This window comes from Vibrio nigripulchritudo ATCC 27043 (assembly GCF_000222685.1).
GTDB lineage: Bacteria > Pseudomonadota > Gammaproteobacteria > Enterobacterales > Vibrionaceae > Vibrio > Vibrio nigripulchritudo.
The window spans coordinates 114,497-172,167 of record NZ_AFWJ01000112.1; the positions used below are offsets into that span (position 1 = coordinate 114,497).

Genomic DNA, 57,671 nt, shown 5'->3' on the forward strand with positions numbered 1-57,671 from the left:
TTTGTTTGGTGGATCGTCTACATTGATCTCGGAACCAACCGGACCGATGACGGTGATTATGACGGCGGTACTGACCACCATGACCGCTAAATATCCCGAAGGCGGTATGGCAATGACCTTTACCGTTGTGATGATGGCGGGGGCATTCCAGATCATACTAGGGACGCTCAAGCTTGGTAAGTACGTGACCTTGATGCCCTACAGTGTGATTTCAGGCTTTATGTCGGGTATCGGTGTCATTCTTATTATTTTGCAGCTCTCGCCTTTACTCGGGCACCCAGCTCCTGCAGGGGGCGTGACCGGAACACTCAGTGCCTTGCCTGATTTAATTTCGGAGATGAAGTTCAGCGAGCTGTTTCTAGGGTTACTCACGTTAGGTATTTTGTTCTTCTTCCCTAAAAAATATCGTCGTTACGTTCCTGCCCAATTAGTCGCACTGGTTGCTGTGACTCTTCTCTCTCTTGTTATTTTTGATTTTGATAGCATTCGCCGGATTGGTGAAATACCAGCGGGTCTCCCTTCTTTCGTCATTCCAACCATAAATTCTGAAGTCTTCACGACCATGATCATCGATGCTTTGGTATTAGGTACGCTGGGATGTATCGATACTCTGTTAACCGCCGTTATCGGTGACTCACTGACACGTAAAGAGCACGACTCAGACAAAGAGCTGCGTGGTCAGGGTTTGGCGAACATGATTTCCGGTTTGTTTGGTGCACTGCCAGGTGCGGGTGCAACCATGGGGACGGTTACCAATATTCAGGTGGGGGCTCGCTCTCCTCTGTCTGGTGTCATTCGTGCGCTAGTATTGGCGCTGGTTGTTCTGGTAGCCAGTGGGCTGACAGAACCTATTCCAATGGCGGTGCTGGCAGGTATTGCGGTATACGTAGGTATCAACATCCTTGACTGGAGCTTTATTCAGCGCGCGCACAAGGTTAGCGTGCAAGGTATGGCGATCATGTACGGTGTTATGCTCCTCACCGTATTTGTTGACCTGATTATGGCGGTAGGTCTTGGGGTGTTCATCTCCAACATTATTATTATCGAGAGATTGAGCCGCGAGCAGGCGCGTCAGGTGAAAGCCATCAGTGATGCTGATGAAGATGATGTACCTCTCACCGACAGCGAAAGAAAACTCCTGGACAGTGCCAATAGTAAAGTTTTGTTCTTTTATCTTTCCGGTCCGATGATTTTCAGCGTATCGAAAGCGATTTCTCGTCAGCACAGCAGTATTTCAGATTATGAAGTGATGATTCTGGATTTGACGGACGTACCAATGATTGATGTTACGGTTGGTCTGGCTTTAGAAAATGCGATTAAAGATGCCAAAGATGCGAACTGTGAAGTCTACTTATTGTGCCCTAATGAGCGCACTCGTCAGCAACTGGAGAAATTCCACGTACTTGAACTGGTGGACGATCAGAACACCTTCTCGTTCCGCTATGAAGCGCTGAAATCGGCTGTTAAATACGTTCGAAAAGACGAGTTTGAAGCGTAAAACACGCTCCATACAAGTAATAGAGTTAAAGCGCAGCCACTAGGCTGCGCTTTTTATTTGTGCAGTGGGCTTGAAAAGTTGACACTTCGTCAGCATTTCCATGAAGTTAACTTCGAAAAGAGCGCTGAAGCATGTACGCATTAGAAATAGAGCAACTTCGAAAGACCTACACAGGTGGGTTTGAAGCATTGAAGGGCATCACCGTAAATGTAGAAAAAGGTGACTTTTATGCTTTGCTGGGACCTAACGGTGCAGGCAAATCCACCACCATTGGTGTTATTTCGTCTCTGGTCAATAAAAGCTCAGGCAAAGTGAAAGTGTTCGGGCATGACATTGATTCAGAGCTTGAGCTGGCAAAACAACATCTGGGTTTAGTGCCACAAGAATTCAACTTCAATCAGTTTGAAAATGTCGAACAGATCGTGATGCAGCAAGCGGGGTATTACGGAGTACCTCGCGCAATTGCTAAAGAAAGAGCCAAAAAGTATTTATCAAAACTGGATCTTTGGGACAAACGAGAAGAGCGTGCAATGAACTTGTCTGGTGGTATGAAGCGCCGCCTGATGATTGCCCGAGCATTAATGCATGAACCCCAGCTATTGATTCTTGATGAGCCGACAGCTGGTGTTGATATAGAGCTTCGTCGCTCCATGTGGGATTTCCTGAAAGAGATCAACCAACAAGGAATCACCATCATTCTGACAACTCACTATCTGGAAGAAGCGGAAATGCTGTGTCGAAATATCGGCATCATCAATCGAGGTGAGCTGATTGAAAACACCAGTATGAAAGATTTGCTGAACAAGCTCCATGTTGAGACCTTTATTCTCGATCTGGACAGTAGCGATAATGTGCCCACACTGGACGGTGTCAATTCTCAGCATATCGTTAACGGTTCACTGGAAGTGGAGCTGGAGAAGTCACAAGGGCTTAACCACATTTTCACTCAGTTAACGGAAAGTGGAGTCAAAGTGATGTCGATGCGTAACAAAGCCAATCGTTTAGAAGAGTTGTTTGTCACAATCGTAAGAGAGCAGGGGTAAGAGATGTATCAGTTGTACTGGACGGCATTCAAGAGTCTTCTGGCAAAAGAAATAAACCGCTTTATGCGAATTTGGGTACAAACACTTGTTCCCCCCGCGATCACCATGACGCTGTATTTCATTATCTTTGGTAGCCTGATTGGTTCAAGAATCGGGGAAATGGGTGGCTTCACCTACATGGAATACATTGTGCCCGGCTTGATCATGATGTCGGTGATCACCAACTCTTATTCCAATGTCGCGTCTTCATTTTTCAGTTCTAAATTTCAGAAGAACATAGAAGAGCTGCTGGTGGCACCGGTGCCCAATTACATCATCATTGCTGGATTTGTAATGGGAGGTGTCGTTCGTGGTTTACTGGTTGGGGCTATTGTCACACTGGTGTCTATGTTCTTTGTTGATCTGCAGGTTGAGCACTGGGGCATTATCATCGCTACGGTATTCCTCACATCGGTCGTATTCTCTTTGGGAGGGCTGATTAACGCTGTATTTGCGGGAACATTCGATGACATCTCTATCATTCCTACATTTGTGCTTACCCCGTTAACTTATCTGGGCGGTGTATTCTACTCGATCAGTTTGTTGCCAGAATTGTGGCAATGGGTTTCTAAGATCAATCCGATTGTCTACATGGTGAACGCGTTTCGCTATGGATTCCTGGGAGTGTCGGATGTCGGTATCGCTACATCCTTTGGTGTACTCGGTGTGTTTATTGTTGGTTTGTATGCCGTTGCTCATTATTTAGTCGCGAAAGGCATTGGTCTTCGAAGCTAAATTAGAAAATAAAAATGGGTCGCTGAGCGACCCATTTTTTGTATCTGAAAAACAGTTCTTACGTCGTTTTTTCTTCCGGTTCTTCCTTAGATTCAGATGTCAGTTCCAGTACCTGATTGTCTATCAGGCGGGCTTTACCTAAGAAAGCCGCAATCAGTATCACCGCTTGCGTCGACTCAGAAGAGATAGGCTGAAGCGTATTGGCATCGCGAATGAAAATTTCGTCTGGCTGCAAATCGGCTGCGCGAAGCTGATCATTGGCATCTTCAATAATAGAAGAGTAATCATCACGTCCGCCGCGGATTTGGCTGCTGATCCAGCGCATGGTACGCGCGACAACAGGTGCGCGCTGGCGTTCATCAATCGTAAGCAACGTATTGCGGGAGCTCATGGCTAAGCCATCCATTTCCCTCACCGTTGGTACACCAATGATTTCGATGTCCATAGCGAGATCGACCACCATTTGGCGGATAATGGCGAGCTGCTGAAAATCTTTCTCACCAAAACAGGCGACATCAGGTTGCACGATATTGAACAACTTGGTCACTATGGTGGATACGCCCTTGAAATGACCTGGTCGGGAAGCACCCTCAAGCATCAGAGACAGACCAGGGACTTCCACATAGGTCTGTTTGTCTAAACCTTCCGGATACATCATCTCTGGTGTTGGAGTGAATACAAACTCAACTGCTTCACCATTCAATTTAGCGAGATCGTCTTCCAGCGTGCGAGGATAGTTGTTGAGATCGTCTGTACGCTCAAACTGCATTGGATTAACAAAGATGCTGACCACTACCACATCGGCGTGCTCACGAGCTTTTCTTGCCAGTGTTAAATGACCTTCATGCAGATTGCCCATAGTAGGGACAAAAGCAATACGGCGACCTTCTCGCTTACACTGTTTGATCTGATCTCTAAGGGAGGCAATATCAGTGAACGTTTGCATTATATTTCCTTACTCAAAGCTGTGCTCTGCACCTGGGAAAACTTGATTTTGTACGTCTTCCTTGTACTTGGCAATCGCTTTGCGGATATCCCCAGTCTCTGCCAGAAAGTCTTTAGAGAATCTTGGCATGTAGTTCGCAGAAATACCGAACATGTCATGCATGACCAGAATCTGGCCGTCAGTATCGGGACCTGCGCCAATACCAATCACAGGAATGCTCAGACGCTCGGTGATGCGTTTTGCCAGAGAAGCAGGAACACATTCCAATACCAGCAACTGAGCACCTGCGTTTTGCAGTGCGATGGCGTCTTGCACCATTTGCTCGGCGCGTTCAGCGTCACGCCCCTGAACTTTGAAGCCACCAAAAATATTCACTGATTGAGGTGTCAGACCCAAGTGCGCACAAACGGGTACAGAACGCTCAGTCAGCACACGAATGGTTTCAGAGAGCCACTGCCCACCTTCAACTTTGACCATATTCGCCCCGGCTTTCATTAGCGTGGCAGCGTTTTCACAAGCCTGTTCAGGCGTTGCGTAAGTCATGAAAGGCATATCTGCCAGAAGAAGGCAATTTGGGCTGCCCGCACGAACACTGCGCGTGTGGTAGGCAATGTCATCGATAGAAACCGGCAGAGTTGATGTTTCGCCCTGAAGCACCATTCCCAGTGAATCACCCACAAGAAGCAAAGGCATTTCCTGTTCCTGGAACAGTTGTGCAAAGCTCGCATCGTAAGCCGTTGAAGTTGCGAACTTACGACCTTCCTGCTTCCAGGTCATGAGTGTATTGATAGTGACGTTTTTCATAATATTTCCTTATTAGGGGCAACTTACGACGACCAGACGTTTAAACCATTTCGGTCCACTTGTTTGAGTAACGTCTGCAGTTGCGTCCCGTCAGGGAGAGTTAAACTTGGTGCGATTTCAGCAAGGGGGTAGAGAACGAACTCCCTGACCTTCATTCCATAATGTGGAACAGTTAAACGTTCTGAATCGATCACCTCATTGCCGTATAAAACGATATCCAAATCGAGGGTTCTTGGACCCCATCGTTCGTCTTTACGGACACGCCCTTGCTCTAGCTCGATTTTTTGAGTGCTGTCGAGCAGTTCAAGAGGCGTCAAACTGGTTTGTACCTCAACTACGGCGTTGATGTAGTCGGGTTGGTTCTGTGGTCCCATTGGCGTACTGCTGTACAAGGAAGAAGCGCGAACGAACTCTGTGTTCGGAATGCTTTTTAGCGCTTCAATGCCTTGTAGTGCCTGAGTGACGGGATCAGACAAGTTACTGCCAACAGCAATGTAAACGGTAATCATGCTTTTGGCTTTCTTTTCTTGTTTCGGTAGCTGCGACGGCGGCGCTGACCAGAAGCCGTACCGCCTAATTCTGTCACCATTGCCTGGCGCATATTTCGCCCTGCATTCTGGTATGTTTGCCACCATTTGGCTAATTCCTGGGTGTCACCTTGCTCTATTTCCCCGCGCATTTCAAGGAAATCGAAGCCAGCACGGAACTTGTTCAACTCCAGAAGCCTTGTGGCACGCTTACCGCTTCGGCGAGGCAGTCTGAGCTGGAGTTGCCAAATCTCTCGAATGGTCGCAGTGTGGCGACGTGGAATGGCAATAGAGCGAACCTGCTCATCCAGAATCATGTTGCTGGCTTCCATGATGGCGTCGTAATAAGCAAAATTACGTTTCTCCATCAGGCGTTCTGCCATGTGATTCAGTGGGTACCAGAGTAGAGCTGCAAACATAAACGCAGGGTTTATGCGTTTGCCTTCCTGAATGCGCTTGTCGGTCGATTCCAGAACCAGCTCGATCATTTTCTCTGTCTGGCTGCTCTGATCTTCAGTAAATTCCTGAGCAATATCCGGGAATAACTGTTGGAAAAGATCGTACTCACGAAGCAGATGATAGGTTTCCAGACCATTACCTGACTGAAGCAGTTTAAGGGACTCTTCAAACAGTCGGGCGGCTGGAATGTCTCGCAACAAATGTGCAAGTTCTTTGATTGGCGCTGCAGTATCTTCATCGATATCCATGTCGAGTTTTGCTGCAAAACGAATTGCTCGCAACATTCGAACAGGATCTTCGCGGTAACGCGTTTCTGGATCGCCAATTAAACGAATCAGGTTATCGTCCAAATCGTCAATGCCGCCAGCGTAATCGTGAATACTGTAATCTGCGATGCTGTAGTACATGGCATTGATGGTGAAATCACGGCGTTCGGCGTCTTCGTCTACGGTGCCATAGACATTATCACGCAGAAGCATGCCTTCTTTCGATTGAGCAGCAACATTCTTGGTCGGTTCCTGATGATGACCACGGAACGTTGCCACTTCAATGATATCGCGTCCGAACATAATGTGAGCCAGTCGGAATCGTCTGCCGATCAAGCGGCAGTTTCTGAAGAGCTGCTTGATTTGTTCCGGAGTGGCGTTGGTAGCAATATCGAAATCTTTAGGTTGTTCGCCGAGCAGGAGATCGCGCACTCCACCGCCTACCAGAAATGCATCGAATCCGGCATTGTGTAGGCGGTACAGCACCTTCAGTGCGTTGTCGCTAATCTGTTTGCGAGAAATGTTGTGCTCTTCTCTTGTAATAATATTCAGAGTCAGTTCTCCGTTTGAGCGACTATTTTGTTGGCCTTTGCTGGTCAGAATCTTACGGCAAAAGCGAGTAACTTGACTAAAAATAGCCCACCTCTATTACGTTTGTGCTCAAAAATTGCGGCTAATAATAGCTTAGCTGTCCTTGTTTGAGAATGGGGACGTGATTTTGATCTCGTCTGGTAGTTGGTTTAGGTGCCAGTTTTCGACACCCCACTTCAGTATTTCCTGTTGGCTAGCTTGCTCTAATTCTTTATCTAAATCAAAGCCTAAGAAGCGCATTGCAAGCAATGTTTCAGGCTTGGGATTGTCCAGACTGATACCTTCTGCACGGTTCTGCTTCGACAGCTTGTTGCCGCGTTCATCGATGGCTAACGGCAGGTGTAAGTACTCAATTGGCGTTTTTTTAAGCATTTGATATAAGCTGATTTGTCGACCTGTCGGCTCGATCAAGTCTGCGCCGCGAACCACTTCAGTGACTCCCTGATGAATATCATCCAGCACAACGGCGAGATTGTAGGCAAACAATCCATCCCGACGCTTAATGATGAAATCTTCCCGTGCCAGAGCAGGTGGAATGTCGATGCTGCCATGTCGTAAGTCGGTAAATTCAGTCACCGGGTGAGTCATAGTCAGCCGGACTGCGCAGGGTTCAGAAGTCGTCAGTGACTTATGGCGGCATGTTCCCGGATAGAACCCGCCCGCTTCTTTAATCTGCTTACGACTGCAGCTGCAGTTGTAAGCCAACCTTTCTTTCAGCCATTGATCAATTTGTTGCTGATAGGCGCCGTGACGTTGGCTCTGAAACAATACTTCACCATCCCAGTGAAGCTGGTAAAAGTCCAATGTCTTTAAAATGAGGTCGGCAGCCCCTGCCATTTCTCTCGGTGGGTCCAGATCTTCCATTCTCACTAACCACTTTCCAGATTTTGAGCGAGCCTGAAAGTAGCTGCCCAAAGCAGCGATTAAGGAACCAAAGTGAAGCGGACCAGAAGGCGAGGGGGCAAAACGCCCGATGTAGTTAGAATTGCTCATGGTAATCATCAAAAAAGGGAGCTGACAGGCTCCCTTTTATCATTGCTCTTGCTTAGCTTGTGTTAGCCTTGCATTTGTTTTTCTTTCATTTCAGCAAGTGTCTTACAGTCGATACACAAATCGGCTGTTGGACGAGCTTCTAATCGGCGAATACCGATTTCAACGCCACAAGATTCGCAGTAACCGAAATCGCCATCTTCGATCTTGTCGAGAGTTTTCTCAATTTTCTTGATCAAGCGACGCTCACGGTCACGGTTTCGTAGCTCTAGGCTGAACTCTTCTTCCTGAGAAGCACGGTCAACAGGATCTGGAAAGTTTGCTGCTTCGTCTTGCATGTGATGCACAGTACGATCGACTTCTTCCCTGAGCTGATTACGCCAAGCTTCTAAAATCTTAGTGAAGTGAGCCAGTTGCCTTGGTGACATATACTCTTCACCCGGCTCTTCCTGGTAAGGCTCAACACCTGCAATTGCTAGGATGCCTAGCGTTTTTCTTTTGGTAGTTTCTGGCATACAGCATCTCCTACTTACACCTTTTGACTGCCCAGCAGTCAATCAAGGCGGGTATCTATAGCAGAAAGAATAGCAGTAGGCAATGACTCGCAAGCGTGGGTCTCTGCCATTGTGAAGGTTGCATCATTTTTCATAGATTGTTGATAAAATCAACACTTTGAACCAATTGCATTTCACGTTCGGAGATTTCTGCCTTATAGCAGAGTATCTCAACACCGCTTTCTTTTGCTTGATTTAACAGTTGTGAATATTTCGCATCTATATGGTGGGCTGCCGACACTTTTTCAATACCAGTATGTAAAACAGTAAAAAAAAGTATGGCTCTGCTTCCACTTTTTGCGACTTCTATCAACTCACGAAGGTGCTTTTGCCCCCGCGTTGTGACCGCATCAGGAAAATAGCCGTGTCCATTCTCTTGCAATAACGTCACACTTTTTACTTCAATATAGCACTTCGGGCGATCTTCGCTTTCGAGTAGCACGTCAATACGACTGTTTTCATTGCCATATTTGACTTCCGTTCGCAAAGATTCGTACCCAGTTAATTCCGGAATTCGCCCAGACTCAATGGCTTCAACGACAAGCGCATTGGGTCTTGCTGTGTTGATACATATTAGGTCACCCTGAGCGTTTTGCGAAAGTTCCCAACTGCAAGGGTATTTTCTTTTCGGATTATCCGAGGTGGAATACCAAATGGTGTTACCTGTATCAGCACATCCGGTCATCGCTCCAGTGTTGGCGCAGTGAATAGTGGTTGTGGAACCGTCATCAAATTCGATATCAGCCAAAAAGCGTTTGTATCTTTTGATGAGTGTCGCACGTTGTAGAGGTGGGTTAAATTCCATGGGCGTGTTTGGGATTCAATACTGTTTTTATGTACAATGCTTGCCTGTGTTTTGCGACCAGGCAAATCATCAAGAACTGTTCATTACATCACAAGGATCATTCATTGTCACAGCTCCCGATAGAATCTGTGTTGCCTGAACTACTCAGCGCGGTTCGTTTAAAACAGCAGGTTGTTTTGAAAGCCGAGCCCGGCGCAGGTAAGTCCACTCATTTGCCTTTACAACTGGTAAAACAGAATGTTGTGAGTGGAAAAATCATCATGCTTGAACCCAGAAGGCTTGCAGCGCGAAATATCGCTCACTATCTTGCGTCTCAGCTCGGTGAGAAAGTCGGAGAAACCGTCGGCTACCGCGTGCGAGGTGAAACCAAAGCGAGTAAACACACTCGACTGGAAGTGGTAACGGAAGGCATTTTGACCCGAATGATCCAGTCTGACCCAGAGCTGGGTGGGGTCTCACTGGTGATATTTGATGAGTTTCATGAACGCAGCATTCACGCTGATACCAGCCTGTCGTTCTGTCTGGAGATTCAGGAAGCTCTGCGTGAAGACTTAACTTTGCTGGTGATGTCAGCCACTCTTGATGAGTCTGCACTGACCAAATTGCTTCCGGAAGCTGCATATATTGAATCAGAAGGGCGCGGTTATCCCATTGAGTATCGCTATGCCCCCATGTCGGTGAATGACCGACTATCGACTTCTGTAACCAAGCAAATCCAATCCTTAATGGCTAATGAGTCGGGCTCGATACTGGTTTTTTTACCGGGTGCAGGGGCGATTAATCAGGTGAAAGAGAATCTTGGCGAACTGGATAGCAACACAGATGTTTACCCATTGTACGGGCAACTGAATTTTTCCGAGCAGCAAAAAGCCATATCTCCACCTGAACAGGGCAAGCGAAAGGTCGTACTGGCGACCAATATTGCCGAAACCAGTCTGACTATCGAAGGCATCCGAATTGTGGTCGACAGTGGGCTAGAGCGATTTGCTTCTTTCCAGCTCAAAACGGGTATTACCAAGCTGGAGCAACAGCGTATTGCGCAGTCTTCAGCTCATCAAAGGGCGGGGCGTGCTGGTCGATTGGAAGCCGGAATCTGCGTGCGCCTATACAGCGAGCAGCAATTGCTTCAACAACCTAAAATCCCTACGCCAGAAATTCTTAGAACGGATTTGTCTTCTGTGATGCTGGAAATGCTTCAGTGGGGGAACAGTGAGTTTTCGCCGAAGCACTGGCTGGACGTACCAACTCAGTCATCGATTTCTGCCGCAACGGCTCTTCTTACTCAACTCGGTCTTACGGATGTGCAAGGCAAGTTGACGGAGCTGGGTATTCAGGCGCAAACACTTGGAACCGATCCTAGAATGGCGGCTATGTTGCTCAAAGCACGTCAAAAAAGCGCTGAACATTTGAGTACCGCTATTGCGATGGTGGCGTTGATAGAAGAGCCTGAAAGAAGCAGCGACAGTTTGATTCACTCAGCTCAGCGCTTTAAAGACGGACGTCACCAACATCAACACAAAGTTAAAACGAGAATCTCAGCTCTGAACACCAGACTAGGTGTGCAATCTACCTCTTTCAGGTTTGATGAACTTTTATCGGGCGCATGCCTTTGTTGGGCATTTCCTGACCGAATCGCGAAACAAAGATCGGCAGGAGGGGAAAATTACCTTCTTGCCAATGGGCATGGTGCGCAGGTGGATTTGCTTTCCTCGTTGAGTCAAAACGAATTTTTAGTGGTTGTCGACCTGATGAAAGGGCGAAACAGCGACAGTAAAATCCACTTGGCTTGCCCCCTAGATTCAATTCCAGATGAATTGATAAAACAAGGTGTGTCTGTTTATTGGGACGACCAAAAGGGGGAACTTATAGCGGAAGCACGCACATCTATCGGTGCGATTGTTCTGGAAGCGAAACCAACAAAAGAGATAACGGAAGAGCAGAAATCACAGGCTCTGCTGAATCATATCAAGCAAAATGGGTTGGATGTGTTGTTCTGGTCAGACAAAGCCTCGGGGTTATTGAACCGAATTCGCTGCGCTCGCGAGTGGCTTTCAGAAGAATCTTGGCCAGATGTCTCAGATTCCGGCTTAGTTGAAAATCTCGATAAGTGGTTGTTGCCATTTATGAATGGGGTTTCTAACATGAAGGCGTTAAAAAAAGTGGATATGTATCAGGCACTCAATGCGTATTTGGGTTGGCCTTTGAATCAGAGTATTGATGAATGGCTCCCCGAGCGTTATCCACTTCCGACTGGGCAGACACGTGAGATTCGCTATCAGGAAGGAAAGCCACCGCACCTTTCTGCCAGAGTTCAGGAAGTGTTTGGGGAACAGGCATCTCCGAGAATAGCCAAAGGAAAAATTGCCGTAACGTTAGAATTGTTGTCTCCCGCAAGGCGACCTATTCAAATAACCCAAGACTTAGCGGCGTTTTGGCAAGGGTCTTACCATGAAGTCAAAAAAGAAATGAAAGGGCGATACCCAAAACATCCATGGCCAGATGATCCGTCTAATCACGAAGCCACCACAAAAACCAAGCGACAACTGAATTCATGACAGAGAAAAAGAAAACGTCAGGGCGAACCACAAAAAAGGCGACGACTAAGAAGCGAAGCCCCAGAAAACCGGCGACTAAACGAAGAACAAAGAAGAAAGTACAGAGAGGTTGGTTGCGAACTCTGTGGAGCCTGACATGGAAAAGCGCCGTGACAGTGTTCGCGGTTCTGATTTTTGTTGGGATCTATCTGGATAGCGTCGTCAGGCAGAAATTTGATGGACAGCTATTTGATTTACCAACGGTGGTTTATGGCCGTGTTCTAACATTGAGCCCGGGAAGCCCTGTTACCTTACCCCAGCTTCGAAAAGAGCTGGACGTCCTCAACTACCGTAAAGTGCGTTCACCCAGACACCCAGGTGAGTATTCCTCCTCTTCCACCAAGATAGAACTCATTCGCCGTGAATTCGAATTTGAAGATGGCCCCGAAGCGTCGCGACACGTCATGCTCTACTTCAATGAGCAGGGGCTGGAGCGAATTAAGTCGCTGGAATCAGAGCGAGACATGGGGTATTTGCGCATCGATCCCAAAATGCTTGGAATGCTGGAAAAAAACACCGAAGAAAATCGACTGTTTTTGAAGCGCGAGCAGTTCCCAGAAGTGCTGGTGGATGCACTTCTGGTGACCGAAGACCGGGATTTCTATCAGCATGAAGGGGTGTCTCCTTTTGCGATACTGCGAGCACTGGTTGCGAATGTAAAAGCAGGTCGAACTGTGCAAGGTGGCAGTACGCTGACCCAGCAGTTGGCGAAGAACTTATTCTTATCGCGTGAACGAACGTTGTGGCGAAAAGTGCGTGAGGCGTATATCGCGCTGATTTTAGATTATCGTTACAGCAAAGATCGCATACTCGAAGCCTATTTGAACGAAGTGTATTTGGGGCAGAGCCGTGGAGAAGCCATTCATGGGTTTGGCTTGGCTTCAAGGTTGTATTTTGGTCAGCCTTTACAAGAGTTGCGTATTGATCAGATTGCTTTGCTGGTCGGAATGGTGAAGGGACCATCCTATTACAACCCGGTTCGCAAGCCAGAAAGGGCGAAAGAGCGTCGTGATTTAGTGCTTCGTCTGATGATGCAGCACGACATTTTAACTGCTGCTCAGTTTGAGATGGCGGCAAGCCGAGATTTGGATACACAGGAAAAACCGCAGATTGCCAGCAGACAGCCTGCATATTTCCAGCAAGTTAGCCGCGAGTTGAAACAAAAAGTCGGCGACGCGTTTCAGCGTCAGGCTGGGCTAAAGGTGTTTACGTCTCTGGATCCGGTATCTCAGTTTGAGTTGGAGAAAGCCATCAAATCGAAAATTCCGCAACTTGAACTTCGGGCAGGAAAAGGGCTGGAAGCCGCAGGCATTGCGGTTGACCGTCGAAGCGGAGAAATTCGAGCCATGGTAGGAGGCAAACGAACCGGTTACGACGGATTTAACCGGGCACTGAACGCATCCAGACCGATTGGTTCTCTGGCTAAACCCGCGGTTTATCTTACTGCATTGCAAAGCCCAGCAGAATTTACATTGGCGACGACCCTTAAAGATACGCCGTTCTCGCTTAAAGGAAGCCAGGGCAGTGTGTGGTCGCCAAAAAACTACGACAGAAAGTATCGTGGTGATGTGTCGCTTTACCAGTCCTTTGCTAAGTCACTCAATGTGCCTACGGTCAGGTTAGGGCTGAAGCTGGGTATTCCCGCGGTGATGGATACGTTTGAGAGGCTCGGTGTCGATAGGCAGGAAATTCGTCCGGTGCCGTCTATGTTTCTCGGATCATTTTCTCTGACACCATATCAGGTGTCTCAGATGTATCAGACACTCACCAATTCCGGAAAAAAAGCGCCATTGAGTGCGTTGCGCAGCGTCAAAGATCTGGAAGGGAATGTGCTTTATCGTTCAATCCCGAAGGTATCCCAGCGCGTACCTCAACAGGCTGCCTGGCTAACGACCTATGCAATGAAAAAAGCGGTATCTGAGGGAACTGGTCGATATTTGCAAGGTCAATTTAGTCGCATGACACTGGCGGGCAAAACGGGAACCAGTAATGATACCCGGGACAGCTGGTTTGTTGGTGTCGATGGGCGAGAAGTGGTGACCTTGTGGCTTGGAAGGGATGACAACAAACCCACCAAGCTGACAGGAGCAAGTGGTGCACTTCGGGTTTATCACCAGTACCTGCAGAACCGGATACCGGAACAACTGATTCTTCCATGGCCAGTACAAATTACGACCATGGGGTTTGCGCTTAAACCGGATGGTGGTTTAAAAATAGATTGCAAAAAAGCATTTACGTTGCCCGTATGGGATAAATCTGGTGACGTAAAGGAAGCATGTAAAAGCGGACCTGCCAATTGGTTAAGCCGCTTATTTGAATAGCTGGGCTAATGTTCTTAGAGTCATTGACCCATAAATAGGAGGTCTCTTGTTTCATTTTTGGTGTAAAGGAATCGCCGCCATTATTTTGAGTGCGGTACTACTGACTAGCCAGATGGCATTGGCAAATTCTGAAAATGAAACAGAGAAAGAGCGTCCTGTTATTGCGGTTGTATTGGCTGGGGGCGGTGCCAAAGGTGCTGCCCACATTGGTGTGCTAAAAGCGCTGGAAGAGATGCATATTCCGGTTGATATCATTACAGGTACCAGCATGGGTGCATTTGTTGGTGGCATGTACGCCACCGGGATGTCTGCCGATGAAATTGAGTCCTTCATCCACACCATAGACTGGAGCTCTGGTTACAGAGACAGGGTCAATCGCGACCAGCTTCCCGTTCGTGAAAAACAATATTACGACCGCTATCAAATTCAAACTGACCTTGGCTTACGTTTTGGTGATGTTACCGCACCAAAAGGTGTGGTTCAGGGGCAGAACATGCATCGAATTCTGCGCGAAGCCGCAGGAAACATACCCCCAATGTACTCTTTCGATGAGCTCGCTGTGCGCTATCGAGCTGTCGCGACCGATATTGTGAAACTTGAGCCCGTCGTTCTGGATAGCGGATATTTGACCGATGCCATGATGGCAAGCATGTCTGTTCCCGGAGCCTTACCTCCATTCCCCATGGGAGAAAAGCTGCTTGTTGACGGTGGTGTGACTAACAATATGCCTGTTGAGCTGGCGCGGGAAATGGGGGCGGATCTGATTATCGCTGTTGATATCAGTACCGACTATCAATCCCGTCACGAATTGAAAACGTTTATCAATGTGGGCGATCAGCTATCGAACTACATGGTTCAGCGAAGCACTCATCGGCAGTCGAAGAAACTCACGGATAACGATGTTCTGTTAAGCCCAAAAGTCGGCGATATGTCGACAACCGACTTCTCTCGAATGCCTGATGCCTATGAGCTTGGTTATATTGCCGCCATCGAATCAAAAGAGGCGCTTCAGCGCTTCGCGACCAGCCCGATACAGTATCAGGCATACATCAACCGTAAGCAGGATGCTAGGCGTTCTATTGTTTACGGTGATCAGTTGGTTGTGGACGAAATCGAAATCATCAACAACAGTCACTACAACGATAACGTCCTCAAACAGTTTTTGTCGCTTGAGCCCGGTAAACGATACACCTTGGATGAATTGGAAACTCGGGTTCACAGCCTCTACTCCTTAAACCGATTCGAACAGGTTTTGTACCGCTACGATCAGGACGACAAGGGAAAAACTACGCTTTACGTCGAGGTGAATGAAAAGGAGTGGGGACCAAACTATGTCGATTTCCGCTTCTACCTGGAAGACGATTTTCAGAACACAAGCCAATACTCGATCGGGCTAAGTGTTAACTTCACCGACTTAAACGACAAAGGTGCTGAAATTCGCACTAATTTAGAAATGGGGTCTGATAAGCTTATTGAAGCTGAATGGTATAGCCCTATATTCAATGAGCAAAAGCTGTTTACCAGTGCTTCGATGACTTATGTGAATGAAAATCGGCAGTTGCCTTTTGATGAAGATTTTCTGAAAGAAGTAACGTTAGCGGGGAGCAAAGATTTCCTGCCGATCAACTATGTTCAATTTACGGCAGAAGCAGCACTAGGGATCGCACCTTCTTTTAATCATGAATTTAAATTCGGTGCTCGGTACACGGTCGGCGATTTCTCTCTTTCTTCATTGCCCAAATTTGGCACGCAGAATTTCAACCGAAAAGGACTTTTTGCGCGTTATCGATACGATACGTTTGATGATATGAGTTTTCCTGCGGAAGGGAACTTAGCTCACTTTGAACTATTGGCGTCAGAAGACAACATACAAGAGGATCAAAAAGAAACTTATACCGAAGACCGGGTCAATGAAGTGACCATTCAATTGGGCACCGCACACAGCTATCAACGTCATACTTTGGTCGGAATGGCTGAATATGAGGTGACCCGCAGCCGGAATGCAACCATCCCGATTATGCCTAAGTCTCTGGGAGGGTTTCTGAATCTGTCTGGCTTATCAGGAAATAGTTTGATCGGACAGAACAAAATCTTCGGCAGTTTGGTGTACCGTTACCGTTGGTTTGACAACGACTTCGGCTTGTTCCGCTCTCCGGTTTACCTCGGAGCTTCAGCGGAATATGGTGGAGTGTGGTCTGATCCCAATTTGAAAATCAGTGAAGCGCCAATGTACGTGGCTGGGTCGGTTTTTGCAGGTGTGAAATCTCCGATTGGGCCTATAATTTTAGCGTACGGGCAAACAGAAGAACGTTTCAGTTCGGTATACCTAATCGTGGGAACGGCTTTTTAACGCGAATAAAAATGCTTAAATTCATAGAACTTTAGTCTCAAGTTGCTATGTTGGTCAAAATGATAAGATTTTAATTTTAAGTTAAATTTGCTATTCTCCACCCCACAGTTTGGCCCTATGCCGCTGTTGATTATTAAGAATCAGAATAAGACTATTCATAATAAAAGCGGCAAGGCAGCCAAGTTTTTCCAAGGATGTTTGCACCTCTTGATCACAAGGGAGGTCAAACCGCAATGAGAGGAATGAGTCGTGCTTGAAGCCTACCGTAAACACGTCGAAGAGCGTGCCGCAGAAGGAGTCGTTCCAAGACCCCTTGATGCTGAACAAGTCGCAGGACTTGTAGAATTATTAAAAAATCCGCCCGCAGGCGAAGAAGCTTTCCTAATTGATCTTCTAGAAAATCGTATCCCACCTGGCGTAGATGAAGCCGCTTACGTTAAAGCTGGATTCCTTACCGCTATTACCAAAAATGAAGTTACATCCCCATTGGTTAGCCGCGAGAAAGCCGCTGAGCTATTGGGTACGATGCAAGGTGGTTACAACATCGAATCGCTGGTTTCTCTTCTTGATGATGCAGATCTGGCGCCAATTGCTGTTAAAGCACTTTCTCATACACTTCTTATGTTCGACGCGTTTTATGACGTTGAAGAGAAAGCTAAATCTGGCAATGCTTCCGCTCAGCAAGTACTTCAGTCATGGGCTGATGCTGAATGGTTCCTAAGCAAGCCAGAGCTAAAAGAAAAAATCACACTTACTGTATTTAAAGTAACGGGTGAAACCAATACTGATGACCTGTCTCCTGCGCCGGATGCATGGTCTCGTCCTGATATCCCTGTTCACGCTTTGGCTATGCTGAAAAACGAACGTGAAGGTATCAACCCAGATTCTCCGGGAACTATCGGTCCAATTAAGCAGATTGAAGCACTGCAAGAGAAAGGTCACCAGCTTGTTTACGTCGGTGATGTTGTAGGTACTGGTTCTTCTCGTAAATCCGCAACTAACTCCGTACTTTGGTTTATGGGTGACGACATCCCTAATGTGCCAAACAAGAAAGCGGGTGGTTACGTACTTGGCGGTAAAATTGCCCCTATCTTCTTCAACACAATGGAAGATGCAGGCGCACTGCCAATCGAAGTGGATGTGACTAAGCTGAACATGGGCGACGTTATCGACGTTTACCCATTTGAAGGTAAAGTTTGTAACCATGAGTCTGGTGAAACGCTGGCTGAATTCAGCCTGAAAACAGACGTATTGATTGATGAAGTACGTGCTGGTGGTCGTATCCCTCTTATCATTGGCCGTGGACTTACTGACCGCGCTCGTGAATCTCTGGGTCTTGAGTCTTCAGACGTATTCCGTCGTCCCGTTTCAGCCGCCGATACTGGTAAGGGTTACACCCTTGCTCAGAAGATGGTGGGTAAAGCGTGTGGCGTAGAGGGTATTCGCCCAGGCACTTACTGTGAGCCGAAGATGACAACAGTAGGTTCTCAGGATACAACCGGTCCTATGACTCGAGATGAGTTGAAAGACTTGGCGTGTCTTGGTTTCTCTGCAGACCTAGTCATGCAGTCATTCTGTCACACATCGGCGTACCCGAAACCTGTTGATGTGAACACTCACCACACACTGCCTGATTTCATCATGAACCGTGCGGGTGTTTCTCTTCGCCCTGGTGATGGTGTAATTCACTCATGGCTAAACCGTATGCTACTTCCTGACACTGTTGGTACGGGTGGTGACTCGCATACTCGTTTCCCTCTGGGTATTTCTTTCCCAGCTGGTTCTGGTCTGGTTGCTTTTGCTGCTGCAACAGGCGTTATGCCTCTTGATATGCCGGAATCGATTCTGGTTCGCTTTAAAGGCGATATGCAGCCAGGTATCACACTGCGTGACTTGGTACATGCCATCCCTTACTACGCGATTCAGCAAGGTCTTCTGACTGTTGAGAAAGCAGGTAAGATCAATGAGTTCTCTGGTCGTGTTCTTGAGATCGAAGGTGTTGAACACCTGACGGTTGAACAGGCATTTGAACTGTCAGATGCGTCTGCAGAACGTTCAGCGGCGGGTTGTACCGTTAAGCTGTCTCAATCGTCGATTGAGGAGTACCTGAACTCGAACATCATCATGCTTAAGTGGATGATCTCTGAAGGCTACGGCGATGTGCGTACCATCGAGCGTCGTATCACAGCAATGGAAGAGTGGCTGGCTAATCCAGAGTTGATGGAAGCTGATTCTGACGCAGAATACGCCCACGTGATTGAAATTGATCTTGCAGAGATTAATGAACCTATCCTGTGTGCGCCAAATGATCCAGATGATGCTCGTCTACTGTCTTCTGTACAAGGCACGAAAATCGATGAAGTATTCATTGGTTCTTGTATGACCAACATTGGTCACTTCCGTGCAGCCGGTAAGCTTCTTGATAAGCATAACGGTCAGCTGGATACGCGTTTATGGATTGCACCACCAACGAAAATGGACCGTGACCAGCTTACAGAAGAAGGTTACTACGGTATCTACGGTCGTGCGGGCGTTCGTATCGAAACTCCAGGCTGTTCCCTGTGTATGGGTAACCAGGCACGAGTTGCAGACAAAGCGACAGTAATGTCCACATCAACGCGTAACTTCCCTAACCGTTTGGGTACAGGTGCAGACGTGTTCCTAGCCTCTGCTGAGCTAGCCGCAGTTGGTGCGATTCTTGGTCATATCCCTTCTAATGAAGAGTACCTGGAATACGCGAAGCAGATTGATGCGACAGCAGCGGATACGTATCGCTACCTGAACTTCCATAAAATGGATCAGTACACCAAGAAAGCAGATACGGTGATTTTCCAAGAGCCAGCATAAGCTTAAGGAAATTCTGATATCTAAAGCGCCCCAATCGGGGCGCTTTTTACTTTCCAATCTCACTATCGCATCACTCACTTCCTCTTTATTTTCTAAAATTAGAATTAGGTGAGCTTCGCCTCTCTATCAACTAAGTGATACACTCCGCTTCCTCTGAAATTTGCGGGTAACAGACAATGGAATACCAATTCACTAAAAACAGCTTAACGGGTGACTACATGGTCAAGTGCAGCATGGGGCATGAGATTGTGGGACGCTGGTTGCAGGAAGAAGTGAACGCTCAGCTCAGTGTAATTGATGGTATTCTGCAGCGACTCGAATGGATGAAGGAAGGTCAGCATCATGAAGATAAAATCGAAGGTCGTGAAATCAGCGTGTTGATCAATCGCGATGAAGTGGTGATTCAAGAGAATGGAATCGAGTTCGAACAGGAATGCGCTGAGCCCGATATGTATCTTTATGAAAGTGAAAGCAGCGCAGCTTGTGGATTTGAAGACTTTGTCGAATTAGTAAAAGCTTGGAAGGCGTTTGTAACGTCATACTAAATAAAGCGTTTAGGTCTTCATTCTCAAAATACTCACCATTTTGGGGAAAGATATGAGCTCTGCTTCAAATTTGGGAAGAGGATGCACAATTTTTGTGCATCCTCTTTTTTCATTTTACAACCTCTACTTCTTAAATCCCTTTAAATCATTGAGTTAGGTTTTTGGCACGCTCCTTGATTGTTGCTTATGTGTTAACGGATTACACCATTTTAGAGAGGACGTGATGAAACTTATAAATGCCATTGTTAAGCCATTCAAACTCGACGATGTAAGGGAAGCATTATCTGATGTAGGTATTGAAGGTATGACGGTTAGCGAAGTGAAAGGCTTCGGTCGTCAGAAAGGTCATACCGAGCTATACCGCGGAGCCGAGTACCAAGTCGATTTTCTACCAAAAGTAAAATTAGAAATTGCCACACAGGCAGAAAACGTAGACCGAGTAGTAGAAGCCATCACTAAAGCCGCCCACACCGGCAAGATTGGTGACGGAAAGATTTTTGTTTATGACCTTCACCAAGCGATTCGTATTCGTACTGGTGAAATGGATTCTGAAGCACTTTAAGGGATTGGGGATATTATTATGGAACTATCAGTAACAGTAGCTGAACTCAGATATGCACTAGACACCTTTTTCTTCCTCATTTCAGGTGCATTGGTTATGTGGATGGCAGCGGGCTTTGCCATGCTAGAGGCGGGGCTTGTACGCTCTAAAAACACCACAGAAATTTTAACGAAAAACGTGTGCTTGTACGCGATTGCCTGTACCACATTCTTGCTTGTGGGCTACAACATTATGTACGTTGATAATGCAGAAGGGGGCTGGTTACCATCCTTTGGTGCCTTGATTGGTACTCAGGGTGAAGGTGCCGATCACTCACTTGAGTCCGACTTCTTCTTCCAGGTAGTGTTTGTTGCAACTGCGATGTCCGTTGTATCCGGTGCAGTCGCTGAGCGAATGAAGCTTTGGTCTTTCCTAATCTTCTCAGCCGTCCTGACTGCCTTTATTTACCCAATGGAAGGTTACTGGACATGGGGCGGTGGTTTCCTTGCAGAAGCAGGTTTCAGTGACTTCGCTGGCTCAGGTATTGTTCATATGGCTGGTGCCGCAGCAGCGTTAGCGGGTGTGGTTCTTCTGGGGGCTCGTAAAGGTAAGTACGGAAAAAATGGTGAGATTTATCCAATCCCGGGCTCAAACATGCCTTTGGCAACGCTTGGTACATTCATCCTATGGTTTGGCTGGTTCGGCTTTAACGGCGGCTCACAGTTAATGGTTTCAGACTTTGAAAACGCAACAGCGGTAGGTCAAATCTTCCTGAACACTAACGCAGCGGCAGCAGCAGGTGCAATTGCAGCACTGCTAGTGTGTAAAACAACTTGGGGCAAAGCTGACCTGACTATGGTGCTTAATGGTGCATTGGCTGGTCTAGTTGCCATCACTGCTGACCCGCTATCTCCTTCTCCGTTAGTGGCTGTTGGTATCGGTGTAGCGGCAGGTGCGCTTGTTGTATTCAGCATTGTTGCGATGGACAAAGTGAAAATCGATGACCCAGTTGGTGCGATATCAGTTCACGGTGTATGTGGCTTGTTTGGTTTGATGATGGTGCCTGTCAGCAATGCAGATGCGGCTTTCTCAACTCAGCTATTGGGCGCAGCGGTTATCTTTGGCTGGGTCTTCGGAGCAAGCCTGGTCGTGTGGTATGTACTGAAAGTAACTATGGGTATTCGAGTTTCTGAAGAGGAAGAACTGGAAGGTATGGACATGCACGATTGTGGTGTCGGTGCGTACCCTGAGTTTGTCTCAGTGAAGTAATATAAGATCTGAGACGAAACAAATCGTTACTAAATTTAATGATAGACCTGTCAGAAATGGCAGGTTTTTTTGATCTTGATACAGAATGGATGATTGTCAACCGAAGGAGTTTGAATATAATAAGGCGACTGATAAACATTATCATTATTGCTTTCATAAAGGACTAAAACGATGAAAAAACTGCTGACTCTTTCAGCCATCGCGTGTGGTGTTATTGCTCCTTCTGCTATGGCCGCTGAAGAAGTGAACGTATACTCTTACCGTCAGCCTTTCTTGGTTGAACCAATGTTTAAAGAGTTCACTAAAGAAACGGGTATCAAAGTAAACGTTAAATTCGCTAAAAAAGGTCTGGCTGAAAAGCTGGCTCAGGAAGGTGAATACAGCCCAGCAGACGTTATCCTAACTGTAGACATCAGCCGTCTTGCAGAACTGTCTAAAAAAGGTCTAGTTCAGCCAGTAAACAGCGATGTAATCGAAGCAAACATTCCTGCTCAATACCAAGACGACAATAACGAGTGGTTCGGTATCACGACTCGTGCTCGTAACGTTTACTCTTCTCGTGACCGTGTTGGTAAGCTAGGCGAAGACTTCACTTACGAAGATCTAGCTAAGCCTGAATTCAAAGGCAAAATCTGTACTCGTAGCGGTAAGCACCCTTACAACGTATCTCTAATCTCTTCTATGATTGCTCACAAAGGTGAAGCGGCAACGAAAACTTGGCTAGAAGGCGTGAAGGCAAACCTTGCACGTACTCCACAAGGTAACGACCGTGCACAGGTTAAAGCGATCAAAGAAGGTCTATGTGACGTTTCTCTGGGTAACAGCTACTACCTAGGCAAGATGGTAAACAACGAAGAGCAAAAAGCTTGGGCTGAAGCGGTTTACATCAACTTCCCTAACCAAAAAGCAGCGGGTACTCACGTAAACATCAGTGGTATGGCTATGGCGAAACACTCGCCAAACAAAGCAAACGCTAAGAAACTGATGGAATTCCTAACGAAAGACAAAGCTCAGTCTATGTACGCTGAAGTTAACTTCGAATACCCAGTTAAAGCGGGTGTTAAGCGTTCTGAGCTAGTTGCTTCTTGGGGTGACTTCAAAGCGGACACTATCTCGCTTGAAGAAATCGCAGCTAACCACTCTAAAGCGATCAAACTTCTAGACGAAGTTAAATTCGATCTGTAATGCGAAACATTTGCTCAATCTCTTAGGTTGAGCATATGGTTCTAAAGCCATCATAAGCAGTGTAGATAGTAGTAACTATAAGATGTTACTTACTTCTTTCATTGTTAATGATGGCTTTGTTAGTTTTTAGGGATTGAAAAGCAAAATGAGAGTCGTTTTGATATACTTTCCTAAATACCATGTTTTCTATTAGGGATATAAAGTGTCTTGGCGACAGGAGCCTCGCATTTTGTATTGCTGTAAAGTCGCTGGGCAATGAAAGAAAATCATACCACTTGGAAAGTCGGCAGCTGGAGTGTGGCTGGGCTGTTGGCGCTACCGATAATCGCCATTTTTTATATGTCCATCGGTGAATCGGAAATCTTTCCACATCTGATGAGCACAGTACTGCCAATTTATATTGCCAACACCATTAAACTGGTCACCGGAGTCATGCTGTTGTCACTGTTACTGGGGGTTCCCAGTGCCTGGCTAATGGCCATGTGTAAGCTTCCGACCGAGAGAATTTTGCAGTGGGCACTGGTGCTTCCATTGGCAATGCCCAGCTATATCGTGGCATACGTTTACACCGACTGGTTTGACTTTCCCGGACCTATTCAAATGCTCCTCCGTGATCTTACGGGGTGGGGACCAGGCGAATACTGGTTTCCAGACATTCGAACACTCACTGGTGCAGTCATAGTTCTGGCACTGGTTCTTTACCCTTATGTTTACCTGCTCGGGCGAGCAGCGTTTATGGAGCAGAACGTTTCTCTGCTTCAGTCTGCAAGATTACTTAAGTGCTCACCTCTGACGAGTTTTTTCAGAATCTCTCTACCTTTAGCCAGACCTTCTATTGCTGTTGGGCTTTCTCTGGTGGCGATGGAAACCATTGGCGATTTCGGAACTGTTAATTACTTTGCTGTTCACACATTAACGACCGCGGTTTACGATACGTGGCTCGACCATTCGGAGCTTTCAGCCGCAGCAAAAATCTCATCCATCATGCTGGTGGTAGTGGTGCTACTGATCAGTGCCGAGCGATACAGCCGCCGCCGTCAGAAACTTTTTCAGTCCCAGTTTAATAGCCATGAAGACGTACGTTACGAGCTGCAAGGCTGGAAAAAGTGGGCGGCGCTCACCTGGTGTTGGGGGCTGGTTGCCGTTGCGTTTGCACTTCCTCTGCTTCAACTCGGTTCTTACGCCTATACTTATTTTGCTCAGAGCTGGACGGAAGAATTTCGCCAGTACTCCATTAATAGCTTGCAGGTTTCTTTGTCTGCCGCGGTGATAGGTGTGGCTGTCGCTTTGGTAGTGAATTTCTGCCAACGCGTTAATCCCGGTCGCAACAGCGTCATGTCGATGCGATTTTCCTCCATGGGATACGCCGTTCCTGGGACGGTTCTCGCCATAGGTGTGATGACGTTTGTGACCCGAGTGGAGCATGGCATCAATGATTTTGCTAAATGGATGGAGTGGGCACCTCCGGGGCTGTTCTTTTCCGGCTCAATGCTTGCACTGATTTTTGCCATGGTTGTACGTTTTTCCGCTGTGGCGATTGGCAGCATCGAAAGCAGCATGAATAAGATATCGCCTTCTCTCGATATGGCGACTCGCACCATGGGGTGCAATGCCAACGAGATGCTGAGAAGAATTCATTTACCGCTGGTACGTCGTGGTGCGTTGATCGCTGGTCTTCTCGTGTTTATTGAATGTATGAAAGAGCTTAATGCCTCTTTACTGCTTCGCCCATTTAACTTCGAGACGCTGGCGACATACGTGTATAACTACGCATCAGACGAACAGCTAGAGCTGGCGGCAATGCCAGCCGTTTTATTGGTACTTGTGGGACTTATCCCCTTGATTATGGTTAACCGTTCACTGGAGCAAAATCACTGATGAGTTGCGCATTAACTATTGAAAACCTGACGTGTAAGTACCAAACGCAGACGGTGCTGGAATCATTATCCCTCACCGTTCAGCATGGCGAGATCGTTTGCTTACTTGGTGCCAGTGGTTGCGGAAAAACCACCTTATTGAAAGCCATTGCCGGGTTACTTCCTCTTGCTAGCGGAACCATGACACTCAATTGCCAGACCATAGATAACGGCAAGGACTGGATCCCGCCAGAGAAGCGAAATATTGGCATGATCTTCCAGGATTATGCGTTGTTTCCTCATCTAACCGTTGAGCAGAACGTTGGGTTTGGGTTACGTACTGCGAGCGAGAGTGAAAAGCACGCAAAAGTGCAGGAGATGTTGAAGCTAGTCAAACTGGATGAATTTGGTGATCGGTTCCCGCATCAGTTATCAGGTGGTCAGCAACAGCGTGTGGCGATAGCCCGTTCACTGGCGTACAAGCCAGATCTTCTGCTTTTGGATGAACCATTTTCTAATATCGATACGCAAGTTCGCCATGAATTGATCCGCGAAATTCGTAAGATCTTTAAGGCACAGGGAGTGACCGCGATCTTTGTGACCCATAGCCGTGAAGAAGCCTTCGCGTTTTCCGACAAAATGGCGGTGATGAACAACGGTGTTATCGAGCAGTTTGGCAGTGCCTCAGAACTGTATTACCAGCCATCCAGTAAGTTTGTGGCAGATTTTCTTGGAGGCGGCAGTTACCTACCAGCCAAGCGAGTGTCTACCGATAAATTTGATACCGCGTTCGGAGTGTTAGGTGCGCTAGCGCAAGCAGAGATTCATGTCGATCAAGAATGTGAGCTGTTATTAAGACCTCAGCACATCAAGGTTAGCGCTGCAGATGAAAGCAGCATACAGATCCTGGAACAGCAGTTTATGGGCGATCACTGTCGATATGTGATTGAGGCTAATGGAACTCGCCTTATCGCCAGTTCTTCTGAGGCTCTGGATATCAACCAGAAGGTCAATGTACAGATTGAATCCGATGGCGTGTTAGCGTTTTAATACCAGCTACTTACCACGATTGGTAGAACATCAATCTGAGAAGAAAAGAGAAAGCCCAGCAAACGCTGGGCTTTGATTTTGGACCTATAGGGGTATATCACCAGTCTAACGGCGAACACTGAATAGTGACTAGCTATTCAGTGCGTCCAAAACACTTTATACAACAATTGTGACAATTGTTTTGTATGATTAAAGAGAAAGGAATGCTTTTACTTGTGCCACAGCGGCTTCAGCGCTTTCCTTGTCTTCCATTTCAGAGAAGATTCTCAGCAGAGGTTCTGTCCCAGAGAATCGGGCAATGACCCATCCGCCATTTTTGAAGTAGACCTTAGCGCCATCTTCATAACTGACTTTCTCAATTTCAAAATCGAAATCGGGCAGTTGCTTCTCTACATAAATCTTGTTGTACAACGCTTCTTTTTGCGCAGGCTTAAATGTGCAATCGCCCTCTGCTGTATAAGCGTAGCCATACTTACCGTAAATTTCATCCAAAAGCTCAGAAAGTTTCTTTCCTGTGACGCTTACCATCTCAACCAGTAAACTTGATGCAAACACACCGTCTTTACCTTTGATGTGACCACGAATGGTCAAGCCACCTGAACTTTCACCACCGATAAGTGAGTCGTCGGCTTCCATTTGAGAACTGATGTGCTTAAAGCCTACAGGAACCTCAAAGCTTTTCTCGCCGTGATCGGCTGCGATTTTGTCTAGGATATGCGTGGTCGCAATGTTACGAACCACAGAGCCTGACCAACCTTTGTATTTCAGCAGGTAGTAGTAAAGCAGCATCAGCACTTCGTTCGGATGAATGAAGTTACCTTTTTCATCAATGATGCCTAAGCGGTCCGCATCTCCATCGGTACCAATGCCGATGTCATAGCCTTCTGCTGCCACCAAGTGTTTTAGGCGATACAGGGTTGCCGCACTAGGTGATGGCATTAAACCGCCAAAATCGGGGTTTTTACCATCATTGATTACGTCTACATCACAACGACCGTTGATCAACACCGTCTGAAGTGCGTTTTTGGCTACGCCGAACATTGGGTCAATCAATACGCGCAGATTGGCTTTTTTGATTGCTTCGATGTCGATGAAGTTAATGATGGAATCGACAAACTCATTCATTGGGTTAATTTCAAGAATGGTCTTGTCTTCTACCGCTTGTTCAAAGTCGACGCTCTTAACATTTTCTAGAGTCAGATTCGCAATCTGTTCTTCGATCTTCTGCGTGATGATTTCATCCGCATCGCGACCGCCTTCAATGAATACCTTGATGCCGTTGTAATCTGCCGGGTTGTGAGATGCTGTAATACACGCTGAGTAAGCACATCCCATTTCTTTGGCTTTGAACATCACAATTGGGGTAGGGACAAACTTGTTGATAAAGCTAACCGTAATACCATTGGCTGCCAATACTTCGGCAAACCAATGACCAGCTTTATCGGAAAGGAAGCGACGGTCGTAACCGACGACAAATCCTTTGTCTTCCACCTTCTCGTTTAACATGATATTGGCAACGGCCTGAGCCACTAAACGAACATTGTTTTTAGTGAACTCTTCACCGATAAAGGCGCGCCAGCCACCTGTACCGAACTTAATCATATTAAAATCCTATTTCTCTCCGTGGCTCACAATGAACCAAAATCAAAAGGGTGGGAGAAAACCTCCCACCAAAAAAAGTTAGCCAAGGACAACAACAACGTCGTTTACGCTGCCTTCAGCCAGAACAGGGATAACGCCGTCAAACGCTTCGCCATTTACAGTAATAGATTTCACGCCTTTGCTGACAGAATCAGGGTTTTGTACCGAGATGTTGTACGTAGCGCCACGCCATTGACGAGTCACTTCAAAGCCCGGCCAGTCTGTTGGGATACAAGGATCGACCGTCAGACCTTCGAAGCCAGTTCGAACACCCAGAATGAAGTTGGTTACGGCAAAGTAAGCCCAGCCAGACGTACCTGTTAACCATGGGTGGTTTGCACGGCCGTGATCCTGATGGTCACGTCCCATAATGAACTGTACGTATGAGTATGGTTCAGCGATTCGTTTCTCGATGATGTCGTTCTGGTTGTACGGGTTCAGTGCGTCGTAGAACTTCATTGCACGGTCACCACGACCCAGTTTCGCTTCTGCTACCCATGCCCATGGGTTCGGGTGAGAGAAGATAGCACCGTTCTCTTTTACGCCTTGGTAAACACGAGTCACGAAGCCAATGTCATCATTCGGTGTTGCGAATGATGGAGCGTTTAGGTGCAAGCCATACTCAGAGAACAGGTTCTCATCAACCGCGTCCATTGCTTTCTCGCCACGTTCTTGAGAAACCGCACCAGAAAGTACTGCTAGCGTGTTTGACTCTAGGTGGATACGACCTTCAGTTTGTTGCGCCGTACCAATCTTGTCGCCGTTCTTCGTCAGACCACGGATGTACCAACCACCCTCGTCGTCCCAAAGGTGCGTTTCACACGCTTCGCGAACGTTGGCTGCCATTTCGGTGTACTTGGCTACGTCTTCATTTGCGCCACGGTATTTCGCTAGGTCAATGAACTCTTGTAGAGCCCAGAAGTGTAGGAACGACACCATTGAAGACTCACCGCCGCCAAGGTTCAGACAGTCATTCCAGTCTGCGCGCAGCCCTTTACAGATGCCTGTTTGACCTACATATTCCGCAGAGAAATCCAACGCCGCTTTCATGTGCTCGTAAACTGTGGCTTCACCGCCGTCTGCGTATGGGATGACTTCGTCAAAGAAGTTCTCTTCACCAGTTTCCATCACGTACTTACAGATGGTTGGAACCAACCATAGGTGGTCGTCAGAACAGGTGTCTTCGATTCCGTGAATCTTGTCTTCGTCAGATGGAGTCGGAACGACTGTTGGTGACTTAGAAGGTTCAACGTCTGCTTTTTCAGGATCGAACCAGTCAGGATCGAACAGGTGCAGACCGTAGCCAGCTTTCACCTGACCGCGTAGGAGATCCACAAGACGTTTGCGAGTCATGCCTGCGTTTGAGTGAGGAACCGAAATCGCGTCCTGCGCGGTATCGCGGTAACCCAGACCAGTACGACCACCCACTTCGATGAAAGAAGCAAAGCGAGACCAGACTACACAGGTTTCTGCTTGGTATAGGGTCCAAGCGTTGATCATGGTATCCAGACCTTCGTTTGGCGATTTCACCTGGAATTTCGCACAGCGCTCATCCCAGTGAGCTTTGATACCCGCAAATGAAGCGTCAACTTCGTTAAGATCCTGGTACTTAGTACGCAGGCGCTCACCGTTGCCTTTACCAATACCCAGAATGTAGGCAAAACGCACTTCTTCACCAGGCTGGATAGTGAACTGCTTATGCAGAGAACCACAGTGGTTGTAACAGGTTTGAGCCGTGTTAGAACATTTGCCATTTTCTACAGCGATCGGGTTAGCTTCGTCACGGTAAAGACCTAAGAAGCTATCGCGCTGACCGTCGTAAGAATCCGGAGAGAAAGTGGATGCCAGGTAGTAGAAACCTTCAAAATCGTTGGTGTTGTAGTACAGGTCGTACTCAATCACGCCATCTTTATATTCAGTGCCTGCTGAGTACAGAGACATTTGGTGGTTCTGATTATCAGACTGGATATGGCTGAAAGAAAACTCAACAAATGAGAACGCACTGATCGTACGAGGTTTGTCTGAGGTGTTCTTGATAACCACATCCCAGATCTCGGCATCTTCGCCTTTTGGCACGAATAGCGTTTTGGTTGCCGTAATGCCTGCATACTCACATTTGAATTTAGAGTAAGAAAGACCATGACGAACTTCGTAAGTCGCTTCATCAAGGCTTTTTGCTACTGGCTGCCATGAAATTGACCAGTAGTCACCCGTTTCGTCGTCACGCAGGTAAACGTAATGTCCTGGGCGATCGAACGTTGCGTTCGGGCGGAATTTTGTCACGCGGTTGTATTCCGGTGAATTGTAGAAAGAGTAGCCGCCTGCATTGTGAGAAATAACAGTACAGAACTTTTCCGTTCCTAGGTAGTTTGTCCATGGCGCTGGTACGTCTGGACGCGTAATGACATATTCACGATTATCGTTATCGAAATAGCCGTATTTCATGGTTCTTTCCTTTTAAACAAACTGCGAAGGAGTGCAGTAAAAACTAGTAATTCCGTGACCTGAGCAGGCTCGGGTCTTGTTATTCTTGCCAGGGCGAACGGTAGTTCACTCCCAGGCGTTGCCAATGTGGCAAATGTCCTTTAAGTCTGGATAAGTAATCCAGCCAGTTACGATCTTTAGCCTGACTCCAGCACACTTCTGCCAGTGCAGTGAGTCGCGGGAATACCATGTATTCGAGTCGGGATTGGTTAGTGACTTTTTCACACCAAAGCGCACACTGCACTCCCCAGATCCTTTGGCGAACAGGATCGTTTTCTGAGGCGGAGCTCAGAGGTTCATACTGGTAAGCCATCTCAAGAGGTACAGGATTTGCCCAGTCCACTCCCGGTTCTTCTGGCGCATAGTCTTGGGTCATATCAAGGTAAGTGGTTTGCGCTGGTTGCAGCACAACGTCAAAGCCTTGTTGCGCGCATTGCAACGCAGCTTCTTCGTTCATCCAGGCAAAGATAACGGTGTCTTTAGACACTTTGTTTCCGTGCTTGGCTTCTTCCCAACCGAGCATGCGCTTGCCCAACGATTTCAGTTTGCGTTCGGCATGGCGAAGTAAATGACCCTGAAGCTCAGAAGCTTCCGTGTAGCCGTGCTCTTTCATCATCGCCTGACATTTAGGGCTCTCCGTCCAGACATTTTTAGGAACTTCATCAGCACCTATATGAACGTATTGTGATGGGAACAAACCCGCGACTTCCGTCAGAACGGTATCTAAAAATTGGTAAGTACCATCTAAAGCAGGAGACAGTACGTTGTCGTTGTAGTTCTGAATACTCAGATATTCAGAAGAGTCTTGTGGATCAACCAGTAATTCAGGTAAGGCTTTGATTGCCGCTCGGCAGTGACCCGGAATATCAATTTCTGGAATAACGGTGATCGATCTTGTCGCCGCGTATTCGATCACTTCTTGCACTTCTTCCTGTGTGTAGTAGCCACCATAAGTTTCAGACAGATGGCTGTACTGAGCATCGTTCTGCGTTTCTGGTCCACGTTTGGAACCAGTTTGAGTCAGTTCAGGGAAGGCTTTGATCTCTAGTCGCCAGCCTTCATCATCGGTTAAATGCCAGTGAAAGTAGTTAAACTTGTAGTACGCCAGATGGTTGATCAGCTGTTTGACCTGAGCCACGCTGTGAAAGTGTCTGGCGCAATCCAGCATCATTCCACGATAACCATAGCGAGGGCTGTCTTTAATGGTAATGCTGGGCAGTGTGCTACTGACTTTTTGTGCTGATATTAGTTGAAGCAAAGAGGCGCAGGCATGAACGAAACCCGAGCGTGAACCGGACTCCAGCGTAATAGATTTCTCGCGAATTTTAAGGCAGTAGTGCCCTTTATCCAGAGTTGGATTACTGCGAAATACGATGTCACCCTGCGCATTGTTCTTTAACGAGATCCCTGTCAGCGACTGTACTTCCTGCTTTAGCCATTCAACAGCATTGCTTGCCAGAGTGCTGGTGACGTTAAGACCGGATGCATCACTCAGGGAGAAGTAACCGTCTTGCGCCGTAAAGCTTGCAGGCTTTGGAATAATGGCGAAATCAGCTGCTTCAACCTGAGGGATGGATTCACGTTTTTTGTATGGCGACATCAGCGCGATTGGCGTGATATCGACCGTTAGGTTCTGAACGCTATCACCATCACGAATTTCTAAATACGCATCATCGATACCGTCCGCCAAGTAGCGAAACGGTGAAGTATTCACGGAGAATTCAATGTAGTAATGATGATTGGCCGACAGGCTTTGTTCGACGTTTGTAGAGAGCACACAATGGCTACCCACTTGATCGATGACACCTTGACTTAAGGTGTCCGCAAGGATGTATCGATCTAATGAGAAATGCAATGCCCAGCCAGACAAATCCTGATCACTGAGGTTATGCAAAGTCAGCCCGAATCGGGATACTCCATTTTGCTCTGATAGCACAGCAAGATCGACACGATAATTCATAGTCTCTACCCTTGATTGAATAGGTTATGCTCAGGTTTGTTTGCCATCATGATGCCGCCTTCAATCGCATCATGCTTAGGGGCTACGATCCATTCTTGGACCGGAGGGGAAAGCCATTTCACGATGCGTTCAGCAATGCTGCCCATCAGCGAAATTTGTGTTGCCCCCTTCTTATTCAGAGCAATCAAAAACATTTCGATGTCGGCTGCGGTTTGCTTAAGCATTTTGATGCCCAAAGCATCGCCCTGTTTCGCGTGTTCAAAAATGGCAGGTGAGAACTGACCGTAGTCACGAGGCTTCGCCGTTTTCGACCAGGCCACAATATTGTCGACATTGTTGTCAAAATGGGTCATGACGTGTTCTGCCAGAGCGGTCTTAGGAACAATACCATCCTCTGCCAGTAGCACTTGCTGAATCAGGCTCAGACCCATTACTGCGCCGCCACCTTGATCCGATATCGGAAATTCGCGACCTCCAACCACATGCTGTTGCCCGTCTTTGAGCAAAATGCCGCAAGAACCCGTACCAGCGATCATGATGGCTCCGTTTTCACCGTTATGCGCACCAAGACATGCACCATAGGCATCTGTGTTTAACACCACACTGGCGAACGGGTGGGGCAGTGCCATAAAGTCGTGCCAGAAAGATTCCTGTTCAGCTCCTGCTAACGCCATTCCAAGGTGCATACTGGCGAAGTCTGATTCACTCAATCCACCTTGTCTGGCTGCTTCAGATACCGCAGTCACAATGGAATCCATCGCCAGTCCAACGCCTAACATGATGTTGGCGCTGCCGCTTTTGGCTTCTCCAATCAAGTTGCCTTGCTCGTCTCTGATTCGCGCTCGGCAAGAGGTGCCGCCGCCGTCAATCCCGACCAAATATTGCGTCATTGATTTGTGTCCTGTGTTTGAATTTTGTCCTGCGTTTGAGTAGTGAACTGCGACATGGTTGCGAGTAGGAACCACGCACCATGAGGGATCCACTGTTCACCCCATCGCCAGTTCTGCATCATGTCGTCTTTTTGCCCCGGAGGGTTAAAAGCAATGTCTTCTTCGTCTTCAAAGCCACCAGTAATGCCATTACAGACGCCACCTTTGGCATTAAAGAAGCCGTATTGTGGAAGGTAGTCAGGGTTGTTTTTGCCATGACCGTCTAGCATGCACATGTCATAAGGGTTCAGACCGACAATCCAGTCTAAACAGCGTTGTGCATATTGCTCGGCTTTAGGCAGTAAAGATTCATCCAAATATGGCTTCGCCAGATAGATCATGCTTGCCAGTGATCCCAGGCGGGCATTCTCACCCTGCCACCAGTAGCCCGTTTCGTTGTCATGCGCGACAAAGAAGGCATCGCGCTTTTCTCCGTTTACGGATTTCACATACTGACGAGGGTAACCAAACGGGTTGGCTGTATCGTGAGTGATGGTCAGTTCAAATGACACGGCTTTATTGACCACCGCACGAATTTTGGATTTCTGAGATTCGCGTCTTTCGACGGCAAGATATTCACAAAGAGCAATCACAGGTAAACCTGCTTCTGCTGCGTGATAGTAAGGTCGGCTGCCATCGTCGGTAGCAGCCCAAAAATGTTCAAAGCGTGCATCGGAAAGTTGGCGAAGTGACAGGCGGTTTGCCCACATTTGCCCTTCCGATAAGTAACACTGCTCGCCGGTTGAGCGGTAAAGCTCAACACAGGCTAGCAATGCACAATACTCATCAATGATGTTCTCTTCACCATCATTGAGATACTGAGTATTGTACTCCTTTAAGTGCCAGTAACCTTTTTCCGCTGCCTGCAAGTATTGCTCTTGTGAAAATTCTCCACAAACATCGAGCCTTGAAGCCGCGGCTAAAGCTGCAATTGCGATTCCGCCACCCTGACGAAAACCAGCTTGGTAGTCGTCAGATTTGTGACCGTCCTGCGTTGCGTAGGCACAGATCTCCCGTTGTTTGACGTCCTTGCTCCATTTGTCAAAGACAGTCATATAAAAGAAACCCTCCGGGTGTTGCATACGGGCTAAGAAGTCAGCACCGAACAGTGCTTCTTCGGTTAGCCTCACCCGAGAATACGTTGCAAAGTCAGAGCGCTCCTCCACTAACTCTAGTCCTTTCAACATATTCCATACGACCATTGGAGTTTGTTGAGGGTTTAAAAAATTGGCGTAAGACAGGTGACTCAGATATTTACTTACATCACCTGACGCGTCGTACCATCCACCGCGAACGTCGACAGTTTTGTCTGAGTTGAGGAGGGGAATGGTGCGATCCTGTTTCTCATAAATCCCGCCACAACGTTGGGATTTAAAGTAGTGCAAAACATCCGAGAAAGTGGTGTTCATCAACACCCCTTCACAAATGTCAAAAGGAGAAGATTGCAGCTCGTTGACTCTTAATACATAGCGTCCTTCGACTGCGAATTCCGAAAAGTCGATTTCGCAGAACAGCCCCTGGTGCCAGCGGGCGACTTGTGTTGGCTGACCAACATCAAAAGAAGCCACGACTTCATCAGAATCTACCCTGACCAGTTCAGCTTTACTGCTTTCAGCCAATGCTTCGCTGATACATAGCACTGCGTGCTTTGTACCTGACGTTTCGTAGCCTATCTGGTTAGTTAAGAGTTGCATGGGGTTCTCCCGTAAAAGTACATCTGGGAGGCACAAATCTGTGCCTCAAATTTAGCTTGAGTATATTTATTCGTACAAATAACAACGCACAAAGTGGTTGTCAGACAGTTGAGTTACCGCTGGCAGCTTTTCACGACATTTGTCTGAAGCGTGAGTACAGCGACCAGAGAACGGGCAACCAACAGATTCAGGTGTCCACAATGGGATCTCACCCTTATTGCCTTTCAATTTTTCGTGTATCGATTTCTTAGGATCCGGTACTGCGGATACCAATAGCTGGGTGTAAGGGTGCTGAGGATCGTGAATGATTTCTTCCGTATCTCCCCATTCCACCATGTGACCCACGTACATCACGGCAAGATCTTCGGCGATGTAACGCGCCGTAGCGATATCGTGCGTGATGTAAAGCAGAGACATCTGCTTTTCAAATTTCATTTCTTCCATCAGGTTTAAAACACCTGCTCGGATAGATACGTCCAACATGGACGTTGGTTCATCGGCGAGAACCACTTCCGCACCGACAGCAATATTTCTTGCCAGATTAACGCGCTGACGCTGACCGCCAGACAGCTGATGCGGGAATTTTTGTGCGGTTTCCTTTGGTGGAATTAACCCCACTTGCTCCAGAAGATCGTACACACGCTCTTCGAGCTCTTTTTTATTGCCGGACGTGACTTTTTTGTGAATCAGCAACGGGCGAGCAATATGGTGGAAGATATTGTGCGTTGGGTTCAATGAACCAAACGGGTCTTGCCATACCATCTGGACGCCTTCGCGGTAGTGCATCAGGTCTTTTCTGTCGTTGATAGACTGAATGTCACGACCTTTGTATTCGATAACGCCTTCAGTTGGGGCGTACATTTTCGCAATCATTTTTGCCGTAGTGGATTTGCCTGAACCAGACTCTCCAACAACCGACAGACCGCGGCTTTTATACATTTTGAATGACACGTCATTAATGGCACGCATCATAGGTTGGTTTAGGGCGTTACTGTTGATAGGGAAGTCTTTTACGACGTTCTTTCCTTCAACTAGCAGTTCGCCAAAATCTTTGCTCATAATTGTCTCCAGTTTCTCTTTTTCGCTTTTTTATTTTTTATTGGCTCTATGCTTTGGCCGTAGCGATTGGTTGACCATATAAATGGCAGTTAGAGAAGCGGTTTGGTTCTATTTGACGCAGTGATGTTGCTTGGGTAGTACATGCTTCGTGTACTCGTTCGCAACGCGCCTGAAAACGACACCCGGTTGGAACTTCCAGTAGGTTCAACGGGTTGCCAGGAATACCAGTTAACTTGGTTTTTGGACCAGTTAATGGAGGGAACGAACTTCCCAGCCCTTTTGTATAAGGATGATATGGGCTTTCCAGAATTTCTTTCGAAGGCGCTACTTCAATCAGTTCACCGGAATACATGATGCCAATGCGGTCAGAGAACTCGACCATCAGTGACAAATCGTGAGTAATGAACAGAATTGAGAAGCCGAACTCTTCTTTGAGCGCGTAAATCTTTTGAAGGATCTCGCGTTGTACAACAACATCAAGCGCGGTGGTTGGCTCATCCATAATGATCATTTTTGGATTGAGTGCCAACGCGATAGCGATAACCAGACGCTGACGCATACCACCAGAGAACTGGTGTGGGTAGTCGCTTAGACGGCTAGGGTGAATATCTACGATTTCCAGTAATCCTTCGGCACGGCGTTTTGCCTGCTCTCGGGTCATGTTCGTGTGACGCATAATTACGTCACAGAACTGATCTTCCATTGTAAGGACTGGGTTGAGCGCGTTCATCGCGCTCTGGAACACCATAGACATCTCACTCCAGCGGAACGCTTGCATGCGTTCGTCGCTATATTGAAGGATATCTTCGCCATTGAAGATAACCTCTCCGCCAGTGATAAACGCTGGCGGCTTATGAAGCCGCATCAGCGAAAAGGCAACGGTGGACTTACCACAGCCTGACTCTCCAGCCAGACCAAAGACTTCACCTTTACCAATATCAAAGCTTACGTTGTTACAGGCGCGGACATCGCCCGCGTCTGTAATGTAGTCAACGCATAAGTTGCGGATGGAAATGAGTGACTCAGTCATAATTATTTATCTCCGCTCCATAGTGCATTTTGTGGTGGCAATTCTGGCTCGCGTTCTTTCTGGTCTTGAGCGTTCAGTTTCTTCCAACGCTTCATACCTTTGTGTGAACGTAGCTGTGGGTTAGCAATTTCGTCGACAGCGAAGTTAAGCAGGGCAAGACCTGTAACCAGCAATGTCAGAGCCATACACGGTGCGACTAGTTCCCACCATGCGCCAATCAGCATGGATGATGAGGTCTGTACGTTGTACAGCATGATGCCCCAACTGATGGTGCTCGGGTCACCAAGACCTAAGAACGAGATAGTGGCTTCCATCATGATGGCGTACATAACCGAACCGATGAAACTTGCCCCTACGATAGGGATTAGGTTTGGCAGAATTTCTACGAAGATGATTCTCCAGGAAGACTCGCCAAGTACCTCTGCGGCTTTAACAAACTCTTTTTCACGCAGTGCCAGGGTTTGGGAACGAATTACCCTCGCACCCCATGCCCAGGAGGTGCATCCCACAATAATGGCAATAGTCAGCGGACCGGCCTCTCCAATAAAGGCAGCAAGCACAAACAGGAGTGGATATTGTGGAATAACGAGCATGATGTTCATGGCAGCCGTCAGGATGTCGTCGACCCGACCACCGAAGTAACCTGCCGAGATACCAATGATGGTAGCCAGGAAGCACACTGTGATACCTGCACCAAAGCCAACAGCCAGTGATACACGTGCACCGTGAGCAAGCTGAGACCAAACGTCACGACCCATACGGGTTGTGCCCAGTACGTGATCGGCTTTCTTGGAAAGCAAAAGAGTACGGCGGTCAGTTGCCAGGTTTTCAGCGATCCAGCCATCAGGGTTGTTCTGAGCGGCTTTTACAACGAAACCTGGGTATTCATGTGGCTTACCAGTACGTTTGTCTGGTACGTGCTTAGTGATAAGTGGTGCTGCAACCGCAATAAAGATAAACAGGCTTAGGATAATTACACCGATTAACGCAACCGGGTTACCTGCAACTAATTTAGCGAAACCTTTCATAATTATTTGCCTCCCTTACGTAGGCGAGGGTCTAGAACTACGTACAACATGTCGGCAACCAGGTTAAAGAACAGCATGAATAGCGTCATAATAAGCAGTTGCCCCTGAAGAACTTGGTAATCACGCGCGTGAATCGCATTGAATAGAACCGAACCAAGACCCGGGTAGTTAAAGATGATTTCGATGATAAGCTGACCACCGATCGCCATACCAAGTGACATAGACAAAGCCGTCACACTTGGAAGCAAGGCGTTACGTGCTGCGTAGTTGAATACCACGCGGTTTTCACTCAGACCTTTGCCCTTCGCCATCGTGATGTAATCTTCGGCAAGCAGGTTGATCATGTTGTTACGCATGTTTACCAGGAAGCCACCGATTTGGACTACAGAAGCACAGAACAGTGGTAGAACAGCGTGGTAAGCAGCGTCTTTATAAAACGCCCAGCTTGTCCAGTCCGGTGTTGTACCTGCGGTGTAAGCGTAACCTGTTGGGAACCATTTCAGACCGATTGCGAAAGTAAACAGTGCCAGCATCGCGATAACCACCTGAGGTACTGCCTGAATAATCAGCATACCTGGAGTGATGAAAGTATCGTAACGGCTACCGCGTTTCCAAGCCGCGAAAATACCTAAAATTGAACCGATAGAGAATGAAAGAACTACCGCTGTACCCGCTAGGAATAGAGACCAGCCAAACGCACTGCCAAGCAGCTCGTTTACGCTAAGAGGATAAAACTGAATAGAAGTGCCCAGTTCCCAGCTTAGAATGTTCTTCATGTAAGCTACGTACTGAACGAACAAGCCGCCATCTACGAAGCCCAGAAGTTGTTTCATTGCTTCAATACGTTCAGGTGTTACCTGAACTGAAGCGTTAGCGAACATCATGGTAACAGGGTCACCTGGCATTGCTCGCGGAATGATGAAGTTCAAAGTGGCTGCAACTAACAGCGCAATAAAGTAAAACGACAAACGTCTTAAAAAATATCCCATAACTTATACCTTACTCACCCAGATTTTTTACCTGATCCTGGTTTCAGGACGCCCTTTTTGGAACGAGAAACCCCCTGACGACGAGCGCCATATCTTAAACTAAGAGAGGAGGGTTTAATGAGCGGTGCACGGAAGTACACCGCTAAGGTTAGTACTTACTTAACTGGTTTTAGGTCCAGTACGTGAAGTAGACGCTCAGGGATGCCAGACCAGATGTTTGGACGACCCTTAGGATTCTTCTCGCTCCACCAGCCAGCGAAACGAGTTGTGTTGTATTGGTACATGTAAGCACCAGACATCACAGGAACCGTAACTTGGTTAGATGCGATAATTTGCTGAATACCGTGAGCAATTTCTAGCTGCTCGTTCTTGTCTGCAGTCTTGTAGAAGCTGTCTAGAAGTGAATCTAGCTTGCTGTCTTTGAAGAAGTGCATCGCGAAACGAGGCATACCAGCACCGTCTTGAAGGTTTGAGTTGTACGCACTGTTCCAGTAAGTGTATGGATCTGCACCGTGGAAGTAGTTGGTGTATGCAACGTCGTAAGTACCTTCAAGCATAGCTTGGTTGTACACAGAGAAGTCAGGAGTACGAGCACGTGCTTTGATGCCCACTTCTTCTAGTTGCTCAACAGCTAGCTGTACAGTGTTGTTGAAGTCAGTCCAACCGTTAGGAGATTGAATCAATAGCTCGAAAGATTTACCTGATGGCGTGTCAACAAAACCGTCTTTGTTTACGTCTTTGAAGCCCGCTTTTTTCAGAAGTTCTTTAGCGCCTTCAACATTGTACGTGTTGTAACCTTTGTACTTGTTGTGAGTCTTTTCATCAGACCAAGCTTCAAACGCGTAGCCAAGACCAGATGCGAAGTCATTCACTGTACCGCCACCGTAGAATGCGATGTCGATAATAGTTTGACGGTCAAGAGCCATTGAGAACGCACGACGGAAGTCAACGTTATTTAGCGCTTCGTTTTTCGCTGCGTCTGGGTGCTTGAAGTTAACAACAAACGCCTGAGTACCTGCTGGTGGGTACCAGTAGTGGTGTTTAGGGCTTGCTGCTGCGTAAGTACGGTCGATGTCAGGAATGAACGAAGATGTCCAGTCCATTTCGCTGTTTACAACTTTACCCAGGAACTGGTCGTTGTTTGCGATTTGAGGAACACGTAGACAGTCTACATCTAGGTTATCGTTGTCCCAGTAGTTAGGGTTACGACACTGAACGTAAAGTTGAGGTGTGAACGTAGCGATTTCAGTGAACGGACCAGAACCAACAGGGTTTTCGTTCATGAACGTTGTTGGATCTTCAACTTTAGACCAAACGTGCTCAGGTACGATAGAAACTTTTGCAATTTCGTAAGGTACGTTGGAGTTAGCTTCAGTCAAACGGAAACGAACTTTGTATTCGTCGATTTTCTCAACGTTCGCTACCCAGTTGTTTGTGCCGTGCTGGTCAAGTGCTGGTGTGTTCTTCACTAAGTCGAAAGAGAAGACTACGTCGTCAGCAGTGAATTTTTCGCCGTCAGACCATTTCACACCCTTACGGATGTCAAACGTAACGCTCATTAGGTCATCAGACATTTTGTAATCTGATGCAAGACGCATTACTGGCGTGTTGCCGTGCATTTCATTAAATACAACTAGTGGCTCGTATAGGAAGTCCCAAGTTGTATGTAGATGAGTTGCGCCCAAGAAAGGGTTGAAGTTACGAACGAATGTTGTGAACTCTTTAGGGTGGATAGTCAGTTCACTACGTTCTGCAGCTGAAACTACTGGAGCTACAGAAGTTGCTGCAGCAACTACTGCAACTGCTAGCGCTGTCTTCTTAATATTGGCAAGCATAGCTGTTCCTTACTCATTGCTTTTATTTCACTAAATGGATGTGAATGTCATCAATTGATAAACACTCGCCGTGGCTATCCCAACATCCCTCCAACTTCAAGAAATTGAGAGAAGTTGGGTGGCCTATAGCCGTCGGTCAAGGCTAAGAAAACACCCGTACGCGTAAATGGTCAAACGGGTAGTCCGTTAAAAACGTTAAAACGCCTTTTAACTACGTCATAAACGTCAAAATGACGATTTTGACTTAAGAATAGGTCTCATTTTGTCTTGTGAGCACTGTCAAAAAAAATCGAAGTGTCTTTAAGTGGAGTTAGTGTTTACTTACTTTTTTGGCTTTTATATTTAATGCTATTTCTTTATTTCAATATTATAGAGATCTTACTCACTATCCACTTTTATCGTTAATTTACGTCGATAAAATTATTCTGACAATTTGTTGTGACTAACTTCTCAAACAGATAACAAAACTGGAGTTGTAGTGACGATATTCGATATTTTTCGCTAAAAATGACACTGTTTTTATGCGTTTTAGATAGGTTATTTTAACGGGTGAAATAACATGGATTCACGCAAGAACAGAAGTAAAATGGAATGACATTACTAATGTGATTTGAAGGTTTTCAGAGTACCTTAATTTATGAGGAGATAGGTTGGATAAGAAGAGAATTACCACTAGCAGCATGGTAAGAAAAAGCCAGTCAAACGAAAATGTTCGACTGGCTTATAAGGTGATTCAGAATGCGGATTTATGAGGTAAGGAGTTTTTGCAATTTATCCCGCAGGCTAACCAGTTTGTCACGCTGTGCGCCAGGCGTATGGCAGTTATCCAGAATAAACTCGATAGAGTTCAATACCGTCCGCCAGCGTGGAGTTTTTGGCAGAGTTTCAACACGAAGGTATTTATCCAGTGTTCTAGTTTGCAGCGTGCTGCGATCAAGGTAGACGCGCCATAAGCCACTCTGTTCTGCGAAGGAGAATTTGGTTTGCCCCGTTTCCGATTCCCAGTAGTCAATCGCAGTTGACATTGAATCAACCAGAATCTCTCTCATGAGCTCTGTCTTGTCTCCACCACGACCAGACACTTTATCTGCGATTCGCGTAAACTCGCCGCCCAGTTCTTTAAGCTGTTGCAGTTTGCCTTTGTCTCCTTCAAACGCATAGCTGGACAGGGCTTCAACTGCTGTTTCCAGATTATTAATGCGGGTTGCGTTAATGCCTCCGCCTACATTGAATATGTACATATACTGGATGTCAGAGCCTTCTGGCAGCTTCAATACATCCGCTGAAAGGTGTTCACGCCTGTCGTCAATGTAGACGTCAATTCCGCCGCAGAAGTGTTCCTGAGATAGGTTGAGGTATTTCGGTGCGATGACTTCATCGCCGTTTGAACGTTTGAGCTGCTCTTGAGTTCGTTTAAATAGCTTAGATGCCGCCTCGTTTGCAAACCGTATTCTGCCATCGCCCCTAAGGCACAGAATGGCTTCAGGTGCCGATTCAAGCTGTTCTAGCAATCTGCCTTGTGTTTCCAGCAGGTTTGCTTCTACTAGTGCTCTTTGCTTAAGCTCTGCCTGAAGCTTGTCGTTTTCAATTCGACGAAGTTCCGCCTTACTTGCTGAGAGATGAGCTTTGATTCGAGAAGCCAGCTCGAGTTTGTTGAATGGCTTCGTTAAATAGTCATTCGCCCCGCTGTCGAACCCTTTGATTCGGTCGTTGGTCTGGCTTAGCGCGGTAAGCATAATGACCGGCAGCTCAGATAAGTCATAGCTCAGACGAACCTGCTCGCAAACCTGATAGCCACTCAATCCTGGCATCATCACGTCTAATAACAGCAGTTCTGGCTTTTCCTGCTGAACCAGTTCCAGAGTCTCGGTGCCATCTTTTGCCGCTTTCACCCTGTATCCTTCCATTCGCAGGAAGCTGTCCAGAATTTGCAGGTTCACCGGTTCATCATCCGCGACCACAATAAGTGGACCTTCTGGGTTTTCTGGCAATGAATTGTCTTCTGGTGATGAGTTTTCATTTGCTTCTGGCAACTGGAAATGATTCTGTTCTCCAAGCTGCTTCGACGTTGATATCTCTGCATCTGACGCTAGCGGTAAAGAGAAGCTAAAGGTGGTACCAACAAGAGGCTGACTGCTGACATAGAGTGTCCCTCCCATCAGTTCGATCAACTGCCGACTGATAGACAAGCCTAATCCCGCCCCCTGACGGTAACGGCTAGAGTCCTGACCCGCCTGAATGAGGGGCTCAAAAATGTGCTCCAGCTGCTCAGCCGGAATCCCCTGACCTGTATCAACCACCTGAACCCGGAGTTTATCGTCCAGCACTGTAGCGGAAATGACGATTTTACCTTCAGAGGTGTACTTAATAGCATTACCTATCAGGTTGTAGAGAACCTGTTCTAAACGCTGCGGATCAGCGGATACTAAAGGCAAATCCATCGGAACTTGATTAATGATGCGAATCGATTTGTTGCCCAGCAAATGCTGTGAAAGTTCCAGTACCAAGCGTGTCGAGGACGAGAGGTTAACGGCGGCAGCCTGAATATCGAGGCTGCCGTAGCGCATTTTGTGATAGTCCAGAAGATCATCAACCAGAGTTGCAAGACGTTGACCACTATTAATGATGATATCGAGCTGATGTTTCTGATTTGCAGGTATTGGTCCGTTCGCTCCGCTGATTAACGCCTCTGCAATACCCACCATCCCATGCAATGGTGTACGGAGCTCGTGCGAGGTAGTTGCCAGGAATTCATCTTTCAGTTTGTTGGCCAGTTGAAGCTCGTCATTCTGGTTTTGAATCACTTTCAGATGGGCTTCTAGCTCTTCATTTTGTGATTTGATAGTGAGGATCTTCTCACGGATAGAGCGCTGCATTCGCTGGAAACTGACCGCCAGACGACCAATTTCGTCTTTGCGGCGTGTTTCAAACATCACTTCGTCGAGATCACCAGCCGAAACCCTTTCCGCTGACCAGGTTAGTTTTAAAAGCGGGGACGTAATGAAGTTAGAAAGATAATGGGAACAGATCACCACGAGGATAATGGCGATCAACATGGCCACCACGAATACTTTTTCTAGCTGCTGAATCCGAGCAAACGCCTCAGCTTCGGTTCTTTCCGCAATCAATGCCCACTCAATATTCTGGATCTTAATGCTGGTGTAAGCCGCAATAATGCTTTCGCCTGCGGTATTGATAAAGGTTCTGACTGAGGTTTGCCCGTTAAGGGCGCGGTCAATGATCTCACTACTTTTGTCAATTTCTTCCTGAGTGACGTTAAAAACACGAGCCTGTTTGTCACTACCAACCAAGAATGCCTTGATGGCTTTACGCGCGGCAGTATCTTCAAACAGAGAAATCAGCTTGGTGCTAGGCAAACGGAATAGGGCATAACTGTGCAGGTATTCTTGCTGGATGATAGGCGCGGCAAACCACGCGATGTGCTCACTGCCCTCTAGTGCAAAATCCGACATCACAATTGGCGTAATGTCTGGCGTGTCTTTCTGCTTTTTCACCAGAGATTTTATTGCCTGAAAAGTTTCACCGAGGTTGCTGTCCCGATACTTTCCAGAACCCAGATTCGTACCATAATTGTTGTGCTTGTTGAGTGAGTAAACGACGTTTCCATCCAGATCGACCAGCAAGATGTCGTCAAAGTCACTGCGTTTCAAAAGATCAACGTAACGTCGATGGTAACGCTTGTGCATTAAGCGATAACGTTCGCTGCCCTGGTAATCATCAGACTCAGGCAAAATTGACGTTTTTATCTGATCCCCAGATCCTTCAATGTAACGCTGCTGCGCATACTCCCGCGATTGCTCAATCGTTTCGCCTAAGTTGCTGAAAGCATTGATAAGGCCGTAAAAACGACCACCACTGTTATAAGCCAGTTCGGAACGGACAAAACCCATTACTTCGGATTCTTTTGCATCGAAATAATCGACAAGTTGTTGTTTTTTCGTATCTCGAACTGAAAGAAGGTGAGAAGTACTCTGCTCCTGCAAATCTTTACTATGAGACTGCAAAAAGAAGAGAGCAATTAAAGTCAGCGGCGTAATACTGAGGACAAGAAATGCCACCATTAAAGTATGCTGAAGACGTTTAAATTTTTGTTTTTTATTAGATTTAAACATAGGAGTCGTTTAAATAAGCCTAGTGCAACGTCCGTTTTGCCGGGGCGGGCTCGGCAAATGCGACAAAACAGAAAATGACGATTTTAACGTTTATACGAGGTTTTTTTTCTTAATCAAGTAAGTGCAATACAAAGCGTGGGCAATAACGCAAAAATTAAATGAGATAGATTGAAAGTGTTAGTACATATGAAGCAAAGGGCGCCAGCGGTTTCAGCCACTGGCGAAAGCTTATGGAGGAATTTAGTTTGTCTTGTTTGCCTGATAGATCGCGAATTTATTGGTTTTCTCTACCAAAACACACTCACCAAATGCTTCTTCAATGATTGGTGGGTATTTGAGAAAGCTATTGGCAACAATATGCAATTTACCATTCTGGCTGAGGTAGTCAGGCGCATCGGCAAGCAGTGTTTCCGTCGCGCTGTAGCTGGTATCCAGCCCAGAATGGAAAGGGGGGTTGGAAATCAGAAAGTCGAATCCGGCGTCAATGTCTGAATATACATCGGTTGGGATAACATTCCCTTTCAAACCGTTTGCTTCGAGTGTTGCTTTTGATGAAGCAACAGCCAATGCGCTGACATCACACATAGTGAGGGCAATTTCTGGGTATTGCATTGCCATAGTCGCGCCAATCACACCAGCACCGCAACCAAAGTCCAACACTTTTCCTTTCAGTTCAGGAAGGGTCTTGAGTAAAAGCTGCGTGCCCACATCAAACTCGCCATGACTGAATACTCCGGGCAAGCTTTTGATCACGACATCTTGCCCATTGATTGGCAAGGTATAGGATTTAAACCAGTCGGCTAACTCAAATGGTGCAGGTTCGCTAGTACACTGTCCCCAGTAAAATGAGCACCTTCGGGCTGAATCGTATTTTTTAATTACGCCATAAGGCTTGAAGAACTTCTCAATACTCTTAATGCCAGAGCGATTTTCACCGACGACGACAATTTCAGTCCCCTGACCCAAGTGGTTCATCAACATTGCAAGCAGGTATTCCGCCTCTGCTTTGGCTTTTGGCCAGTAAAGCAGCACTAAGTCTGCATTGGTCTGCTCCGTAAATGCTTCAGAAAAAACGCGCGTTACATTTGGGTGTTTTTCATACTGACGAAAGTAGCCATAGTGCGTCGTAAAAACGGTGACGCTTTCGCAATGTTTGGCGAGATCGAGTGGGAATAGGTCTTCTGCTTCGCCAGCAACCAACACATGTTTTCCTTCAAAGTATTCAAGGTTGCGCTCTGCAATCTGGCTTGGGGCGGTGTATGCCGACATGGATGGAATCTCGATAAAAAAAGATGGTCGGATTCTCGCATAATCCGACCATCGCTTGAAGCTTAATAGAATGAAAAAACTAGCTGTTGTCTTGCTTGTTAAGGAAAGTCTGGAACTCTTCCTCGTAAATCTTAAACAGCACCATGGTAATCGCGAAGATCAACGGACCATAAATCAACCCGATCAGCCCGAACAAGTGGATCCCCCCCAGTAGTGAGAAGAAGATCATCAGGGTATTCATGCCCGCGCTGCCTTGCATCAACAAGGGTCTGAGAACATTATCAATGGAACCGACAATCACCACACTCCAAATGGTGAGGAATATTGCCCAGCCTGTGTCACCAGTAAAGAAGAGGTAAATTACGGCTGGGATCCAGATTAACGCGGTACCCACAATAGGGATAAATGAAGCGAATCCCATCATCGTACCCCAGAATAGCCCGGGGAACCCTGCCAGCCACATGCCAATACCGCCAGCTAGACCTTGTGCTATTGCGGTAAGAAAAGAACCTAATACTGCCGATTTTGAGACTTTCTCTATCTCTTCCAGTAATCGATCTTCCTGGCTGCGAGAAAGAGGAAGGATATGGCGCACCGCCGTGATGATTTTGTCGTGATCTCTTAACAAGAAGAACAGCACAAACAGCATCAAAAGGAAGTCCATCAGAAAGTTAGTGGCATCTCCCAGCACTTTGGCACTGAAGGTAACCAATTGAGAACCAAACTGAGAGACAAATTCTGCGACTTTTTGGGCAATGTGCTGAGGGTCGATGTTATCAAACGGCAGGTATTCATTGACGAAGCTCAGCCCTTTTACAACGAGCGGGTGAGTTGTCGCTTCCTGTATCCCACCCTGAGTGATCCACTTGTAGGCATTTTGAGAAAAGCCTGAGCCTTGCTGAACAATTGCAGCGAATACAGCAAGCAGTGGCAGAACAATGATCACTGTAAGCAAAATACACGACAGCACCGAAGCCGTGTTCTTGTAATTCGGCATCTTGTTTTCTAACCACTCATGGACCGGAAACATCAGCAGAGAAATAATGAATGCCAAGATGATGGAGTTGATGTAGGGCTGAACGAGTAAGTAACAGGCATAGCCAGCTACCAGCAAAGCCATGATCAGCACCCAGTGACTGGAAGACAGTTTCAGTTTGTCTGGCACAGTATTGACCTTATATCGGTTGGTATGTGCCATATAATGGCTACAATACAGTCGGTTATCAACTGATTATAAGGCCATCTGGGATATGGGGTGTTGTAAGCAAGAGCAGGAATGTTCTAAATCTAGAAAGCCAATTCCTTGGTTTGCTATTTGTGTCGTTGTACTTTTGATCTTAGTGATTGTTAACTGGCAATAAAAAGGGCAGCGAATGCTGCCCCTATAAATTCAGTGTTTTCGGTTATTCTGCTGCCAGAATAGCGAAACAGCGATCTGCTGCTTCCAGAGTCGCTTCGATTTCTTTCTGACCGTGTGCCAGAGAAGTGAAGCTTGCTTCAAACGCTGAAGGAGCCAGGTACACGCCGTGTTCAAGCATTAAATGGAAGAATCGTTTAAAGCGCTCAATATCGCATTTAGTGACATCTTCATAGCTGGTGATTTCAGCTTGTTCAGTAAAGAAGAAACCAAACATCGCACCAACCTGGTTAACCGCCAGAGGAATACCGTGTTTGTCCGCCAGCGATTTGAAGCCGTCAGCCAGTTGCTTAGTGACATCAGCCAATCGTTTTTCATTGCCTTCAAGGGTCAGTTCTGTCAAGCATGCGTAACCTGCCGCCATTGCCACTGGGTTACCAGAAAGCGTTCCTGCCTGATAAACCGGACCTGTTGGCGCAATGTGCTGCATGATCTCTTTTTTACCACCAAACGCACCAACTGGCATTCCGCCACCAATGACTTTACCTAACGTAGTCAGGTCTGGCTGAATATTGTAGTACGCCTGGGCGCCGCCTTGAGATACTCGGAAGCCTGTCATAACTTCATCGAAAATCAGTACAGCGCCTTCCTGATCACAGATTTCTCTTAACCCTTCATGGAAACCAGCGACAGGTGGGATACAGTTCATGTTGCCTGCCACAGGTTCAACGATAATACAGGCGATCTCATCTTTATTGGCTTCAAACAGCGCTTTAACAGACTCTAAGTCATTAAATGTTGCTGTCAGAGTGTATTTCGCAAAATCTGCGGGAACACCAGGAGAGCTTGGCTGACCAAGTGTCAGAGCACCAGATCCTGCTTTAACCAGCAAGCTGTCAGCGTGACCATGGTAGCAACCCTCGAATTTCAGGATTTTGTCGCGACCCGTGTAACCACGAGCCAGGCGAATGGCGCTCATGGTCGCTTCAGTACCTGAACTCACCATGCGCAGTTGTTCCATTGAGGGAACCAGTTCGGAAACCAGTTCCGCCATTTTTATTTCCATTTCGGTTGGCGCACCAAAACTTAAACCGCGATGAGCGGCTTCAATAACGGCATCGCGAATGGCAACATGGTTGTGACCAAGAATCATAGGTCCCCATGACCCAACGTAGTCAATGTAAGCTTTTCCATCAGCATCAAAAATGAAAGCACCGTCAGCGCGCTCAATAAACAGTGGAGAGCCACCGACACCATTAAAAGCACGAACAGGTGAGTTAACCCCTCCCGGAATTATATCTTGCGCTTTCTGATACAGCTCGGCTGATTTGGTCATGGAGAAATCCTCATAAAAGTTGAACGCAGGCATTGTAACGATAAAGGTAGGATTTGCATTACTCATTTTAAAGTTTTGTGCGGACTGGTTGGAATTAGGCAATACTTGAACGAAGCAGTCAGGTATTAGATAATCAGCCAATAATGTAAATTTAGATAAGTCGGCGTATTGACAAATTAGCCGAGTGAGAGAGGTCGTTGTGAGCGAAGTAAATGTACCCTTGTCCTTTTCAGATACAGCGGCAGCGCGCGTAAAAATTCTGATTTCTGAAGAGGAAAATCCTGAGCTGAAATTGCGAGTTTACATCACTGGTGGTGGTTGTAGTGGTTTCCAGTATGGCTTTACATTTGATGAATCAGTCAACGAAGGTGACACTATTATTGAAAACGATGGCGTTGTTTTGGTTGTAGACCCTATGAGCCTGCAATACCTGATTGGCGGTGTGGTGGATTACACTGAGGGTCTGGAGGGTAGCCGATTCTTCGTAAGCAACCCGAACGCAACGACAACCTGTGGATGTGGCGCATCATTTAGCGTTTGATCCCACCTTTGATACAAAGCTTAATTATTTGAAAACCCAGCAGTAAGCTGGGTTTTTTCATTTCTATGTGATTTGAGTGGCATTTTCTTTCTCGGTACGCTGTACTGGTTTTCTATACTTTATTAGCATTGTTCCACCTGCTCTTAATCTTGGTTTAAGGTATCTCCGATATAATTCAACTAAGATTGAGCCTTTTGCGTTAGGATGTCGTAAAAGGCAAAAAAATAACAAGGAATTAGTATGCCAATTGCAAGAATTAATGGCTTTTTTTCTCAACGCCCCTGGCTGGTTTCCCTCATACTCGTTACAGTTCTCACCGTTTGGCTTGGTTTAGGAATGCTTCGAGCAGAAGAGAATCCAACTGCTGAAAAAAAGAAGAGCCAGTGCCACTCGCTAAAGTTGTCGTCAGCAGTTTTAGCGCAGAACCTACCGCAAAAAGCGTCAACCTTTATGGTCGAACCGCTCCTAACCGAGAAGCCACTCTTGGTGCTGAAATCGCAGGTAAAATCATTGCCTTGAAAGTCAGTAAAGGTGATGCCGTTAGAAAAGGGCAGGCTATTGCTCAAATTGATAAAGGCGATCTGGACATCAGGCTTGAGAAAGCCAGAGCCATTCTCTCGGTAAAAGAAAAAGAATTCAAAGCTGCCAACTCTTTGAAAAAGCGTGGTCTTCAAGGTGAAGTCGCTTACAGCACTGCACAGGCTGCTCTTACGGAAGCTCGTGCTGGTGTGAGAAATGCGCAACTGGCACTAAGCAACACTGAAGTCAAAGCCCCTTTTAGTGGCGTGATTGAAGACATGATGATTGAAGTGGGTGATTTTGTAGGAATCGGCGACCCTGTTGCGAAGGTGCTCGATTTATCTACTCTGGTGATTGAAGCCGATGTCAGTGAACGCCACGTAGACCAGCTCAAGCTTAATAAAAAAGCCCATGTTCGTCTGGTAACTGGTCAGGAAGTAGAAGGACATCTGCGATACATTTCCAGAGTCTCCTCACCTGCGACCAATACATTTGCTATCGAAGTCGAGATTCCTAACCAAGGGCAGAGAACATCTGCTGGTGTCAGCGCTGAAGTGGATTTGCAACTTGCTACTCAGCTGGCAATAAAAGTCACTCCGGCTATGCTGGCTTTGGATGAGGCTGGAAATCTGGGTGTTAAGACCGTTCAGGCAGAAGATAAAGTGAAATTTGTTCCTATCCAACTGGTTAAAGCAGAACAGGATGGAGTTTGGTTGACGGGGCTTGGAAAGCAGGTCGAAATCATCACTGTTGGACAAGGATTCGTTCGCGATGGCGACTCCGTAGTTGCCATTCGTCAGTAGGAGACTGAATTATGTACTCCGTGATAGATGCAGCGTTATCTCGCAGCAGGACCATGATCACCTTCCTGATCCTGATTCTTGTTGCTGGCGCTTTGACGTATCAGGCGATTCCTAAAGAATCCAGCCCTGATATCACCATTCCTATTATTTACGTGTCTGTTGGTCACCAAGGTATCTCTCCTGGTGATTCAGAGCGATTGCTTGTTCGCCCGATTGAGCAAGAACTGCGTTCGATTGAAGGCGTGAAGGAGATGAACTCGACGGCGTCTGAAGGGCACGCTTCAGTCATGCTAGAGTTCAATGTTGGTGTGGACTTAAATAAAGCCATGGCTGACGTACGTGAAGCGGTAGATTTGGCAAAACCTAAGCTTCCAGCCGACAGCGACGAACCAACAGTCAACGAAGTGACATTGGCATCTGAGCAGCCAGTTCTCTCTGTGGTGCTTTATGGCACAGTGCCAGAGCGAACTATCGTCCAGATTGGTCGCCAGATCCGTGACAAACTTGAAAGCTTCCGACAAGTTCTGGAAGTCGATATTGCTGGTGACCGCGATGATGTCGTGGAAATCATTGTCGACCCACTTCTTATGGAAAGTTATGGTCTGGATCAGGGAGACATTTATAACCTGATTGCTCAGAACAACAAGGTGGTTGCCGCGGGTTTTGTCGATACCGGTTATGGTCGATTCTCGGTTAAAGTCCCTTCAGTTTTTGATTCCTTGAAAGATGTTCTGGAATTGCCTGTTAAAGTTGATGGGAAGCAGGTGATTACCTTTGGAGACATTGCCACAGTCAGACGTGCGTTTCGTGACCCGGAAAGTTATGCTCGTTTAGATGGTGAGTCCGCCGTCGTTTTGGATGTGAAAAAACGTGCCGGTGAAAACATCATTGATACCGTTGAACTGGTGAAAACCGTTCTTAGTGAAGCACAGAAGCGCGAGGACTGGCCGTCGAACCTGTTGGTTAAGTACACGTGGGATGAATCCAAAGATGTGAAGATCATGCTTAATGACCTTCAAAACAACATCTTGTCTGCCATTATTTTGGTGGTCATTGTGATCATCGCTATTTTAGGTACCCGTACCGCATTTTTGGTTGGGGTATCGATTCCAGGCTCTTTCCTAACCGGTCTTTTGGTGTTGGCGATCTTTGGTCTTACCGTCAATATCGTGGTTCTGTTCTCGTTGATCATGGCCGTCGGTATGTTGGTAGACGGCGCAATCGTGGTCACCGAGTTTGCGGATCGCCGGATGCAGGAAGGCGTTCATAAGCGGGAAGCTTACCGGGATGCTGCAAAACGCATGGCGTGGCCAATCACCGCATCTACCGCAACCACACTGGCTGCATTTGCTCCACTTCTATTCTGGCCAGACGTAACTGGCGAGTTTATGAAGTATTTGCCGTTGACCCTTATCGCAACGCTGTCTGCATCGCTTGTCATGGCGTTGCTGTTTGTTCCGGTATTAGGTGGGCTGTTAGGTAAACCTCAATTCGTGTCGCCTGCTAAACAAGCTGAGATGGTGGCATTGCATGATGGCGATTTTGAAAAGGCAACAGGTTTAACCAAGGCTTACTACAAGACCTTGTCGGTTGCGATAAAGCATCCACTCAAGATACTTTTGTCCGCAATTCTACTGGCGATTGCCGTTGGTTTTGCCTATGGAAAAGCGGGGTTAGGTGCAGAGTTCTTCCCAGAAGTGGATCCCCCTTTCTTTACCGTAAAAGTGCGTTCTCATGGTGATTTGTCTCTTCGTGAGAAAGATACCATCATGCGCGAGGTTGAAGCCGTTGTACTTGGGCACGATGAGTTTAAAAGTGTTTACACCAAAACTGGCGGAAAAGAAGAGATCGGGCAAATTCAAATCACGCCTGTTGATTGGCAGTATCGCCGCAAGGTTAAGGTGATTATTGACGAACTGCGCGAAGCGACAGATAAATTTGCTGGCGTGGAGATCGAGTATAAGTTCCCTGACGCAGGTCCTCCTGTTGAAAATGATCTTGTGATTGAAATGTCCTCCCGCATTCCAAGTGGCTTAGATGATGCGGCTAAGATAGTTCGTCACTGGGCAGATTCCTACCCTGCATTTACTAACTTGAACGATACTTCAAGCAAAGAAGGGATCGACTGGCAAATCGACATTCGCCGTGATGATGCCTCACGCTTTGCTGCGGACGCCACCTTGGTGGGTAACACGGTTCAGTTTGTCACTAACGGTCTGAAGATTGGCGATTACTTGCCAGATGATGCCAATGAAGAAGTTGACATCTTGGTGCGTTTCCCTGAAGACAAGCGTGATATCGGGCGTTTTGATCAACTTAGGGTGAAAACTCAGGCGGGTTTGGTTCCAATTACCAACTTTGCTGAGATCACTCCAAGTCAAAAGCAGGATACGATCAGTCGAATCGACGGTCACCGTATCATCAATATCATGGCAGACATGAAGGAAGGGTATAACCTGACCAACGAATTGCCAGGTATTGAGCAGGCACTGTCTGAGTTGGAACTACCGGCTGGTGTGGAATACAAAATCCGAGGTCAGAATGAAGAGCAGCAAAACTCTTCTGCTTTCCTACAAAAAGCTTTCCTGATTGCCTTGGCAGTCATGGCTCTGATATTGATCACTCAGTTCAACAGCTTCTATCAGGCGCTACTGATATTGAGTGCGGTTCTGTTCTCAACGGTAGGGGTCTTTGTCGGATTGCTGATATTCCAACGACCATTCGGGGTCATCATGTCCGGTATCGGTGTGATTGCTCTGGCAGGTATTGTGGTGAACAACAATATTGTATTGATTGATACCTACAATCAGTTGAGAAAGCGTGGTCTAGATAAGACAACCGCTATTCTGAGAACCGGTGTTCAGCGTTTGAGACCTGTTATGTTAACAACCGTGACAACCATACTGGGGCTATTACCTATGGTACTGGAGATGAACATCGACCTAATCAATCAGAAGATTGAATTTGGTGCGCCTAGTACTCAATGGTGGTCTCAACTTGCAACGGCAGTTGCGGGTGGACTCGCGTTTGCCACGGTTCTTACATTGGTACTGACTCCGTGTCTATTGATGCTAGGACGTGAGCCTAAAGAAGTGAGCAGACCTGAGTCTGAACCAGAGTTAGAATTGGTGGATAAAGCTTCCTGATAGCGCTAGCCAGAAATGCAAACGCCAGCCCTTGGGCTGGCGTTTTTTATTGATGTCAGAAAACTAGCTTTCTATTGGCTGCAACAACACTTTGTACTTTTCTAGCTGCTCTAATCTGATTTTCGAGTTAGCAACAAAGGTTTGCTTGGCTTTTCCCTTTAACGATTTCGCTTCCGGTAGTTTCACTGTTCTTGGGTTTTTATGAACACCGTTAACCAAAAATTCGTAATGCAGGTGAGGGCCCGTTACACGACCAGTTCCGCCTAATGTTCCCACCGTTTGTCCCTGTTTTACCCGCTGACCAGTTTTAACAGAGCGCTTTTTCAGGTGAAGGTATTTTGTAATGTAAGTGCTGCTGTGTCTGATGAAAACATAGTTACCGTTGAATTTGTTGTAACCAGCCTTTTCAACAATGCCGTCACCCGCCGCCCAAATTGGCGTTCCAACAGGGGCCACATAGTCGGTGCCTCGGTGCGGTCTGACGCGCCCCGTTACTGGATGAAGTCGTCTTGGGTTAAAGTTGGAACTCACGTATCGGAAGTTAACAGGGGAGCGCAAGAATGCCTTTTTCATGGCTCGCCCATCTTGGTCATAGTAGTTACCGGTTTTCTTGTCGCGAATGGCTTTAAAGGTGTCCCCCTGGTTGGTAAAAATAGCGGCTATGATATTGCCACGACCAACCTTTTCACCTTCTACAACCTTTTCTTCGTATAGAACCTGGAAGTTGTCGCCTTTGCGAATATCCAGAGCGAAGTCGATATCCCAACCAAAGATCCCAGCCAGTTCCATTATCTGATTGGCATTTAATCCTGCTGTGACACCAGCATTCCAAAAGTTAGAGGTAATTTCGGCTTCGGCATAGTTGTATTGAACATTTACCTCTTTCTTTTTCAGTTGAGAGGTATAGCGATCATCTGCACGGGTAATACTGAAGGTTTCGAAGGCATTTAGCTGCCGATTCAAATGAATCAGCTCATTATTTTCGTCAAAGCCGAATTTTAGCGTATCACCAGGTCTTAACCGGGAGAGCTGCTGATTTATTTCTTTGTTGCTACTGATGAGGTTATGCAGCAAACGTGGAGACAATCCGATGCGGTTAAACAGAATTGCAGCACTTTCTCCGGAGCCTACTTTATGTGTTTCCCAGCGAATAAGAGAAAGGGTTTTAGGTTCGTAGCTCGGGCTGAGATTTGTACCATCTATATCAATGGAATAAACCTTTCCAACTTCTAGGGTTTGATCATTGGGTCTGAGCTCTTTGGCGTCTGGAAGAAGAAACACTGCGCCAAACACTATCGCAGAAAAGAAGGCAATCCATACTCGATGCAGCAGAGAAAGACGTGCGAATTTAGACATCGGAATCCATTTATTGGGTTAATGATATAAAAAAGACAATTACTGAGTCTAACTGGTTTCAAAACTGAGCGCTATTCAAGTAAGATGGCGGAATATCAAATTTTTGCCAAATCTGTGGGAGTGAACAAGAATGGCGAGTATTGAAGCAGCACTGGCTGAAATAAAGCGTGGTGTAGAAGAGCTGATTCCTGAAGAAGAATTGATTGAAAAGCTAAAAGAAGGGCGTCCTTTACGCATCAAGCTAGGGGCAGATCCAACTGCGCCGGATATCCACCTTGGTCACACCGTTATTTTTAACAAGCTTCGTACATTCCAGGATCTTGGTCATGAAGTCACTTTCCTTATCGGTGATTTCACTGCGATGGTGGGTGACCCAACAGGAAAAAACAACACACGTCCTCCTTTGAGCCGCGAAGATGTTCTGCGTAACGCAGAAACTTACAAAGAGCAGGTTTTCAAAATTCTTGACCCAGCAAAAACAAAGATTCAGTTTAACTCTGAGTGGTTATCTGAGCTGGGTGCTGAAGGTATGATCCGCCTGGCTTCGAACCAGACGGTTGCACGTATGCTAGAGCGTGACGATTTTAAAAAGCGTTATGCTGGTGGTCAGCCAATTGCGATTCATGAATTTATGTACCCACTTCTTCAAGGTTGGGATTCCGTAGCAATGGAAACAGATGTTGAGCTAGGTGGTACTGATCAGAAGTTTAACCTTTTGATGGGACGTGAACTTCAGAAATCGAGCGGTCAGAAGCCACAAGCTGTGTTGATGATGCCATTGCTTGTTGGTTTAGACGGCGAGAAGAAAATGTCTAAATCTGCCAACAACTACATTGGTATTAGTGAGTCACCAAGTGAAATGTTTGGCAAGATCATGTCCATTTCTGATGATCTGATGTGGAACTACTACGAGCTATTGTCATTCCGTCCACTGGGTGAAATTGAGCAGTTTAAGACTGACATTGCTAATGGCAAAAACCCACGTGATGTGAAGATCTTGCTTGCGAAAGAGATCATCGCACGCTTCCATACTGAAGCTGATGCCGATGCAGCCGAGCAAGAGTTCATCAACCGCTTCCAAAAAGGAGCGATGCCAGACGAAATGCCTGAATTCGAATTCGATGCAGGTCTGCCAATTGCGAACCTTTTAAAAGAAGCCGGTTTGGTAAATTCGACTTCTGATGCGATGCGAATGATTAAGCAGGGCGCAGCGAAAATTGACGGTGAAAAAGTTGCGGACAACAAGCTGGTACCAGAAGCAGGCACAGCGATTTATCAAGTCGGTAAGCGTAAATTCGCTCGTGTAACATTGAAATAAAAACAAAAAAACCTGGCAAATGCCAGGTTTTTTAATGCCACTATTTCAGGAGTTCGTGCGTCACTCCGGCACGTAACTCTTGAACCTCAATATAAACCAAGTCTCGAATATCAGCAGGGATATGATCCCATACTGCCAATGCGTTCCCCACGCGAGAAAATAGAGCACGGCACCCATCGAAAGCCATATCAAAATTAAGGACTGAATTTTCTCAGCTTTGGTCAGCCCCTGCTTATTCTTCAGTCTGTTGGCGATAGGACCTAAGTATTTGTTGTTGAGTAACCAGGTCTGGAATTTTTCCGATGTTGCACCAAAACAATAAAGAGTGACCAGTAAAAACGGGACGGTTGGAAGTAATGGCACGAATACCCCAATAAAGGCAAGAGCAACAGTTAGCCAGCCTAGTGTGATAAGGAAAATGCGCTTTCCATTTGAAATTGATGTATTGCTTTGCACTTTTTCCATTGGGTTAAGATCAGCCTGAGGTCAGTTAAAGTTACAATCCCTATTATAGGACATTCGCAATAGGGACAGCCATTCTAGATTTGCACTTAATGAGAATCAATATCAATACGGAGTACTATTGATCAATCAGTTATAACAGTCTCATTGAAGTAGATTATATCCTTGATATTGTTTGATTATTTTACTGATAAATTTACTTTTTATTGAGCTTGATACGCAAAACATTGTGCTAGAATTTTTCGGCTGCATAAAGCAGCTTTCAGGAGTTTATTTATGAACAATGCCGACCATCCTCCAAGTAGCCAAAGAGAAAAATAACCTTCCGGCATTGAAACATCTAATGTCTTGTCGGAGTGGCAGGGTATTAGCTTCTATATTTTCCTTCTAAATACTCATGAGAACCAGACATCTGAGCTGGCATGGTCGATCACATTTTGCGTTTGGGAAACACAAACGTAAAGCTAATCGGGAGATTCGCTATGACCTTTATTCAAGCCCCACACTTTTCAGATGCAGAAATCAGTGCTGCATACGTCGCCTTTCTTCAATACGAACAAGCGCAACAAGTTCATCTGCTTACGGTAATGCCGATAGAGGAGGCTGTTTGCGTGCTGGCAATGTGCCCAATTAGACACGTTCATATCTTATTGCAAAAGTTGGAAGAAAAAGGAGACGACTTACGAGCAAGGCACTATGCAATGCAACTTGGGTTAATCCGCTCGGAAGCAGAAACGACCAAAGGGTATTTAAGTACAGGTGTTTTTGAGCATTTCAGGCAGAGAGTTGGGTGGATATTGGCGTTAGCACTGCTTGGCATCGTTTCTGGGCTAATCATTGCGCAGTATGAGGATACATTGAGCCAATTGGTATTGCTAGCAGTGTACATGCCAGTGATTGCCGCGGCTGGCGGAAACACGGGCTCTCAGGCGGCGACATTAGTGATTCGTGCTTTAGCGACGAAAGA

40 protein-coding genes and 1 pseudogene (2 of these 41 running past the window's edge) are annotated in these 57,671 nt (G+C 46.7%); 18 read left to right on the forward strand and 23 right to left on the reverse strand.

Going from position 1 to position 57,671, the window contains the following annotated elements; translation table 11 throughout:
- The 3 genes from RH89_RS11040 to RH89_RS11050 all read left to right on the forward strand — a co-directional run.
- On the forward strand, positions 1 to 1,498 hold the 3' portion of the coding sequence (locus RH89_RS11040) for a SulP family inorganic anion transporter (RefSeq protein ID WP_004401879.1). The gene continues 164 nt to the left of window position 1, outside the view; only the last 1,498 of its 1,662 coding nucleotides appear in the window; the start codon falls outside the window, past its left edge; it ends in the stop codon at positions 1,496 to 1,498.
- A gap of 131 nt (positions 1,499 to 1,629) precedes the next feature.
- Entirely contained in the window at positions 1,630 to 2,541 is a 912-nt protein-coding gene (locus RH89_RS11045; protein WP_004401881.1) for an ABC transporter ATP-binding protein, read from the forward strand.
- Between the two features lie 3 nt (positions 2,542 to 2,544).
- Complete coding sequence (locus RH89_RS11050) at positions 2,545 to 3,315, forward strand: ABC transporter permease (RefSeq protein WP_004401889.1); 771 nt, start codon at positions 2,545 to 2,547, stop codon at positions 3,313 to 3,315.
- Between the two features lie 58 nt (positions 3,316 to 3,373).
- Here RH89_RS11050 and panC read toward each other — a convergent pair whose 3' ends face one another.
- The 7 genes from panC to sfsA all read right to left on the reverse strand — a co-directional run bounded on the left by panC (position 3,374) and on the right by sfsA (position 9,257).
- Entirely contained in the window at positions 3,374 to 4,261 is an 888-nt protein-coding gene (panC, locus tag RH89_RS11055; protein ID WP_004401891.1) for a pantoate--beta-alanine ligase, read from the reverse strand.
- A gap of 9 nt (positions 4,262 to 4,270) precedes the next feature.
- A complete protein-coding gene (gene panB / locus RH89_RS11060; RefSeq protein WP_004401893.1) occupies positions 4,271 to 5,065 on the reverse strand; it encodes a 3-methyl-2-oxobutanoate hydroxymethyltransferase in 795 nt (264 codons plus the stop codon).
- Between the two features lie 23 nt (positions 5,066 to 5,088).
- Positions 5,089 to 5,574, reverse strand: coding sequence for a 2-amino-4-hydroxy-6-hydroxymethyldihydropteridine diphosphokinase (folK, locus tag RH89_RS11065; protein WP_004401894.1), 486 nt, complete (start codon positions 5,572 to 5,574; stop codon positions 5,089 to 5,091).
- Positions 5,571 to 6,920 carry a polynucleotide adenylyltransferase PcnB gene (pcnB, locus tag RH89_RS11070; RefSeq protein WP_038123921.1) on the reverse strand — a complete coding sequence of 450 codons (1,350 nt, stop codon included), beginning with the start codon at positions 6,918 to 6,920 and terminating at the stop codon, positions 5,571 to 5,573. The genes folK and pcnB overlap by 4 nt, the downstream gene beginning before the upstream one ends.
- Positions 6,921 to 7,001: 81 nt before the next feature.
- Positions 7,002 to 7,910, reverse strand: a complete 909-nt coding sequence (gene gluQRS, locus RH89_RS11075) for a tRNA glutamyl-Q(34) synthetase GluQRS (RefSeq protein WP_004401896.1) — start codon at positions 7,908 to 7,910, stop codon at positions 7,002 to 7,004.
- A gap of 53 nt (positions 7,911 to 7,963) precedes the next feature.
- Positions 7,964 to 8,413 (reverse strand): RNA polymerase-binding protein DksA, encoded by a 450-nt coding sequence (gene dksA, locus RH89_RS11080; protein WP_004401898.1) that lies wholly within the window; start codon positions 8,411 to 8,413, stop codon positions 7,964 to 7,966.
- Between the two features lie 130 nt (positions 8,414 to 8,543).
- Positions 8,544 to 9,257, reverse strand: coding sequence for a DNA/RNA nuclease SfsA (gene sfsA / locus RH89_RS11085; protein WP_004401901.1), 714 nt, complete (start codon positions 9,255 to 9,257; stop codon positions 8,544 to 8,546).
- Positions 9,258 to 9,361: 104 nt separating this feature from the next.
- Between sfsA and hrpB the strand changes: the two genes are divergently transcribed.
- From hrpB to RH89_RS11135, 10 genes are all read left to right on the forward strand, one after another.
- Entirely contained in the window at positions 9,362 to 11,812 is a 2,451-nt protein-coding gene (gene hrpB, locus RH89_RS11090) for an ATP-dependent helicase HrpB (protein WP_004401903.1), read from the forward strand.
- Positions 11,809 to 14,172, forward strand: a complete 2,364-nt coding sequence (mrcB, locus tag RH89_RS11095; RefSeq protein ID WP_038145585.1) for a penicillin-binding protein 1B — start codon at positions 11,809 to 11,811, stop codon at positions 14,170 to 14,172. Before hrpB ends, mrcB begins: the two co-directional genes overlap by 4 nt.
- 112 nt (positions 14,173 to 14,284) lie before the next feature.
- The gene (locus RH89_RS11100; RefSeq protein ID WP_050811522.1) at positions 14,285 to 16,522 is read left to right on the forward strand and encodes a patatin-like phospholipase family protein; all 2,238 of its coding nucleotides are present in this window, start codon (positions 14,285 to 14,287) and stop codon (positions 16,520 to 16,522) included.
- 249 nt (positions 16,523 to 16,771) lie between these two features.
- The gene (acnB, locus tag RH89_RS11105; protein WP_004401908.1) at positions 16,772 to 19,369 is read left to right on the forward strand and encodes a bifunctional aconitate hydratase 2/2-methylisocitrate dehydratase; all 2,598 of its coding nucleotides are present in this window, start codon (positions 16,772 to 16,774) and stop codon (positions 19,367 to 19,369) included.
- 176 nt (positions 19,370 to 19,545) lie between these two features.
- On the forward strand, positions 19,546 to 19,914 hold the full coding sequence (locus tag RH89_RS11110; protein ID WP_004401909.1) for a YacL family protein: 369 nt from the start codon (positions 19,546 to 19,548) through the stop codon (positions 19,912 to 19,914).
- A gap of 223 nt (positions 19,915 to 20,137) precedes the next feature.
- Entirely contained in the window at positions 20,138 to 20,476 is a 339-nt protein-coding gene (gene glnK / locus RH89_RS11115) for a P-II family nitrogen regulator (RefSeq protein WP_004401910.1), read from the forward strand.
- Between the two features lie 18 nt (positions 20,477 to 20,494).
- Positions 20,495 to 21,724, forward strand: a complete 1,230-nt coding sequence (locus RH89_RS11120; RefSeq protein ID WP_004401911.1) for an ammonium transporter — start codon at positions 20,495 to 20,497, stop codon at positions 21,722 to 21,724.
- A 171-nt stretch (positions 21,725 to 21,895) separates the two neighbouring features.
- Positions 21,896 to 22,909, forward strand: a complete 1,014-nt coding sequence (locus tag RH89_RS11125; RefSeq protein WP_004401912.1) for a Fe(3+) ABC transporter substrate-binding protein — start codon at positions 21,896 to 21,898, stop codon at positions 22,907 to 22,909.
- Positions 22,910 to 23,164: 255 nt separating this feature from the next.
- Positions 23,165 to 24,787 carry an ABC transporter permease gene (locus RH89_RS11130; RefSeq protein ID WP_004401913.1) on the forward strand — a complete coding sequence of 541 codons (1,623 nt, stop codon included), beginning with the start codon at positions 23,165 to 23,167 and terminating at the stop codon, positions 24,785 to 24,787.
- Complete coding sequence (locus RH89_RS11135) at positions 24,787 to 25,815, forward strand: ABC transporter ATP-binding protein (RefSeq protein ID WP_004401914.1); 1,029 nt, start codon at positions 24,787 to 24,789, stop codon at positions 25,813 to 25,815. The genes RH89_RS11130 and RH89_RS11135 overlap by 1 nt, the downstream gene beginning before the upstream one ends.
- A 189-nt stretch (positions 25,816 to 26,004) precedes the next feature.
- On the opposite strand, the gene RH89_RS11140 is transcribed toward RH89_RS11135, so the two are convergent.
- From RH89_RS11140 to hemL, 14 genes are all read right to left on the reverse strand, one after another.
- Complete coding sequence (locus RH89_RS11140) at positions 26,005 to 27,417, reverse strand: phosphoglucomutase/phosphomannomutase family protein (RefSeq protein WP_004401915.1); 1,413 nt, start codon at positions 27,415 to 27,417, stop codon at positions 26,005 to 26,007.
- A gap of 78 nt (positions 27,418 to 27,495) precedes the next feature.
- Complete coding sequence (locus tag RH89_RS11145; protein WP_004401917.1) at positions 27,496 to 29,901, reverse strand: glycoside hydrolase family 94 protein; 2,406 nt, start codon at positions 29,899 to 29,901, stop codon at positions 27,496 to 27,498.
- A 79-nt stretch (positions 29,902 to 29,980) separates the two neighbouring features.
- Positions 29,981 to 31,900 carry a beta-N-acetylhexosaminidase gene (locus RH89_RS11150; protein WP_004401918.1) on the reverse strand — a complete coding sequence of 640 codons (1,920 nt, stop codon included), beginning with the start codon at positions 31,898 to 31,900 and terminating at the stop codon, positions 29,981 to 29,983.
- A gap of 5 nt (positions 31,901 to 31,905) precedes the next feature.
- Entirely contained in the window at positions 31,906 to 32,790 is an 885-nt protein-coding gene (locus RH89_RS11155; RefSeq protein ID WP_004401920.1) for a glucosamine kinase nucleotide-binding domain-containing protein, read from the reverse strand.
- Complete coding sequence (locus tag RH89_RS11160; RefSeq protein WP_004401921.1) at positions 32,787 to 34,523, reverse strand: glycoside hydrolase family 9 protein; 1,737 nt, start codon at positions 34,521 to 34,523, stop codon at positions 32,787 to 32,789. The genes RH89_RS11155 and RH89_RS11160 overlap by 4 nt, the downstream gene beginning before the upstream one ends.
- Positions 34,524 to 34,589: 66 nt before the next feature.
- On the reverse strand, positions 34,590 to 35,582 hold the full coding sequence (locus RH89_RS11165; RefSeq protein WP_004401922.1) for an ABC transporter ATP-binding protein: 993 nt from the start codon (positions 35,580 to 35,582) through the stop codon (positions 34,590 to 34,592).
- Between the two features lie 46 nt (positions 35,583 to 35,628).
- A complete protein-coding gene (locus tag RH89_RS11170; protein ID WP_004401924.1) occupies positions 35,629 to 36,612 on the reverse strand; it encodes an ABC transporter ATP-binding protein in 984 nt (327 codons plus the stop codon).
- A 2-nt stretch (positions 36,613 to 36,614) separates the two neighbouring features.
- Entirely contained in the window at positions 36,615 to 37,640 is a 1,026-nt protein-coding gene (locus tag RH89_RS11175; protein ID WP_004401926.1) for an ABC transporter permease, read from the reverse strand.
- A 2-nt stretch (positions 37,641 to 37,642) separates the two neighbouring features.
- Positions 37,643 to 38,629: an ABC transporter permease gene (locus tag RH89_RS11180; protein WP_004401928.1), complete on the reverse strand. Its 987-nt coding sequence runs from the start codon at positions 38,627 to 38,629 to the stop codon at positions 37,643 to 37,645.
- A gap of 155 nt (positions 38,630 to 38,784) precedes the next feature.
- Positions 38,785 to 40,464: an ABC transporter substrate-binding protein gene (locus tag RH89_RS11185; RefSeq protein WP_004401929.1), complete on the reverse strand. Its 1,680-nt coding sequence runs from the start codon at positions 40,462 to 40,464 to the stop codon at positions 38,785 to 38,787.
- Positions 40,465 to 41,210: 746 nt separating this feature from the next.
- Positions 41,211 to 44,597: an ATP-binding protein gene (locus RH89_RS11190; RefSeq protein WP_004401931.1), complete on the reverse strand. Its 3,387-nt coding sequence runs from the start codon at positions 44,595 to 44,597 to the stop codon at positions 41,211 to 41,213.
- Positions 44,598 to 44,837: 240 nt separating this feature from the next.
- Positions 44,838 to 45,866 (reverse strand): 16S rRNA (guanine(1207)-N(2))-methyltransferase RsmC, encoded by a 1,029-nt coding sequence (rsmC, locus tag RH89_RS11195; protein ID WP_004401932.1) that lies wholly within the window; start codon positions 45,864 to 45,866, stop codon positions 44,838 to 44,840.
- A gap of 79 nt (positions 45,867 to 45,945) precedes the next feature.
- Positions 45,946 to 47,064: an AI-2E family transporter gene (locus tag RH89_RS11200; protein ID WP_022589646.1), complete on the reverse strand. Its 1,119-nt coding sequence runs from the start codon at positions 47,062 to 47,064 to the stop codon at positions 45,946 to 45,948.
- Positions 47,065 to 47,269: 205 nt separating this feature from the next.
- Positions 47,270 to 48,559: a glutamate-1-semialdehyde 2,1-aminomutase gene (hemL, locus tag RH89_RS11205; RefSeq protein WP_004401934.1), complete on the reverse strand. Its 1,290-nt coding sequence runs from the start codon at positions 48,557 to 48,559 to the stop codon at positions 47,270 to 47,272.
- A gap of 199 nt (positions 48,560 to 48,758) precedes the next feature.
- Between hemL and erpA the strand changes: the two genes are divergently transcribed.
- From erpA to RH89_RS11220, 3 genes and pseudogenes are all read left to right on the forward strand, one after another.
- A complete protein-coding gene (erpA, locus tag RH89_RS11210) occupies positions 48,759 to 49,100 on the forward strand; it encodes an iron-sulfur cluster insertion protein ErpA (protein ID WP_004401935.1) in 342 nt (113 codons plus the stop codon).
- Between the two features lie 240 nt (positions 49,101 to 49,340).
- Positions 49,341 to 50,422 (forward strand): annotated as a pseudogene (locus RH89_RS11215) (efflux RND transporter periplasmic adaptor subunit).
- Positions 50,423 to 50,433: 11 nt separating this feature from the next.
- A complete protein-coding gene (locus tag RH89_RS11220) occupies positions 50,434 to 53,568 on the forward strand; it encodes an efflux RND transporter permease subunit (RefSeq protein ID WP_004401937.1) in 3,135 nt (1,044 codons plus the stop codon).
- Between the two features lie 63 nt (positions 53,569 to 53,631).
- Here the strand turns inward: RH89_RS11220 and shyC are convergent, their stop codons facing one another.
- On the reverse strand, positions 53,632 to 54,924 hold the full coding sequence (gene shyC, locus RH89_RS11225; protein WP_004401938.1) for a peptidoglycan DD-endopeptidase ShyC: 1,293 nt from the start codon (positions 54,922 to 54,924) through the stop codon (positions 53,632 to 53,634).
- A gap of 130 nt (positions 54,925 to 55,054) precedes the next feature.
- On the opposite strand from shyC, the gene tyrS reads away from it, so the two are divergent.
- Entirely contained in the window at positions 55,055 to 56,242 is a 1,188-nt protein-coding gene (gene tyrS / locus RH89_RS11230) for a tyrosine--tRNA ligase (protein WP_004401939.1), read from the forward strand.
- A gap of 60 nt (positions 56,243 to 56,302) precedes the next feature.
- Here the strand turns inward: tyrS and RH89_RS11235 are convergent, their stop codons facing one another.
- Positions 56,303 to 56,707 carry a YbaN family protein gene (locus RH89_RS11235; RefSeq protein WP_004401940.1) on the reverse strand — a complete coding sequence of 135 codons (405 nt, stop codon included), beginning with the start codon at positions 56,705 to 56,707 and terminating at the stop codon, positions 56,303 to 56,305.
- 479 nt (positions 56,708 to 57,186) lie between these two features.
- On the opposite strand from RH89_RS11235, the gene RH89_RS11240 reads away from it, so the two are divergent.
- Positions 57,187 to 57,671 carry the 5' portion of a magnesium transporter gene (locus RH89_RS11240; protein ID WP_004401942.1) on the forward strand. Its footprint extends 343 nt past the window's final position, so only the first 485 of its 828 coding nucleotides appear in the window; its start codon is at positions 57,187 to 57,189; its stop codon lies beyond the right edge, outside the window.

Coding starts and splice junctions, on each gene's coding strand:
- glnK (WP_004401910.1), top strand. CDS start 20,138: ATGAAACTTATAAATGCCATTGTTAAGCCATTCAAACTCGACGATGTA.
- RH89_RS11175 (WP_004401926.1), bottom strand. CDS start 37,640: ATGAAAGGTTTCGCTAAATTAGTTGCAGGTAACCCGGTTGCGTTAATC.
- RH89_RS11150 (WP_004401918.1), bottom strand. CDS start 31,900: ATGAATTATCGTGTCGATCTTGCTGTGCTATCAGAGCAAAATGGAGTA.
- RH89_RS11185 (WP_004401929.1), bottom strand. CDS start 40,464: ATGCTTGCCAATATTAAGAAGACAGCGCTAGCAGTTGCAGTAGTTGCT.
- folK (WP_004401894.1), bottom strand. CDS start 5,574: ATGATTACCGTTTACATTGCTGTTGGCAGTAACTTGTCTGATCCCGTC.
- RH89_RS11180 (WP_004401928.1), bottom strand. CDS start 38,629: ATGGGATATTTTTTAAGACGTTTGTCGTTTTACTTTATTGCGCTGTTA.
- RH89_RS11130 (WP_004401913.1), top strand. CDS start 23,165: ATGAAAGAAAATCATACCACTTGGAAAGTCGGCAGCTGGAGTGTGGCT.
- RH89_RS11190 (WP_004401931.1), bottom strand. CDS start 44,597: ATGTTTAAATCTAATAAAAAACAAAAATTTAAACGTCTTCAGCATACT.
- RH89_RS11235 (WP_004401940.1), bottom strand. CDS start 56,707: ATGGAAAAAGTGCAAAGCAATACATCAATTTCAAATGGAAAGCGCATT.
- RH89_RS11045 (WP_004401881.1), top strand. CDS start 1,630: ATGTACGCATTAGAAATAGAGCAACTTCGAAAGACCTACACAGGTGGG.
- RH89_RS11145 (WP_004401917.1), bottom strand. CDS start 29,901: ATGAAATACGGCTATTTCGATAACGATAATCGTGAATATGTCATTACG.
- sfsA (WP_004401901.1), bottom strand. CDS start 9,257: ATGGAATTTAACCCACCTCTACAACGTGCGACACTCATCAAAAGATAC.
- RH89_RS11160 (WP_004401921.1), bottom strand. CDS start 34,523: ATGCAACTCTTAACTAACCAGATAGGCTACGAAACGTCAGGTACAAAG.
- RH89_RS11140 (WP_004401915.1), bottom strand. CDS start 27,417: ATGATTAAGTTCGGTACAGGTGGCTGGCGCGCCTTTATCGGTGAAGAG.
- RH89_RS11170 (WP_004401924.1), bottom strand. CDS start 36,612: ATGACTGAGTCACTCATTTCCATCCGCAACTTATGCGTTGACTACATT.
- dksA (WP_004401898.1), bottom strand. CDS start 8,413: ATGCCAGAAACTACCAAAAGAAAAACGCTAGGCATCCTAGCAATTGCA.
- panC (WP_004401891.1), bottom strand. CDS start 4,261: ATGCAAACGTTCACTGATATTGCCTCCCTTAGAGATCAGATCAAACAG.
- RH89_RS11125 (WP_004401912.1), top strand. CDS start 21,896: ATGAAAAAACTGCTGACTCTTTCAGCCATCGCGTGTGGTGTTATTGCT.
- panB (WP_004401893.1), bottom strand. CDS start 5,065: ATGAAAAACGTCACTATCAATACACTCATGACCTGGAAGCAGGAAGGT.
- RH89_RS11165 (WP_004401922.1), bottom strand. CDS start 35,582: ATGAGCAAAGATTTTGGCGAACTGCTAGTTGAAGGAAAGAACGTCGTA.
- gluQRS (WP_004401896.1), bottom strand. CDS start 7,910: ATGATTACCATGAGCAATTCTAACTACATCGGGCGTTTTGCCCCCTCG.
- hemL (WP_004401934.1), bottom strand. CDS start 48,559: ATGACCAAATCAGCCGAGCTGTATCAGAAAGCGCAAGATATAATTCCG.
- mrcB (WP_038145585.1), top strand. CDS start 11,809: ATGACAGAGAAAAAGAAAACGTCAGGGCGAACCACAAAAAAGGCGACG.
- rsmC (WP_004401932.1), bottom strand. CDS start 45,866: ATGTCGGCATACACCGCCCCAAGCCAGATTGCAGAGCGCAACCTTGAA.
- RH89_RS11050 (WP_004401889.1), top strand. CDS start 2,545: ATGTATCAGTTGTACTGGACGGCATTCAAGAGTCTTCTGGCAAAAGAA.
- RH89_RS11120 (WP_004401911.1), top strand. CDS start 20,495: ATGGAACTATCAGTAACAGTAGCTGAACTCAGATATGCACTAGACACC.
- RH89_RS11200 (WP_022589646.1), bottom strand. CDS start 47,064: ATGGCACATACCAACCGATATAAGGTCAATACTGTGCCAGACAAACTG.
- RH89_RS11110 (WP_004401909.1), top strand. CDS start 19,546: ATGGAATACCAATTCACTAAAAACAGCTTAACGGGTGACTACATGGTC.
- RH89_RS11155 (WP_004401920.1), bottom strand. CDS start 32,790: ATGACGCAATATTTGGTCGGGATTGACGGCGGCGGCACCTCTTGCCGA.
- RH89_RS11220 (WP_004401937.1), top strand. CDS start 50,434: ATGTACTCCGTGATAGATGCAGCGTTATCTCGCAGCAGGACCATGATC.
- RH89_RS11100 (WP_050811522.1), top strand. CDS start 14,285: ATGGCATTGGCAAATTCTGAAAATGAAACAGAGAAAGAGCGTCCTGTT.
- tyrS (WP_004401939.1), top strand. CDS start 55,055: ATGGCGAGTATTGAAGCAGCACTGGCTGAAATAAAGCGTGGTGTAGAA.
- RH89_RS11135 (WP_004401914.1), top strand. CDS start 24,787: ATGAGTTGCGCATTAACTATTGAAAACCTGACGTGTAAGTACCAAACG.
- shyC (WP_004401938.1), bottom strand. CDS start 54,924: ATGTCTAAATTCGCACGTCTTTCTCTGCTGCATCGAGTATGGATTGCC.